Source organism: Shewanella sp. MMG014 (genome assembly GCF_018100775.1).
Classification (GTDB): Bacteria; Pseudomonadota; Gammaproteobacteria; order Enterobacterales; family Shewanellaceae; genus Shewanella; species Shewanella japonica.
On sequence record NZ_JAGJDZ010000002.1, the window covers coordinates 1 to 57,671 of the forward strand.

At 37.8% G+C, this 57,671-nt stretch carries 41 protein-coding genes (1 of these 41 running past the window's edge); 11 read left to right on the forward strand and 30 right to left on the reverse strand.

Going from position 1 to position 57,671, the window contains the following annotated elements; translation table 11 throughout:
* The first annotated feature begins 605 nt into the window (after positions 1 to 605).
* Positions 606 to 1,799, forward strand: coding sequence for an amino acid aminotransferase (locus J8L86_RS03050; RefSeq protein WP_065108090.1), 1,194 nt, complete (start codon positions 606 to 608; stop codon positions 1,797 to 1,799).
* Between the two features lie 141 nt (positions 1,800 to 1,940).
* Here J8L86_RS03050 and yvcK read toward each other — a convergent pair whose 3' ends face one another.
* Positions 1,941 to 2,834 carry a uridine diphosphate-N-acetylglucosamine-binding protein YvcK gene (gene yvcK / locus J8L86_RS03055; RefSeq protein ID WP_211029137.1) on the reverse strand — a complete coding sequence of 298 codons (894 nt, stop codon included), beginning with the start codon at positions 2,832 to 2,834 and terminating at the stop codon, positions 1,941 to 1,943.
* 176 nt (positions 2,835 to 3,010) lie between these two features.
* Here yvcK and J8L86_RS03060 point away from each other — a divergent pair, with 176 nt between their 5' ends.
* Positions 3,011 to 3,817, forward strand: a complete 807-nt coding sequence (locus tag J8L86_RS03060; protein ID WP_055024502.1) for a glucosaminidase domain-containing protein — start codon at positions 3,011 to 3,013, stop codon at positions 3,815 to 3,817.
* Positions 3,818 to 4,453 carry a DUF2987 domain-containing protein gene (locus J8L86_RS03065; RefSeq protein ID WP_211028644.1) on the forward strand — a complete coding sequence of 212 codons (636 nt, stop codon included), beginning with the start codon at positions 3,818 to 3,820 and terminating at the stop codon, positions 4,451 to 4,453.
* A 77-nt stretch (positions 4,454 to 4,530) separates the two neighbouring features.
* Here the strand turns inward: J8L86_RS03065 and ttcA are convergent, their stop codons facing one another.
* The 11 genes from ttcA to ccoN all read right to left on the reverse strand — a co-directional run bounded on the left by ttcA (position 4,531) and on the right by ccoN (position 14,507).
* On the reverse strand, positions 4,531 to 5,469 hold the full coding sequence (gene ttcA / locus J8L86_RS03070; RefSeq protein ID WP_065108088.1) for a tRNA 2-thiocytidine(32) synthetase TtcA: 939 nt from the start codon (positions 5,467 to 5,469) through the stop codon (positions 4,531 to 4,533).
* Between the two features lie 69 nt (positions 5,470 to 5,538).
* On the reverse strand, positions 5,539 to 6,468 hold the full coding sequence (gene uspE, locus J8L86_RS03075) for a universal stress protein UspE (protein WP_211028645.1): 930 nt from the start codon (positions 6,466 to 6,468) through the stop codon (positions 5,539 to 5,541).
* A gap of 81 nt (positions 6,469 to 6,549) precedes the next feature.
* The gene (gene etrA / locus J8L86_RS03080) at positions 6,550 to 7,302 is read right to left on the reverse strand and encodes an electron transport transcriptional regulator EtrA (RefSeq protein ID WP_055024506.1); all 753 of its coding nucleotides are present in this window, start codon (positions 7,300 to 7,302) and stop codon (positions 6,550 to 6,552) included.
* 55 nt (positions 7,303 to 7,357) lie between these two features.
* On the reverse strand, positions 7,358 to 8,047 hold the full coding sequence (locus J8L86_RS03085) for a sulfite exporter TauE/SafE family protein (RefSeq protein WP_065108086.1): 690 nt from the start codon (positions 8,045 to 8,047) through the stop codon (positions 7,358 to 7,360).
* On the reverse strand, positions 8,040 to 8,303 hold the full coding sequence (gene ccoS / locus J8L86_RS03090) for a cbb3-type cytochrome oxidase assembly protein CcoS (RefSeq protein ID WP_065108085.1): 264 nt from the start codon (positions 8,301 to 8,303) through the stop codon (positions 8,040 to 8,042). Before ccoS ends, J8L86_RS03085 begins: the two co-directional genes overlap by 8 nt.
* Positions 8,300 to 10,693 (reverse strand): heavy metal translocating P-type ATPase, encoded by a 2,394-nt coding sequence (locus J8L86_RS03095; protein WP_211028646.1) that lies wholly within the window; start codon positions 10,691 to 10,693, stop codon positions 8,300 to 8,302. Before J8L86_RS03095 ends, ccoS begins: the two co-directional genes overlap by 4 nt.
* Positions 10,694 to 10,698: 5 nt before the next feature.
* Positions 10,699 to 11,178 carry a FixH family protein gene (locus J8L86_RS03100; RefSeq protein WP_211028647.1) on the reverse strand — a complete coding sequence of 160 codons (480 nt, stop codon included), beginning with the start codon at positions 11,176 to 11,178 and terminating at the stop codon, positions 10,699 to 10,701.
* A gap of 114 nt (positions 11,179 to 11,292) precedes the next feature.
* Positions 11,293 to 12,261 carry a cytochrome-c oxidase, cbb3-type subunit III gene (ccoP, locus tag J8L86_RS03105; protein WP_211028648.1) on the reverse strand — a complete coding sequence of 323 codons (969 nt, stop codon included), beginning with the start codon at positions 12,259 to 12,261 and terminating at the stop codon, positions 11,293 to 11,295.
* On the reverse strand, positions 12,261 to 12,437 hold the full coding sequence (locus J8L86_RS03110) for a cbb3-type cytochrome c oxidase subunit 3 (protein ID WP_055024512.1): 177 nt from the start codon (positions 12,435 to 12,437) through the stop codon (positions 12,261 to 12,263). The genes ccoP and J8L86_RS03110 overlap by 1 nt, the downstream gene beginning before the upstream one ends.
* Before the next feature lie 10 nt (positions 12,438 to 12,447).
* Positions 12,448 to 13,062 (reverse strand): cytochrome-c oxidase, cbb3-type subunit II, encoded by a 615-nt coding sequence (ccoO, locus tag J8L86_RS03115; protein ID WP_055024513.1) that lies wholly within the window; start codon positions 13,060 to 13,062, stop codon positions 12,448 to 12,450.
* An 11-nt stretch (positions 13,063 to 13,073) separates the two neighbouring features.
* Positions 13,074 to 14,507 (reverse strand): cytochrome-c oxidase, cbb3-type subunit I, encoded by a 1,434-nt coding sequence (gene ccoN, locus J8L86_RS03120; RefSeq protein ID WP_055024514.1) that lies wholly within the window; start codon positions 14,505 to 14,507, stop codon positions 13,074 to 13,076.
* A 442-nt stretch (positions 14,508 to 14,949) separates the two neighbouring features.
* Here ccoN and J8L86_RS21075 point away from each other — a divergent pair, with 442 nt between their 5' ends.
* Together J8L86_RS21075 and J8L86_RS03130 are read left to right on the forward strand one after the other, a co-directional pair.
* On the forward strand, positions 14,950 to 15,231 hold the full coding sequence (locus tag J8L86_RS21075; RefSeq protein ID WP_231919031.1) for a hypothetical protein: 282 nt from the start codon (positions 14,950 to 14,952) through the stop codon (positions 15,229 to 15,231).
* A gap of 128 nt (positions 15,232 to 15,359) precedes the next feature.
* Entirely contained in the window at positions 15,360 to 15,599 is a 240-nt protein-coding gene (locus J8L86_RS03130; protein WP_065108080.1) for a hypothetical protein, read from the forward strand.
* Positions 15,600 to 16,410: 811 nt separating this feature from the next.
* Here J8L86_RS03130 and J8L86_RS03135 read toward each other — a convergent pair.
* The 9 genes from J8L86_RS03135 to J8L86_RS03175 form a co-directional block, all read right to left on the reverse strand.
* On the reverse strand, positions 16,411 to 17,694 hold the full coding sequence (locus J8L86_RS03135) for a tyrosine-type recombinase/integrase (protein ID WP_211028656.1): 1,284 nt from the start codon (positions 17,692 to 17,694) through the stop codon (positions 16,411 to 16,413).
* A 114-nt stretch (positions 17,695 to 17,808) separates the two neighbouring features.
* Positions 17,809 to 18,894 (reverse strand): response regulator, encoded by a 1,086-nt coding sequence (locus tag J8L86_RS03140; RefSeq protein ID WP_211028658.1) that lies wholly within the window; start codon positions 18,892 to 18,894, stop codon positions 17,809 to 17,811.
* A gap of 53 nt (positions 18,895 to 18,947) precedes the next feature.
* Complete coding sequence (locus J8L86_RS03145; protein ID WP_211028660.1) at positions 18,948 to 23,735, reverse strand: PAS domain S-box protein; 4,788 nt, start codon at positions 23,733 to 23,735, stop codon at positions 18,948 to 18,950.
* Complete coding sequence (locus J8L86_RS03150) at positions 23,732 to 24,946, reverse strand: EAL domain-containing protein (protein ID WP_065108076.1); 1,215 nt, start codon at positions 24,944 to 24,946, stop codon at positions 23,732 to 23,734. Before J8L86_RS03150 ends, J8L86_RS03145 begins: the two co-directional genes overlap by 4 nt.
* A gap of 194 nt (positions 24,947 to 25,140) precedes the next feature.
* Positions 25,141 to 28,599 (reverse strand): TonB-dependent receptor, encoded by a 3,459-nt coding sequence (locus J8L86_RS03155; RefSeq protein WP_211028662.1) that lies wholly within the window; start codon positions 28,597 to 28,599, stop codon positions 25,141 to 25,143.
* Between the two features lie 540 nt (positions 28,600 to 29,139).
* On the reverse strand, positions 29,140 to 31,503 hold the full coding sequence (locus J8L86_RS03160; protein ID WP_211028664.1) for an alkaline phosphatase D family protein: 2,364 nt from the start codon (positions 31,501 to 31,503) through the stop codon (positions 29,140 to 29,142).
* Between the two features lie 82 nt (positions 31,504 to 31,585).
* A complete protein-coding gene (locus J8L86_RS03165) occupies positions 31,586 to 32,662 on the reverse strand; it encodes a family 43 glycosylhydrolase (RefSeq protein WP_211028666.1) in 1,077 nt (358 codons plus the stop codon).
* 76 nt (positions 32,663 to 32,738) lie between these two features.
* Positions 32,739 to 33,689, reverse strand: a complete 951-nt coding sequence (locus tag J8L86_RS03170; protein WP_211028669.1) for a sugar kinase — start codon at positions 33,687 to 33,689, stop codon at positions 32,739 to 32,741.
* A gap of 2 nt (positions 33,690 to 33,691) precedes the next feature.
* Complete coding sequence (locus J8L86_RS03175; RefSeq protein ID WP_065108071.1) at positions 33,692 to 35,305, reverse strand: sugar porter family MFS transporter; 1,614 nt, start codon at positions 35,303 to 35,305, stop codon at positions 33,692 to 33,694.
* A 440-nt stretch (positions 35,306 to 35,745) separates the two neighbouring features.
* Here J8L86_RS03175 and J8L86_RS03180 point away from each other — a divergent pair, with 440 nt between their 5' ends.
* The 4 genes from J8L86_RS03180 (at position 35,746) to J8L86_RS03195 (ending at position 43,680) form a co-directional block, all read left to right on the forward strand.
* Entirely contained in the window at positions 35,746 to 38,112 is a 2,367-nt protein-coding gene (locus J8L86_RS03180; protein ID WP_211028675.1) for a beta-galactosidase, read from the forward strand.
* A gap of 315 nt (positions 38,113 to 38,427) precedes the next feature.
* Positions 38,428 to 39,045, forward strand: a complete 618-nt coding sequence (locus J8L86_RS03185; RefSeq protein ID WP_065108069.1) for a GntR family transcriptional regulator — start codon at positions 38,428 to 38,430, stop codon at positions 39,043 to 39,045.
* Between the two features lie 664 nt (positions 39,046 to 39,709).
* Complete coding sequence (locus tag J8L86_RS03190; RefSeq protein ID WP_211028676.1) at positions 39,710 to 42,109, forward strand: hypothetical protein; 2,400 nt, start codon at positions 39,710 to 39,712, stop codon at positions 42,107 to 42,109.
* A gap of 197 nt (positions 42,110 to 42,306) precedes the next feature.
* The gene (locus J8L86_RS03195; protein ID WP_247663174.1) at positions 42,307 to 43,680 is read left to right on the forward strand and encodes an RICIN domain-containing protein; all 1,374 of its coding nucleotides are present in this window, start codon (positions 42,307 to 42,309) and stop codon (positions 43,678 to 43,680) included.
* Positions 43,681 to 43,815: 135 nt separating this feature from the next.
* Here J8L86_RS03195 and J8L86_RS03200 read toward each other — a convergent pair whose 3' ends face one another.
* The 4 genes from J8L86_RS03200 to J8L86_RS03215 form a co-directional block, all read right to left on the reverse strand.
* Entirely contained in the window at positions 43,816 to 44,382 is a 567-nt protein-coding gene (locus J8L86_RS03200; protein WP_247663176.1) for a HEPN domain-containing protein, read from the reverse strand.
* A 68-nt stretch (positions 44,383 to 44,450) separates the two neighbouring features.
* On the reverse strand, positions 44,451 to 44,771 hold the full coding sequence (locus J8L86_RS03205; protein WP_211028678.1) for a YkgJ family cysteine cluster protein: 321 nt from the start codon (positions 44,769 to 44,771) through the stop codon (positions 44,451 to 44,453).
* 109 nt (positions 44,772 to 44,880) lie between these two features.
* Complete coding sequence (locus J8L86_RS03210) at positions 44,881 to 45,585, reverse strand: pseudouridine synthase (RefSeq protein ID WP_211028680.1); 705 nt, start codon at positions 45,583 to 45,585, stop codon at positions 44,881 to 44,883.
* A 94-nt stretch (positions 45,586 to 45,679) separates the two neighbouring features.
* On the reverse strand, positions 45,680 to 46,426 hold the full coding sequence (locus tag J8L86_RS03215) for a hypothetical protein (RefSeq protein ID WP_211028681.1): 747 nt from the start codon (positions 46,424 to 46,426) through the stop codon (positions 45,680 to 45,682).
* Positions 46,427 to 46,790: 364 nt separating this feature from the next.
* On the opposite strand from J8L86_RS03215, the gene J8L86_RS03220 reads away from it, so the two are divergent.
* Complete coding sequence (locus tag J8L86_RS03220) at positions 46,791 to 47,219, forward strand: hypothetical protein (protein ID WP_055024533.1); 429 nt, start codon at positions 46,791 to 46,793, stop codon at positions 47,217 to 47,219.
* 102 nt (positions 47,220 to 47,321) lie between these two features.
* On the opposite strand, the gene J8L86_RS03225 is transcribed toward J8L86_RS03220, so the two are convergent.
* From J8L86_RS03225 to J8L86_RS03235, 3 genes are all read right to left on the reverse strand, one after another.
* Entirely contained in the window at positions 47,322 to 48,080 is a 759-nt protein-coding gene (locus J8L86_RS03225; protein ID WP_211028683.1) for a SapC family protein, read from the reverse strand.
* A gap of 18 nt (positions 48,081 to 48,098) precedes the next feature.
* Positions 48,099 to 49,700, reverse strand: coding sequence for a tryptophan halogenase family protein (locus J8L86_RS03230; RefSeq protein WP_211028684.1), 1,602 nt, complete (start codon positions 49,698 to 49,700; stop codon positions 48,099 to 48,101).
* Between the two features lie 207 nt (positions 49,701 to 49,907).
* Entirely contained in the window at positions 49,908 to 52,682 is a 2,775-nt protein-coding gene (locus J8L86_RS03235; RefSeq protein ID WP_055024536.1) for a TonB-dependent receptor, read from the reverse strand.
* A gap of 465 nt (positions 52,683 to 53,147) precedes the next feature.
* Between J8L86_RS03235 and J8L86_RS03240 the strand changes: the two genes are divergently transcribed.
* On the forward strand, positions 53,148 to 55,496 hold the full coding sequence (locus tag J8L86_RS03240; protein ID WP_211028685.1) for a CRTAC1 family protein: 2,349 nt from the start codon (positions 53,148 to 53,150) through the stop codon (positions 55,494 to 55,496).
* Positions 55,497 to 55,580: 84 nt separating this feature from the next.
* Here the strand turns inward: J8L86_RS03240 and J8L86_RS03245 are convergent, their stop codons facing one another.
* Positions 55,581 to 56,216, reverse strand: a complete 636-nt coding sequence (locus J8L86_RS03245) for an HAD family phosphatase (protein ID WP_211028686.1) — start codon at positions 56,214 to 56,216, stop codon at positions 55,581 to 55,583.
* Positions 56,217 to 56,546: 330 nt separating this feature from the next.
* Positions 56,547 to 57,671: the 3' portion of an aldehyde dehydrogenase gene (gene aldA / locus J8L86_RS03250; RefSeq protein ID WP_211028687.1), read on the reverse strand. It continues 324 nt past the right edge of the window; only the last 1,125 of its 1,449 coding nucleotides appear in the window; the start codon falls outside the window, past its right edge; its stop codon occupies positions 56,547 to 56,549.

Consider the following 57,671-nt stretch of genomic DNA (forward strand, 5'->3'; position numbering starts at 1 on the left):
GTGCCTGTAAATCGTGCTTTGGCGAAAGATAAATCCTCTCGTCCTGTTAAGATAGGGCGTGCCAATTCAAGTTTGGCCTCGGCTGCCTTCTTTGCATACGACTGAGTATTAAGGCGTACGTGTAATTCCAGCCTTTAGAGATTCAAATCCTTCTAGGTCTAAAAGTATTAAATGCATATGCGGATATTTGTTCAGCATACGAGTTAAAAGGGGAAAGTTTTTAGGTTCAAGATTGTTGCTAAGTTAGTGAATGCAGGATCAGAAGGGCAGCATTAAATAAAATACAGTGTGTAAACATCAATATAAAAACTCATTATACTCAGCAAAAAAACGATTCTACCCGCATCTTAAAACACGTACGCTAGCGAAATTGAAAAACTCACCATGTCTCGCATGATTGTCTATTTAATATGTGATATCTACTGAAGTTTTCTAAGAGAACAGAACCTTTATTGTATTTTATTTATTTTATACTGATAAAAAATGATAAATCCTTAAAGTGTGAACAATTTCTGATTAGTTGATTAAATGTCACTATTTCCAATGCCAATACAATGGTATAAATACTAAAAATTGTGGTTCACTTTATAAGTAGGAAAGAAGTAATGATATTTTCTCAAATCCCTCAAGCTCCAGCAGATCCCATTTTAGGTTTAACAGACGCATTTAAAAAAGATCCACGTGCCGATAAAGTTAACCTTGGTGTTGGTATTTATAAAGATGAAGCCGGACAAACCCCGGTACTCAAAACAGTTAAAAAAGCTGAAGCCATTTTATTAGACGCTGAGAAAACAAAAAACTATCTTGGTATTGAAGGTGTAGAGCTATACAACACAGCAGTTCAAACATTATTATTTGGTGCTAAAAATGACATTATTAATGCTAAACGAGCATACACAGCTCAAGCACCTGGCGGAACGGGTTCATTACGTGTAGCCGCTGAATTTTTAGTTCGTAACACTGATTCAAAAACATTATGGGTCAGTAATCCTACCTGGGCAAACCATCAAAATATTTTCCAAACAGCTGGTTTAACAATAAAAGAGTACGGTTATTACAAAGCAGAAACCCACGATATGGATTTCGATGCAATGATAACAGATTTACAAGCTGCTCAACCTGGTGATCTTATTTTGCTTCATGGTTGCTGTCATAACCCTACTGGGATTGATTTAAGTTCATCTCAATGGGAGACAGTAGGTCAATTGTGTGTTGACAAAGAATTAGTTCCTTTATTTGATTTTGCCTACCAGGGTTTTGGCGCTGGTATCGAAGAAGATGCGCAAGGCTTACGGATTGTTGCTGCTAAAGTGCCAGAACTATTAGTCGCTAACTCTTTCTCAAAAAACTTTGGTTTATATAACGAACGTATTGGTGCTATTACTGTCGTTGCTGCAAATGAAGAAACAGCACAAAAAAGTTTTAGTCAGATTAAAAAAACAATTCGTGCTACTTATTCTAATCCCCCTGCGCACGGTGGTTTAATTGTAAGTACCATACTTTCTGATGAGACTTTACGCCAAGAGTGGGAAGTAGAATTGGCTGAAATGCGCCAACGTATTGCAGAAATGCGAGTTCTATTTGTAGAAACGTTAAAAAGCGAGGGTGTGAAACAAGACTTTAGCTTTATCTCTCGTCAAAATGGTATGTTTAGCTTTTCAGGTTTAAGCAAAGAGCAAGTTAATCGTTTAAAAGACGAATTTGGAGTATATATTGTTGGTTCTGGACGCATCAGTGTTGCGGGCATGACTAAACAAAATATTCCTGTAATTTGTAAAGCAATAGCTCAGGTTTTATAAGTACATTAAGCTATTTTTAGTTTAGAGATTGTTTTTCTTGTAAGTTAAATTAGTTGAGCAAAACAGTCTTAATTTATTAGCTAAAAATGCAAAAGCCCTTAGACATTGTTTAAGGGCTTTTCTATAACTTTAAACATTTGATTATGCTTTCTGGCTAACAACCGTTGCTATCGCTTCTGCTAATGCTTCTTTGTGATGCAAACCTAAATGATGGTCACTGACTAAAGGGAAATAACTTACTAATTCACCAATATCAACTGCATCAGAGTTTCTAATTATTTTATTAATTCTATTTGTCGATATTGATTGATTGATCCATTCTATTTTGTCATCCAAAGTTAAAGACGAAGCACATGAAGGCTCTGACGTTAAATTGTCGATTAGAATCACTTTTGCAGATGAGTCTTTAATCGCATTAGCAATACTTGGGATAAGTAAGGGTGGCATTACACTCGTAAAAAAACTGCCTGGCGCAATAATGATAATGTCAGCTTTATTGATTGCTTGTAGTGCTTCACAAGTTGCAGCAACGTTAGGAGCTAAAGTCAGTTGACTTGGTATCTCTTTCATGTCGTCAACATTCATTTCACCAAAAACGGTTTCACCTTGCGCATTAAGCGCACTTAGGTGAGTTGGTGATTCAGACATAGGAATGACACGAGTTTCAATTTTTAAAATGGTTCTAATTAGCTTGATTGCTTCAAGAGGGCGAACACATAGCTGCTCTAGTGCATATAAAATAATATTCCCGAGATTATGACCGTTTAACTCATTATCTCCATTAAATCGATGATCAAATAGCATTGTGCCAATGGCTGGCCTATGTGCAAGTTGCGAAAGGCAGTTTCTTAAATCCCCCCAGGCAATGGTTGTTTCATCTTGTCGGATCCGCCCGGTTGAACCACCATTATCAGTAGTCGTTACAATACCTGTTAACTTAGGACCAAGGAAAGAGAGTGAAGATAACACTCGACCTAAGCCATGTCCTCCTCCAATAGCCACGATACTATCGACACTATTTAATTCATGTTTCATCATATTGATTCCTTTCATACAGTAATGATGATTTTTTAAGCTATTGTACTGATTGATTTATTTAAGCTATCACAAGATGCTAAAATAGAATCATCATTAATATTAGCATAAATACTTCGCTGCTATTAATCTTGTTTCTCGGTATAATTAAGCAAATTATTTTTTAAGGATTTTTTTTGAGAACCGGTAGAATTGGAAAGTTTACCCTTGGTTTAGGGTTTGTAATCATCAGCATAATGCTAATCAGAGTGTGGTTAGTTCCTACAATTGAGAACATTCTGGTTGAAACACCTGAGATCGAACAAAATCAAGTCGATGAAGAAACTGTACCTGACTTTACAGCAATCGCAGATATACCTACCAAAAAGTCTGCCTTTTTCGATTATATGTCTCCAGCGGTTAACCATCAAAATGCGCTGATAGAAAAAGAGCGAAATTTTCTAAAGGTGGTTTTAGCAAACCTTGCTAACGAGCAGCCATTAACTAACGCAGAGATTTTTAATTTAGAAAAATTAACTCAAAAATATAAATATACAGTTAAAAAGTTTGATCTCGTTACATTGACTCCTTTATTAGAGCGAGTTGATACAGTACCTGCAAGAATGGTACTTATCCAAGCCGCAAATGAAACCGGTTGGGGAAGTTCTCGTTTCGCCAAAGAAGGTAATAATTATTTTGGCCAGTGGTGCTTTTCAAAAGGCTGTGGATTAGTTCCTTTATCTAGAAAAGCAGGGATGAATCATGAGGTTGCCTCCTTCGAAACGCCAGAGGACTCCATTGCTGCATACATGCTGAATTTAAACACTAATTCAGCATATCGCTTATTACGTTCTATTCGAGCGGATCTTCGAAGCCAAGGAAAAGAGCCTGCAGCTGAAGATCTCGTTTACGGATTATTACATTACTCAGAAAGAAAAGATGCCTATATAGACGAGCTATTAGAAATGCTTCGTCATAACAAAGCTTATTTAGCAGGATTATAAATGAAAAAAATAAGAAAATTAGCTTCTTGTTTAGCGCTATTTTTATTATCACCAGCAGTTTTAGCAGATTCAGTATCAATTCCTTATGCAGGGTTTTACGAGCGGCTCAAGCAAGTTAACAAAAATAACTACCAACTAGTTGAAGTTGTATTTAGTGTCCCTAGAAATGAAAATTGTAAAATTATCTCAGGGAATATCACCACTGAGAAACATCAATATCCATTAACTTATGACAAACAGCAGCGTCTTTACTTACCCTATGATGCTCAATTGAAATCAGATAGAGGCTTAATAAATTTGCAAGTATCTGGTGACGCGAGTCAATGTGGTGTGGCCATGCAAGTAAGAGCTAAGAAAGTACAATCTGTTTATAATCAAGTCGAATTAGTTGCTGTAAAAAATGACATGGATGCCTTGCTTGATGGTCAACAAGGATTTCCTATGAAGTATTTTCGTAAACCGATTACTGGATTAACGTTTTCATTTGATTCAACTGACTTACCTGTAGAGGCGAACATAGATGGTAAAGTCAGCATTGTTAGCGATAAATTACAGCTTACCTCAGCAGAAATTGAAACTATAAAGCAGCTCTCTTTTTCAAAACAGCCAATAATTTTAAGCCCATACGTAAATTAACAGTTTGCGTTTGAATCGAGTAAAGACAAAAAAGCCCTCATTCGAGGGCTTTTTATTGTGGGTCGTAATGTATGTTTTTACGGTTTATAAGTCGTTACAATATCAATCTTAGCTGCTTCATCTAGATTAATGTGACCATTATTGGTCGTATCTAAAAAATCAAAAGCGGGTAAATCTGATTCAGCGACATCACCTGAAAGTGGCGCATCTGCATCACGTTGTAGTGATAAGAAATCAAACACATTTCTATCAACGCCTTGAGATGGTGAAGTATTTTGCATAGCTGTAAATATGGTTTCAATACGTCCAGGGTAATCTCTATCCCACTGGTTAAGCATATCTTTAACTGCACCACGTTTAAGATTTTCTTGAGAACCGCATAAGTTACATGGAATGATAGGGAATTGTTTTAATTCCGCATATTCAGCAATGTCTTTTTCTTTACAGTAGGCTAATGGGCGTATAACCATGTTAGCGCCGTCATCAGATAATAACTTTGGCGGCATAGCTTTCATTTTTCCACCAAAAAACATATTCAAAAATAATGTTTCGATAATATCGTCGCGGTGATGGCCCAAAGCTATCTTAGTCGCTCCAATTTTTTGTGCAAACCCATAAAGTGTGCCACGGCGTAAACGAGAACATAATGAGCAGGTCGTTTTACCTTCAGGGATCTTATCTTTTACGATTGAATAGGTATCTTTTTCTAAAATGTGGTACGCAACATCAAGAGTATCAAGATAAGCAGGCAAGATATCTTCAGGGAAACCAGGCTGTTTCTGATCTAAATTAACCGCAACAATATCGAACTTAATTGGCGCTCGTTTTTGAAGGTTTAATAAGATATCTAGCATTGCATAACTGTCTTTACCGCCAGACAGACAACACATTACTACGTCACCATGTTCGATCATTTGGTAATCGCCGATGGCACGTCCAACTTCATGACGTAATTTTTTTTGTAATTTAGATTGGCGGTCTGCCAATTGTTTTTCTTGTTGTTGCAATTCAGACATTAAAAAGCGCCCAGTAACTATCGTTTCAGGGCGCGTATTATTCCAGCATTCTGGCTTATGGTAAAGCCTTTAGTCTTCGAGAGGTGATTTATAACCGTCAGGTTTTACAGCGAGTAAATCACAATTAATGCTATCAATCACATGTTCAGCTGTATTACCAATCAGTGCTGCCGAAAAACCAGTACGACCAACGGTGCCTAAAATAACCAGCTCAGCATCTAATTGTTGTGAAAGTACAGGTATTACGTCTTCTGGTAAACCTTCTTCAACGTGGCAATTTTCAAGCGGAATATTAAAGCTATTGGCTAAATATTGAATGCGTTGCTCGTGCTGCATTCTAACGGTATCGTTATAACTAACTGCATCAAACTCTGGTAACTCAATCGCTAAATTGACTGGAGTACCAGGGTATCCATTAACTAAGTGAATTTGTGCAGAGAATTTAGCTGCTAGGTTAAGTGCGTTTTCAATTATTTTTGTGTTTAATGTAGAATGTTCTTCATCTTCAGTTGCTACATTCACTGCACATAAAATCTTACCAGCAACTGGCCAATCATGTTCTTTGACCATTAAAACTGGGATAGGCGCTTTACGTAATAAATGCCAATCCGTAGGAGTGAAGATAATTGATTTTAGCTTATCATGTTCATGAGTGCTTTTAACAAGCAAATCATAATTTTGTTCTATAGCAAATTTAATAACGCTTTCAAAAGGGCGGTTATGCCAAACAACTTTGGTGTCAATATTTAAGCCTGTTTGGGCATACGGAGTAATAGCTTCAGCTAACCAGCTTTCTCTTTGATCTATCACACCTTGACGCATTGCTTCTCTTTCTTGACTAGAAAGAATAGAGGTCATTTCATAAGAAAAATCAAATATCGTAAGGAAAGCAGTAATAGTGGCATTGGATTTTGAAGCTAGTTCAACGGCTCGAGCCAATGCAGGTTGATGGTCGGTCATTGGGTTAATGACAACTAATATCTTATTATAATCCTTCATAAAACCTCCAAGCTGTTTTATATCACTATCACTGTTATTGCGTTTTAAGTCGTTGCGTCAGATCATAAAACGGAAAATTTATTAGGTGGCAATCCGTGCATTACCAGCAAGTTGACTTAATGCGACATGATCAATAATTGTAATGTATTTACCTTTAACCTCAATTAAGCCAGACTTTTGAAAACGACCCAATAAACGGCTGATTGTTTCGACAGTTAACCCTAAATAATTACCAATATCACCACGTGTCATGGTTAATCTAAACTCATGTGGCGAGAAGCCGCGGCTACCAAATCGATTAGCTAGGTTGTTAATAAAGGCTGCTAAACGTTCTTCTGCATTCTTCTTAGAAAGTAATAAAATCATTTCCTGATCGCCCATAATTTCATTACTCATTAGGCGCATGATTTGCTGTCTTAACTTTGGCATCGTGCCAGATAAAGTATCGAGCGTTTCAAAAGGAATTTCACATACCATTGCAGTTTCAAGGGCTTGTGCGAAACTTTGATGAGTTTGAGAATGAATACCATCAAATCCAATAACATCACCTGCAAGGTGAAAGCCAGTAATTTGTTCATCACCTTGTTCAGTGATCGTGAAACTTTTAATTGTGCCTGAACGGATTGCAAAAAGAGATTTAAGAGGATCACCAGATTTGAAAATTTGATCGCCTTTTTGAACGGGCTTTTTACGCTCAATTATCTCATCGAGCTTATCTAGCTCGTTGTTATCTAGCGTAAAAGGAATACAAAGCGACTCCATACTGCAATCATGACAATGAATGGCACAACCACCTGTTGATGCGCGAAGTTGTTTTGTTTGATCTGTAGGCATATATATTCTCAATTAATTACTACATCACCATGTTAAACTAATAACATTACTTGAGCTAGTTTAGCTGCATGATTGCGATATAAATAGTCTGTAATCCAAATACTACAATAAGGATCCCACTTAAGCGCCTTACGTTCTTTTTTTGAACCCAAGTCGATAATGTTTTTGCAGCAACGCCGGCACTTAATAAAGCAGGTAGGGTACCCGCACCGAATGCCAACATAATTAATGCACCAGTTAATGCATCCCCTGACGCCACTGACCAAGTTAATGTGCTATAAACTAAGCCACAGGGAAGCCATCCCCAAATCATGCCAGCAATAACAGCTTGATATCGATTCTTAATTGGCAATAATCGATTAGCTATCGGCTTAAGCACACGCCATAACCCTTGGCCGAGTTTTTCTATCTGTACAATGCCAAACCAAAACTGAGCGATATACAAACCCGTTGCTATCATCATAATGCCAGCGAATAATCGTAGGGCGATCAAATAACTGTCAACATCAAACATGTAGCCTAAAGCTGCAGTACTGGCGCCAGCTAACGCACCAGCTAATCCATAACTTATAATTCGACCTGCATTGTAGCTAATTAAAAAGCTTAACTGGTTTGCGAGTCTATTACCGCTAGTATTAGGTAAATTACTCGCAAAGGCACCAATCAAGCCACCACACATGCCGAAACAATGCGCAGCTCCCATTAGCCCTACTAGAAATGCTCCCCAAACATTGTACTCAATCACCTTGTGTAGACTCGGTTGCTTTTGTAGATTTTATCGCTGTTGTAGGTTCTGATGCTGAATCAGTTTCTTGTTGATTATTCTGTTGTTCGGTGTTTTTCTTAATTGTTTGCGTTGCATTGTCTTCATCAAATAAAATTGAAACACTTTGTCTATCGAGATCATCAAACTGTTCAGATTTTACAGCCCAAAAAAATACGGCGACAGCGACGGCAACAAATAACATTGCTATTGGAATTAATACATAAATGATGCTCATGGTTTTATCCTTAGCAAACGAAGGCTATTTGAAACAACAATAATAGAGCTTAATGACATCCCTAAAGCAGCAATATAGGGAACAACATGACCAGTTACCGCAAGCGGTAAAATAATTATATTATAGGCAAACGCCCAAATTAAATTTTGCTTTATGATTTGATTAGTTTTTTTAGCCACGGTTATTGCTTGGCTAAATTTAGATAATTGATCGCCAAGAAGAATGACATCTGCGCTATTTTTAGCAATAGCACTACCACTTCCCATTGCAACAGATAAGTTTGCCCCAGCAAGAACCGGTGCGTCATTGATTCCATCACCAAACATAGCGACGTTTTGCTTTTGTTGTAACTTGTTGACTAAGTCAAGTTTATCTTTTGGACTTAATCCCGCATAGCTATTTTTAATGTTAAGTTTTTTCGCAATAGCTAATACATGCTCTGAAGTATCACCACTCGCAATACTGACGTCTATATTTGCGCTGATTAATCCATTCACAGCGGTATAACTGTTTTCTCTTAACGCATCTTGGAGAACAAAACATGCACATATTAAATCATCTACTGATAGCCAGAGTAGTTGGCCGTGACATAAACTTGCATCAACGCCAACGAATTGTGCGTTGCCTAACTTCACGGTTGAATCATTAATAACAGCAGAAAGCCCCAAACCAACATGATTGGTAATATTTTGAGCTGTAATCCCATCAAGCTCGATATTTGCGAATGCTTTGGCAATTGGGTGCAATGAACCGACTTCCATTGCTGCTGCATAGAGGCTAGCAGTTAACTTATCTATGTTATCGGTGACGACAATATGATTAATTGACACTGAACCACAAGTTAATGTACCAGTTTTATCAAAAACAACATGTTCAATTAAAGGAAGTTTTTCAAATACACCAGGTTTACGAATGATTATCCCAAGTTTAGTTAAAATCGCTGTCGAACATGTTATTGCTGTTGGTGTTGCTAAGGCTAGGGCACAAGGACATGTAGCGACCAACACTGACAACATGACCCAAAACGCATCTTCTGGTGAAATAAAATGCCAAAAAACATAGGTTAAAGCAGCAATAGCAATAATGGCTGTTGAAAAGTAACTTGCGGATTTATCGACCATTAACGCAATTTTAGGTTTGTTGTTTGATGCGATTTCTTGCAGCCGAATTATTTCAGCTACTAGCTGGTCTTGACCCAGTGCCGTAACAGTAATTGTGATGGGTTGGTCGATATTGATAGTGCCTGCAAATACACTGTCATCATTGGCTTTTAAGACAGGCTGTTGCTCTCCCGTTAGCATCGCTTCATTGAGGCCGGACTTACCAGAAATAATGACGCCATCAGCAGCTACAACATCGCCAGGTTTGATCAGTATTTTATCACCAATATTGAGCCTTTTAGCAGGTATTTCTTCAATACTTTCAGTACCATTTTCATCGACGGTAATTCGGTGCGCTGTTAGCGGTATGAGTTTATGTAAATTACTCGAACTTTCTGATGCTGTCTGCTTGGCTTTTTGTTCAAAGTATCTTCCAAGTAACAAAAAGAAAGTGAACATAGAAACTGATTCAAAATAGACTTCACCTGTTCCATTAATTGTGGCAATACAACTCGCAATATAAGCACCAATAATGGCAATCGAAACAGATAAATCCATGTTGACTCGAGCGCCAAGCAAACTTCTTACTGCACTAAAATAAAAAGGTTGAGCTGAGTAAAACACAACGGGAGCGGCTAATGTCATACTGACCCAGCGAAAATAATCTCGCATTTCAGTATCGTAGGTTACAAAATAATCTGAATAAAGCGCCAGTGCAAACATCATGACTTGCATCGTCGCAAAGCCAGCGAGACCCAGTCTTAACAGGAACTTTTTTCCTTCTTTCTTACTTTGTTTTTCTTGTTCATCAACTTGATACGGGGCAGCTTGGTAACCGATACGACTTATCTCAGCGAGGATTTCACTGAGTTTGACGCATTGATTATCCCATGAGACTAAAGCACGTTGGGTGGTGGAGTTTACTGAGATGCTGATGATGCCATTGAGCTGCTTTAATTTATGTTCAATTAACCAAGCACAAGCTGCACATGTAATACCGTCTATTGATAATGATAGGGTACTATTGTTTTCGACCGCATGAACCAAATCCTGCTGAATTTCTGGCAAATCATACGCTGAATATTGTAATAATTCAGTTGGAACCAAGGCCGTTTGACGACTTCCTGGTTCGCTTCGATACTGATAATAACTGCTTAAACCTGAATCAATAATCGCTTGAGAAACAGCCTGACAACCTGGGCAACACATCTGGCGTGGTTGATTGTCGATAACCGTTATAAACTCGTCTTTTGTGATTACGGGCTCGTTGCAATGAAAACAATTCTGCATTTAAATTAGTTCAACCAATATTCAACATCGTCTGTAATTTCAATTCGTTGCTGAATTCTCCAACTTGCATCGAAGCCTTCTAGTCGAACATTCCACGGTCCAGATATAACATTAGATAAACCTATTCGGTAGTTACCTTCGCCATCAGCTGTAGCATTGATATTAAAATCTTTTTCTTCAATAGTTGGATGTATAAAGCTTACTTTAAGTGCTGCTGTATATGCTGGTCCGCCATGTTGAGAAATTTTTAATTCGTGATCATCAACTTCAACCAAGTATTGCATACCAAGATTTTTGGCTTGCTTTATTTTACGCAAATCCATATTAATGGCTTTGCCTTCTTTGTAATAATCATCTGAAACTAGCGAATCTGCATTGTCGATGGCAATGCTCATTGCAACCATACTTTTAAGTACAACGACAAGCAAAAGTACAATGATGAACCATGGCCAAAAATGCTTATACCAAGGGAGAGGGGCAGACATAAAACGGTCCTAAAAATAAGAATTATTATGGGATTATTTTAACTCGAAAAGCCTTAATAATCACTTAAAAAAAAGGCTTCGTTTTCACGAAGCCTTTATGTTATCAAGCTGTAACTATTTGTTTGATAAGCTATAAACGTAAGCAGAAATCACATGGACTTTTTCTTCGCCTAGAATATCATTCCACGCAGGCATTACACCTGAACGGCCATTAGCAATAGATTGCATAACTTGTAAACGGCTGCTTCCATATAACCAAGCATCGTCAGTTAAGTTTGGTGCACCCATGAACTTATTACCAGTTCCATCCATACCGTGACAGGCAAAACAACCTTTCATGAATGATGCCTGACCTTGCGCAGCAAGTGTGGCGTCATGATCACGGCCGGAAAGTTTGAAGACATATTCAGCTAAACCTTGAATTTCGCTGTCTTCAATTGGTAATCCACCTTTAGGCGGCATCATACCGTTACGTCCGTTCATAATAGATGTTTTGATCGTAGCTAACTCACCACCGTATAACCAATTATTATCAGTTAAGTTAGGGAAGCCAATGCTACCTCTAGCATCAGAGCCATGACACTGAGCACAGTTTTGCAGGAATAAACGTCCACCAACCTTTAGTGCTTCTTCATCTTTAACTAACTCTTCTAAAGGAGTCGCTAAGTATGCAGCAAAGATAGGGCCGTATTTTTCATCTGCAGCGGCAACTTCACGGTCGTATTGTGAAAGACGGTTTTCACTTTTAGCCAGTTCAACAGCCTTTTTTGAGTCAGCTTTAATACCTTCTTCATAACCAACACTTTGATTAGAACTTGTCCAACCAAATAACCCTTGGTAACTACCAAGACCAGGATATAAAGCCAAGTAAATTAAGCCAAATACAATACTGATGTAGAACATATAAGCCCACCACTTAGGGAGTGGGTTATTGAGTTCTTCAATACCATCAAACTTATGCCCCATTGATTCACCTTCTTCAATACCTGTTTTGTTCTTTGAACAAGCACGAAGAAGTAAGAAACAACCTGCAATAACTAACAGTGTTGGGAAAATAATCCAAACATTCCAAAAGATACTCATTACTTATTATCTCCTGAATGTTGAGTTTGTTTTGCAATTTCTTCTTCTGAAAAAATTAAGTTTGCGGCTTCATCAAAGCCAGCTTTACTTTTAGAGCTATAGGCCCAGTAAAATATGCCGGCAAAAACGACCATAACAATAATGGTTAGAATGCCTTGTAACGTTCCATAATCCATAATTGCCTCCTTATTTAAGCGCGTGGCCTAAAGACTGAAGATAAGCGATTAACGCTTCTAATTCAGTTTTGCCTTCAACAGCCGCTTGTGCGCCAGCAATTTCTTCTTCGGTATACAAATTATGATCCGGGTGGAAATTACTTAAGATTTGCATCTTATTACCAGTGAGTTTGCCATCTAGTCGGTTGTCAGCTAACCATGGGTAAGCTGGCATATTTGACTGTGGTACAACATCACGTGGATTAATTAAATGCACTTCATGCCATTTGTCACTGTAACGACCACCAACACGAGCTAAATCTGGACCTGTTCGTTTAGAACCCCATTGGAACGGGTGATCCCATACAGATTCGCCAGCTACAGAGTAGTGACCATAACGTTCAGTTTCAGCACGTAAAGGGCGGATCATTTGACTGTGACAGTTATAGCAGCCTTCACGAACATAAATGTCGCGACCTTCAATTTCTAAAGCATTATACGGCTTTAACCCTTCAACTGGTTCAGTCGTATCTTTAGCAAATAAAAGCGGAGTAATCTGTACCAAACCACCAAAACTGATAGCAATAACGGTAAAGATACCTAGCAGACCGATGTTTTTCTCGATTATTTCATGATTAAATTTCATCGTTCTGCTCCTTATGCTTTTTCTTCAGCTAATGCTGGTAAAGAATCTTTAGGGGCATTCACTGTACGCATAACGTTGTACGCCATAATGAACATACCAGTTAAGAAGAACACACCACCAATAAAGCGTACAAAGTAGAATGGGTAAGAGGCTTCTAAACTCTCAACGAAACTATAAGTTAATGTTCCATCAGAGTTAACAGCACGCCACATAAGACCTTGCATAACACCAGAGATCCACATTGCTACGATGTATAACACAGTACCAATTGTTGCTAACCAGAAATGAACATTAACAAGGTTAGTGCTGTACATACGGCCGTGACCGAACAATACAGGGATAAGGTGATATAAAGAACCAATAGACACCATTGCAACCCAGCCTAACGCACCTGAATGCACGTGACCTACAGTCCAGTCTGTGTAATGGGAAAGGGCGTTTACAGTTTTAATTGCCATCATTGGTCCTTCGAAGGTAGACATACCATAGAAAGATAATGAAACAACTAAGAAACGTAACACAGGATCGGTACGTAGCTTATGCCAAGCGCCTGATAAGGTCATAATACCGTTGATCATGCCACCCCAAGAAGGAGCGAATAAAATCAGCGACATCACCATACCTAACGTTTGTGTCCAATCAGGTAAAGCTGTGTAATGTAAGTGGTGAGGACCTGCCCAAATATACAGTGCAATCAATGCCCAGAAGTGAACAATAGACAGTCTGTATGAGTAAACAGGACGTCCAGCTTGCTTAGGAACAAAGTAATACATCATACCTAAGAAACCAGCAGTCAGTAGGAAACCTACCGCGTTATGGCCATACCACCATTGCACCATGGCATCGACTGCGCCAGAGTACATAGAATACGATTTGAATAAGCTGACAGGTACTGCCATTGAATTCACAATGTGAAGTACTGCTACCGTGATAATGAAAGCACCAAAGAACCAGTTTGCAACATAAATGTGCGACGTCGTTCGTTTAATGATTGTGCCAAAGAACACTACTGCATATGCTACCCACACAACGGTGATTGCAATATCAATAGGCCACTCAAGTTCTGCATATTCTTTACCAGAGGTAAAACCCATTGGTAGCGTGATTGCAGCTGAGAGAATAATGGCTTGCCATCCCCAGAATGTAAATGCAGCTAATTTAGGTGCAAATAAACGGGTTTGACAGGTGCGTTGTACGATATAGTAGGATGTTGCGAATAGGGCTGAAGTACCAAACGCGAAAATCACGGCATTCGTATGAAGCGGTCTAAGACGACTATACGTTAACCATGGTGTTTCGAAGTTTAGTTGAGGCCAGATTAACTGGGCCGCAATCAATACACCTACTGCCATACCAACGATTCCCCACAATACTGTGGTTAATGCAAATTGGCGAACAATAGTGTAGTTGTAATCAGCGCCTGTAGGCTGGGAATGATTCATCATAATGCTTCCACGGCTTATTACTTTTACTTTTAATTATAGTAAAGACGGTGCTTTACCTGTTCAGGTGACACTTGACGAAAAAACAAACTGTTTTGAAGTTGGTTTTTACCGCTATGTCAAGGTATTACCTCATGTTTTTAATATCTATCACGAGGCAATGCAATGATACTTGAGCTGCGTCAAAAAAGATACTCACTGGCCATGAGTAAACTTGATCCAGATCAATTTCCTAAAGATAATGTTATCAAAATGAGTCGTGAGGTTATTATTTGTGCAGTTTTTAACAAAAGCCGTTTTCTTGTTATTTTTTATTACTAATTTAGTAGGATGCGATTCACAAACGCATGAAGAACACAAAGTAATACAATCGATCGATAAGACTTTATGTCAGTTTCATCGTGAAGTTTGTAATCAAGATGTTAATGAACTTGTAGTGGGGCTTATGATTAACCCGGTTTTTGCGCCAAGTGAAAAACCATTACAGATTAAATTACACTTTTCTGCGCCTGTTTCAGATGTTCAGATGCGAATTGAAGGGCGAGATATGTTTATGGGAGTCATCCCTGTTAATCTTCAATCTGTTGATGAAGTTAATTACACTGGCACTGGTATTTATGGTTCATGCAGCAGTGATTACATGGTATGGCGAGCATTTGTCAGCTATTCATATCAAGGTCAAACTCAATCTACTTGGTTTGACTTCTTAGCCGACAACTCCGGTTAATGTGTTCGTTGTTAGCTTGACTGATATAGGAGGGATTATTTCAATCTGTATTTAAAAAAGAACAAACGCTATTGATAATCATTATCATTAAGCTATAATTAGTCTAGGTTCAATTAGAGATTAACATTATGGCTAATTTAAACATATCTATCCCATTAGAAAAAATGGCTTTACTTATTCAAAGCGGACATTTATGTGTAGCAGACTTTAAAAGTTTGGATCAACAAACAAAACAAAAGCTTTGGCAACTGTGTTTATTATCATGTAAAAAAAGGGTTAATTGTACTAACGCCAGTCAATTTATGGATCTGATTGATCATGAAAGTCAGCTTGAAACTGACAGGATTGACATAGCCGACCTTACTTGAGTTTGAGCGTGATAGAGCTAATTAAGCTTAAAGGACTTGTTTATATTCAATAGGATAATTAGTTTCGTTGTGCAGGTTGGTATCAAAAAAAACCTTAACAATAGATTAGCAATAGCTCGGTAATTGATGAGTATATCTGGCTTATAATTTACATTTTATAGGCTATGTATATTATATGCTATGCATACTTGGCGATAGCTTTGACTTCTGAGTTGTCTTTTAATCTGCTGGCTAATCTTCAAATATGAATACCGGCCATAAAATATCTGAAGGTGGCATAACCGTGTTCAAGACAACAGCCATTGAATATACGCGCTGCTTTAGCTAAAACAATCAAGCATGAATGTCTCCAATGAGATGCTTCATGAGTTCACATTTACATCTCACATCTATTATTTATAAAGTCACAATCTATAGTCATAGTTAAAACCAATAACCATAATGGTTTAATAACTGACGAAGTTCTAACAAGACCAATGATTGTCTCAAGAACGAATCATTGTCTTTAGAAAACAACTGGGTGATAAACTCGATATCTGTCATAGGCAAGTAAATCTATAGATATAAACATTTAAGACCACAAACTCTCATTCAACAAACAATCACACACAACTTCGCACAATGTATATTATGTTAAATAAGATAATTATCAATATACATACTCAATCTAACTACGTAACCGAACTCACTACCTTTAGCCCGTATCCTTACCCATTTCTGTAAAATTGATGAATTAACACGCGTCGCTGTGTAAATTCTATGGGTATTGCCCTTGATTACCTTTTCAGATTTTACGTAGCGACGCGATAAATTAGATGTGATCTAGCGGTTTGTTTGCAGCACTTTGGTGTCTTTCTATTTGTGTGGTGTGTAAATACTGGGATGTGGTATCAATGCTTTCATGACCCGCATCAGCTTGAACGTGCGACAATGGCCTTTGGTTTATATTAATATCATGTGTTATCCCAGTATGGCGAATATTATGCGCAGTTAGTTTTCTCATTAATAAGCTATCTTGTTCAAACCCATCTTCAAGTGCTTTATCTGCAGCCAGGTCAATGATCTTATCCAGCTCGTCTCGAATTTGTCTTATGCCTAGGTTCGCGCTAATTTGTCCAGCTTCTCGACCATGTGCTGCCGCTTTATGCCTAGTAAACAATGGATGTTGTTCAGTGATACTTGGTAAGTCTGTTAACCCTAAGTGAGCTCGGTAGTGAGTTAAACTTTTTAATAAACTTTTTGAGACGGCAATATTTCTGGCTTTGCCACTTTTAGAAAATGGCACATGGAAGTACCAAGTTTGAGTATGACTGTCTTGTCTAAATTGCGACATCATTGGTGAAAAACCAGCTCTGGCACTGATTTCTGATATACGTAAATAACAGCAATACATCAGATTAATGAGAAACAAACTACGTTGATGTTTTTCAGGTTCGTGTTCAGCCATATTGTTTACGGTACTGACAACATAAGACCATTGTAACTTCGTGAATGCATGATTGTTATCATCTTCATTCTTTACATATTTATGGTTAATCGCAAAACGGCTATGCTTAAGCCATAGTTGAGCTGGGTTTCTTTCTGTGTATTCTTCACTACTTAAATATCCATAAAATGAAGAAAGAATAGCGATTTTTGTTTTAAGTGCATTGTCACTTAATACATAAGGTTGTTTTTCACCGTACTGTTTTTTGCCAACAAATGGGCGCCATTGCGCATTTGGCACTCGTTCATCCAATGCTTTATCTTGCTTAAATTGGGCAACATTGAAGTAGCCAATAAGCTGCTCAGGTGGTTTTTCACAATAACTAATATAACGACTGATATCTTTTCTAGTGAGTTGAATTGGTGATAATGAGGCTACATCAAAACACCAGTGTAGAAATGTAGTGAGTTCACTACGATAGGTTTTATAGTTATTTTCTGATTGTCTTTGTTCAAACAACCAATCTGAACAGTACTCAATAATTAAACCCGCATCAGGAACTTTGGTTAAGGAAATCTGAGTAATATACTGATTAACATAACTATTTCCAGTTAATATAAATTCAGATTTATCAAACAACGGATATACAGGGGGAAATTCTTGCGACATAGTTCATCTGCAATATAAACTCAATAAGGCGTTGATTATAACAAATTTGTTCCCAAATGATTAATGCCGATAACGTTATTTATCGGCATTAAAATACCAGAAATTAATTGATAATTAGATTACTGCGAGTACTTTTTTCAACAAGGTTTCCGCATTAGTAGGTTTTACAATGTAATCTATAGCGCCAAGTTCTCTGCATTCAATAAAACTTTCTTTATCGGAATTACTTGTCAGCATAATAACAGGCAGTTTGTCGAGTATGTTCATTTTGTTCATCGTTTTTAAGGTATCTATGCCATTTAAAACCGGCATGTCGATATCGAGCAATACTAGTTCAGGTTTACAGTTTTTTAGTTTATTGATGGCCTCTGCTCCATTAGTGGCGACTTCTACATCAAACCCTTTGGGTTTTAAAATCGTGGTAATGATTTTTAACATCACATTCTGATCATCAACCACAAGAACTAACGGCATTTTCTTTTTAAAACTTGGTGTAGCGCCCTTCACTTTGCTGCCTATTTCTTTGAAATAGCTTTGGTTATGAGCCTTGAAATTTTCAACCTTAGGTTTTATTTTTGATACATGGCCATTCATTGTTTCAATTGAATCAGTAGGTTCAAGGCTACAGAGCTTATCGATCTCAGCGATGAGCTCATTTAACAATTCATGTTGAATCCCCTTCTCATCGCTGATTGAAGTTTCAACTTCATGCAACTGTATAGAGACGTTTTGCAATTTATTAATAATCGTTTTTTTGTCTTCTTCGTATAAGTGCACTTTATCCTGACTAGTAAGCAAATCGCACATTTGGGCTATTGAAAGTCGAATTCGATTCATATCATATATTGGTTTAAACGTTTCGTAACTGTAGAACCGCCCTTTTGAACACTCAAAATATGCTGCTTCACGATGCTCTCGACAGCAAATTAACAAAGACAAATGCTCCTTGTTGAATAAATTTCTTGAATCGTTCAGTTTTTCTATAATTTCATTAAATTCTACCGCCTCTTTCGGCTCTTCAAATGCATAAATGAACAGCAAAGGTCGGGTCTTATCTTCGGTAAATTTTATAAATTGGTCTTGGTTTGTGTTTATTTCACAATACAATATCTTTTGATACTTATTCCTAAGTATCTCTTGTATCACTTTTTTTATCTCTATAGATTGATAAAACACAACGACATTTACCAAATTGTCCATAGGTTGTCCTTCTTATATGAGTTATCGACCACGTCGTTTAACACAAGGCGCAGTTATACAACTTCTCTTTGTTTTAATATTTGATTAATTGCGTTGAGTTCTTTATCTATTTCAGGATACTTACTTTCAATACCATCAAAGTCAGTGTTATTTTTTTCTATCCATTTAAAAATATCACTTAACTCAATCGCGCCACTAGAAACTGATGCGCCTTTCGCTGCATGACTTTTACTGCGAATGATTTCTGAGTTTCTTTCGGCGCAATGTTGTTTTAGTGCTTCATAGTCTTCATTCACGCTAGTCCAAAACATGGCTAAAATTTCATTAGTGATACTTTCATCATCCGTTCCAATGACCGCTTTTAATTTTTCAAAATCAATTGCATTATTGTGTTGCTCAACACCATTTGTCATTGAGTAAGAAACACTTTCTGGCTGTTGGTGAATACCAGTAAGCGGTAAATATTGAACTAGCTTTTCTTGAAGAAGTTCTATTTCTATCGGTTTAGCTAAATAGTCATCCATACCAGCTTCTAGACAGTTTTCTGATTCGCCTACCATTGCGTTTGCTGTTACTGCAATGATGGTTATTGGTGAACAATTTTGTTTTAATTCTTGCTCTCTAATGGTTCTAGTCAATTCAAGACCGTCCATATTAGGCATATGACAATCAGTAAGTAATAAATTGAATCGACCAGACTGCCATTTTTCAAGAGCTTCAACACCATCATTTGACATTTCATATGCATAACCCAGGCTTTCTAATTGTTTACCTAGTACGAGGCGATTTGTTGGCTGGTCTTCCGCAACTAATATTAAGCTATTAGTTTGTTCTGCTTCTTCAATTGTTTGCGTAATGACTTTCTCAAACGATTGACTGTTTTCAGTTGACCAATCTAATGCAGGGCTTTCAAGGCCGCACAATACCGCCATTCCGAATATAAACTCTGTGGGTTTGTAAGGATGAGCGGCACAAACATAAGTATAAGGATCTAAATGTCCCTTTGTTGCAATAGGATCATCATTAAGAATAAGTGTTTTAATTGACTGACTTATTTCAGTAAAAGATACACTATTGTTATCGGTAATCAGTAAAGCATTAGAGGTACCCTGAGCTAGACTTTCAAGTTCATCGAACTCAACACTTGATACTCGATTACAACACAATTGATTTAGAATCATCAAACACGCATGTTTACGTTCTTCATTACTTATCGATACTAAAACATTGAACTTTTTAAAATCAAATTGTGAAAAAGCGCCGTTATCAAGTTGCGTTAGCTTTTCTATTAAGGGCAAAGTGACCGTAAAGTTACTTCCCTGACCTACTTCACTTTCAATATCAATGTTTCCATTCATTAGTTCAGTAAATGACTTAGTAATACTTAGCCCCAAACCTGTTCCGCCAAATTTACGCGTCGTTGAGGTATCAGCCTGTGTGAATGGAACAAATAAGGTTTCTTGTTGGGACTGTGATATTCCAACACCGTTATCTATGACTTCTAAAATAAGATTCTCATTAGTTAATTGAGTCCTGATAACCACTACACCTTTTGAATTAAGGCTTTTCGAAAACTTAACTGCGTTGCCCGTTAGATTTAAAATAATTTGTCTCAACCTAACTGAGTCAAATAACAATTCTTTCGGTATTGATAAATCCGGGTAAATATAAATTTCTACATTATTGTTTGAAGCATTAATCCAAAGGCTATCGATAGTTTTTTCTATAATAGACAGTACGTTACATGGGTTTATATCTAACTCTATTTGTCCCGATTCAATTTTAGAAAAATCCAAAATATCATTAATAATATCTAACAGTGAAAAAGACGAATCACGAATAGTCGTGGCCATTCGTTTTTGGTCTGCATTTAATGGCGTATTTTTAAGCAGATCAATCATACCAATAACACCATTCATCGGCGTTCTAATTTCGTGGCTCATGGTCGCTAAGAAACGAGATTTAGCTTTACTCGCCTGACGCGCTGACTCTGTTTCTTTTTCTAATTTTTGTTGAACTTGTTTTTCATGGGTCAGATCGACATTAATTCCGTACATCGTCACAGGTAAATTATTTTCATCCAGTGATAGGTTTGCAGCACACTGCAGCCAATGAATGGTTTTATCTTTTCGATTTATGATTCTAAATTCGGTCTTTAATGATGTTATGTTAGAAATAGCATCGCTGACTTCTTGTTCAGCCTGTTCTACGTCATCAGGGTGCACATTATCTCGCCAATCGTTGTATTCAATACTCTTACCGTCTTCAACTCCGTATAAGCGGTACATTCTTGAATCCCAATTTAACTGACCTGTTTTTATATCAAATGACCAATTACAAACGCCGCCAGCTTCTGATGCTAAATTTAAACCACTCAATAACTTATCACGTTCAGAATTTGCACGATGTAGCTCTTCTGCAGACTGTTGACGCTCAGTAATATCTTCCACTACAGCAATAAAGAATTTAGGTTCGTTACTGTCTGCATCTCTTACTAATGACACAGATAAATTAGCCCAGAAAAAAGAACCATCATTTCTTATATAGCGTTTGTCGGTATTAAAATACGTTATTTCATCTGCTAATAACTGCTTAATGTATTGATAAGATTGCTCTAAATCATCTTTGTAAGTCACATCTTTGATACTTTTAGTAAGCAGTGTATCTTCGTCATAACCTAATATTTCGCACATTTTAGTATTAACTTCGACAAACTTAGTATCTACCCCAATCCGACCGATACCAACGGCTGCTTGGTTAAATGCTGTTCTATAAATCAATTCTTGTTCATACAATTTTGTTTGTAATGCTAATTCTCTTTGCTTAATTTGTTCTTGGAATGAAATATCTCTGATTATGGCGACATACATAGCTTTAGCATCTAATGTTGTCTCGCCAACTGACATTTCAATTGGTATCTGGTGCCCAGCTTTATGGAGTCCAAACAGTTTTTTAGGTTCGCCAATGTAATCTTTTATCCATGAGTTGAATGGAATATTGTTTGCTTGTTCCAATTGTGTTGGCTGTAAACCTGCTAATAGTATATTAATGTTTTTATCGAGTAAGTCGTTACGGTTTCGGCCGAATATTAATTCTAAGGAGCGATTAGCATCTTGAATAATACCATTTTGATTTAATACGATTGTACCGTCTAGCGCCGCATCAAAAACGGCTCTTAATCTATCAGCAGAATCTTTTGACTCTTTAGTTCGCTCTTCTAGTATTAATGACATTTCTGTCATCGTTTCTTCTTCTTTTCTTTTGTCTTCGGTTATGTCATTTTGCACGCCAATAAAGTGAGTTAACTCTTTGTTTTTATTATATACAGGACCTATAGACAAATTATTAATAAAGGTCTCACCCGTTTTGGTGTAATTAGTAATAACCACATTGCATGAGACTCCTTTATTAATAGCATGAGCCAGATGTTTAACTTTGTCTTTTTCTGTTTTAACCCCTTGTAAAAAACGGCAGTTTTTACCTAAAACCTCTTCGGGTCTATAGCCAGTAATTTGGGTAAAAGCTCGATTAATAAAGATGATAGGTTGATCGGGTAAACGCACATCTGAAACGACAATACCTGTTGACGTAGAATTAATCGCACTACGTTGTAACTCGAGTAACTCTCGTTGTTCTACATTTTTATTAATTAGCTTTGTTCTTTCTATAAATTTACTTTCAAGCTCTTTTAACGCGACATGTAAATCTGCTGAAATATATTTACTATCAATACTAGTTGAAGAGTCTGTAGCTAAATCACTGATAAAATTAGAAAGTTCGTTCAAAGGATTCAATAAGTTCTTAAATACCGAATTCATTAGTATGAAAAAGACAATAAATAAGAAAAATAAAAAGATACTGGCGTTTTGTATCATCACAACCGATGCTGAAAAGGCCTCATCATGATCAATTCTGACAAGTGTGGACCAACCTATTCCTTGTAATTCATTGTAACCCTCAAAGTGATTATAAATAGTTATTTGCTGCTCATCTTTTTGATCATGGGATGATATTTCAGTTCCAGAAAAACCTGCTATTGCTCTATCTGCACCAATAACACCCTCTTTAACAAGGTTAGTTTTGCTGATACGGTCAAAGTTACGTACATATTTTGATTGTTTAAAACCAATTGGATCATATTCAACTATCAATACACCTTTGGCATCAATTAAGGACAGTTCTACGTGATGAAGATCTTTTTTTGCAAGCTGGTTATAGATACTTTTAAATACTTCTTCTACCACATAAAAGTCGATGATATTGACCCAGATGCCTATCATTTCTCCTTCAGTGCTTAGTAAAGGTGTGCCAATAAGTAGATCAAATCTATTTTCATACTTATCAATAAAGCTTCGTTGTGGACCGAATAAATAAACTTGATTACTTCTATTGTTTTTATGATTTTTAATGGCTTTAAACCATTGGGAATTAGCGATGGTAACTTGGTCTATATTAGATGGCAGTATAGAAATTGAATTGTAATTCTCTGTGTTTTCGACAAGAATTTTACCCTGTAGATCAAGTACAGCAATTTTAGTTAATGTATTACGACTTTTAGCTAGATTATTTAATTCTTGTTGGAACAGTTCAGATATTACCTTTGTATTGAAACTCGTTTGATCAATCTCACCTAAGAATAATGGCAAAAACTTAGCATCTAGATAACTTTGATAAAGGCTCTTTTCTATTAAGCTTGTGAGTAATTTTGCTTCACGTTCATAGAAGGAAATCGTCTGCTCTTTTAACAAATTATTTATCGAAATTGAAAAGACCAGTACACCCACAAACAAGATGCATATAGATATAAAAAATATCGTAGGAATAGGCTTAGAAAGTTTCAAAGTTTTGATTCCTCTAACGAGTTTACCCCATAGCTCAAACCGCTTTCATTTATCTCATTAACAATGTCATGAGCGGCTAGCGGTTGACTAAAATAGAAACCTTGTGCAACTTTACAACCGAGCTTTATGATTAATTGCTTGGTTTCAAAATCTTCAACCCCCTCTGCCACGGCCAACAGATCCAAGTCTTTTGCTAATGAAATACTGCGTCTAAACAAGGCTTTAGATTTATCGTTGTTTAGTATGTCAGCAACGAAGCAACGATCTATTTTAAGTTCGTTAAAAGGCAACATGTGAAGTTGTTCAAGTGAAGCGAACCCAGTACCAAAATCATCTATAGATAATTTAAACTTCATCATTCTAAGGCGCAGTAAGGCAACAATCATCACTGACGGATTAGAAGGAATCGCTGTTTCAGTTAATTCGCAGGTTATTGAATCATTGTTTATGCCGTGTGTTGCCGCTGTTTCTTCAAGCCAATGTGGAATAGTCTCATCATCTAACAACTTGCCAGATAAATTAATCGATAAGTTTAGTTTTTTATATTCAGGTTTTAACATTGCAAAATACTGAAACGCATCATTGATAACGGCTTTAGTCAACGGCATGATTAAATCAGTTTCTTCGGCTTTATTAATAAACTGTGAAGGCAAGATAATTTGACCATTGTCTACAATTCTTGCTAAAGCTTCAAAACCACATATTTCATTGGTCAATAGATTATATTGTGGTTGAAAAAACGCTTTTACATGTCCATTAACAATATAATCCTTGAGATCATGCTCGGTAATATCTGGCAATGGAGTTTGGTACTGCTTCATGTTTATTGATGCTGCTTGCTTTATAAACGACTGAAGCATATCGGAGGTGATTGGTTTAGGGACAATACCTAGAATATTAAGGTGATAATGGGTTGCGAGCACTTTAGCAGAGTTAAGTAAGCTCTGATCTTCTCCACTAAATAATACTATTGGGGTAGCATACTGTAACTCGATGAGTCTTTGTAAAAGGTATAAGCCATCCTTCACTGGCATATTTAAATCACAAAATATCAGGTCGAAATGATTTGTTTTTATTAATTCGAAGGCCTCTAATCCATCGGCAGCTTCTGCAATAGTGTATTGACCTAATAGGCCAAGACTTTTCGAGAAAATTTTTCGGATGACAGCTTGGTCATCAACTATTAATACAGAGCGTATTTCCTTCGTCACCGTCCCTCCGTTATGCGAATATCCCTTTCTTAAATATGAGTATAGTCAGGAATATTAAAAACGGGTAGCTAACTAAAAGTATAAGTCCTTGTATCTGATGAATGTTATGTTTTGCTTATTCGTTTAAACCGCGAAGCGCTATTTTAAAAACAAAAAAGCCGCCAAAGGCGGCTTTTTTCGAATAAAAAATTTGATTAGAAATTCATTCGAGCATTTAAACGGAATGTACGACCCGTTTGATATTGATAAACGGTACGCGAATCTGTTGCATCTCCACTAATTGGGCTTCCCTCATCTAACACATTGCCATTCACATTTAAGAATCGGCTTGTATAGTATTGGCGAATGCCTTCATCAGTTAAATTCACTGCTTGGAATGAAAAGGTAACAAAATCATTTAGTTTATAACTTGCTGAGAAATCGAGGGTTTGACGTCCTTCTTCCCATAAAGAGCCTGACTCCCAAGAACGTTTAGCTAATTGTTCACTATTACCTCGGTATGATAACCTAAGTTGATGACCATTCTTTTCCCAAAATGCGGTGACATTATAACTGTGCTCTGGTGTGTAGGCGACTTGTAAAGCAGGTAATTTCACTGAATCATCAATCGATGACACCTCTTGGTCATATTCACTATCTTGGTATGTATAGTTTGTTTGAACACCTAAACCAGATAACCAACCAGGCAACATGTCAAAGGTTTGAATATATTGTAATTCAACGCCTTTAATCGTCGCACCTTTACCATTTTTAATTCGTGTGGTTTTAAATTGCGCACACATTTGTTCTAAATCACCTGAGTACATCCAGTCTTCACGGAATTCATCACTGCCTTGAAAGCGTTTAGGCATACATTGTTCAAGACTGTCTTGTCCTGCAACTAACACGAGATCATCAGGATTATATGACTCACCTTCAGTTAAACCAACATCACGTAAATCATCCATGTAGGTAACAACGGTTTCTGATTCTTCAAAGTTAGTCATATCTTTGTAGAATAATCCTGCTGAAAGCATACTGGTTTCATTGAAATACCATTCATATGATAAATCTAAGTTGACTGACTCAAGTGGATCAAGCTTTGGTGAGGTTAATGTGATTGTATTATTACGGTTGTAACCACCCCATTGTGTTTCACTCACTTTAAAACCAGGACGTAATGAGTCTATTTGTGGTCTAGACATGGTTTTAGATGCTGCAAAACGTAAAATCGTATCGTCTAAAAGCATGTAATTTAGATTTAAACTCGGTAAAAACACGTCATAGTCATGTGTACCAGTAACATCAAAAGTTCGACGACTTCGATCTTCTGTAGCAACTAATTGACCATTCTCATCAAACTGACGATCCCCATATACATAGAATTTTTCAGTAGAGACATCACTGTGACGCCATAACCACCAATCAGTCTCGTTAGGATTGCCACGCACGGTATTTGGGTCGAAACATGGGCCTTGATCAGCAATTAAAATATCATCGGTTAGATCATTTGTTCCAACTGTATCATAACCTTGTCCATCAACTCGTCCCCAACGCGCTTCAGCATTCCAGTCTGTACCATAAAATGGAATACCACCACATTCAGGTAAACTTGAATCCCGTAGTTCAGCAAGTTTAAACGGATCCATTAAACGGCCAACGTTTCCTGGGTCAAAAGCAAATTGCACCCCTGATGATCCTGCTGTTGATACTTCTGTTTTTACATAACGCACACCAAGATCACCTGACAATCGGCCTTCAAATAAGTCAAAGTTTGCTTTTAAATAAGTAGCAAAATTTTCAAGTTCAGCTGAGCGGGTATTAGAATCATCGGGCGAAAAGCCAACAGATGGAGAACCCAAGGCGACATCGAATGCTTTAAAGGCAGAGAACGTGGCCCAACCATCTGTAAATGCATCACGGCCATAGCCATTGCTTGACATAAAATCGTCAACAGGAAAATCGGTGTCTGTTGCAAATAAATCACCACTAAGGGATATCAAGCCATCATTGAGCACAGCAGGATTACCGGTATAAGGGTTGTTAACCACAATACCTTCTCCAACGCTGTTGAATGCATTTTGTTGATCATCAACATATTTTTCGCGTTCAGTGTATTTAGCGCCAAATTCAACGCTGGTGATAGGCCCAGCATCTAACACCCAATCAAAATCTACAAATGCTGATTTTTGAACATCTTCCACAGCAACAACGGATCGATTTAAAAAGGTTAAATGCTGCGCATCTAATTCATCAGGATTAAAGCCTGTGGTGCTATAGTTATCCCAAACATTTAACGGGTCGCCAAATTCGTTATTCGCACCGTAATCAATTAAGCCCTGACCACCTACTAGCGTACAAGGTCCGTTAGTACAGTCATAACCAACAGGTTCAATATCTGTTGCTGGTACATTCTTAATCAACCAGCGATTGATGTTGCCGTAGTTTTGCATGGCAATATACACTAGATTGTCTGGGATACGCTCAGACTTTGAGTAACCTAAACCCGCTTCCATAATGAAGTTATCTGAAATGTCATGGCGAACGTCAAATGAGATTAAAGTGTTTTCTTCTTCATATTTGTTTTCAGACTGAATTAAACCACCGTCGCCAAATCGATTTAGATACTTTGTGAACGTATTGGTTTTGGTATCAATCGTATGCCAATTTTCTTGTGGATCACTCCAAGCAGATGGGCCACCACCTAATCCTGGATCGACACCCTCGATCATATTACCTTGCTGGCCACTTCTTACTTGTACACCATGCATCGAGCTTTCGAAATCTTGTTTAGTATAATTGGTGTTGAGGTTAAATTCAGTTGCACTGGTTGGTGCCCATTGCAGACCTAAATTAAAATTAAGGCGTTCAACATCATTATGACTTAATTCGTATCGGCTGTTCTTGTTGGTGATGCCCCACACATCTTGTACTTGGTTGCCTTGTGTGTCTGTTGCAAGGTGTGAAAATTCTGAAACCCATTGATCAGCGGCATATTGATCACGACGATATGAATTTGTTTCGGATACTGCGGTAAATATAAGACCAAACGTGTCATCTAAGAATTTTTCTGAAATCGTCCCAGATAAACGATAATTTTCATCTTCCAGTAAATCGTTATAACGGCCTTCAACAGTCAAATTGCGGATTTCATAATTTAAATCTAAGGGCTTATTGGTTATTAAATTAATGTTTGCACCTAAAGCGCCTTCTTCATGATCTGCACTCGGTGTTTTTACTACCTCGATTTTCGATAAAATATCTGATGAATACTGCGATAAATCGACACTTTGGCTAAAGTCTGTTGAACCTAACTGAACACCATTTAAGCTAATATTATTTTGTTGTGAATTTGCACCACGAACAGTAATTCTCGACCCTTCACCATCAACTGATTGAACAGTCACACCGGTAACACGAGATAATGCATCAGCAATATTTTGATCCGTTGATTTACCAATATCTTCAGCATTGATTGAATCTGTTAAATTTTCCGCAAAGCGTTTATCGTTGATGGATTTTTTTAAACTCCCTTTTAATCCTTTTACTTGGATAACTTCCATTTCTTCTGTGGAGTCATTATTCCCTTCTTCTGCAGATACCTGTAATGACATCGCAGTTAGCAAGGCCAGATACACTGAGCTGTATTTATAAGTTTTGTTTTTAAATGGCATGTCTACTCCCCCAAGAGCGTTTATGTTTCTGCCTCATTGAGCTGCAAAAGTTAAAATAATGTTGCAACTCTGTTTGTAGACATTACTGATCAATAAAATAACTGTCAACATAATTTTGTTAACAATCTTCAATTAATCATATTCCTAAACAATGCCATTTATAATTAAGGTTTATTTTATATCAAACGTTGTTTTTACAATATATTAACGTGTATTTCGTAAGAAATAAATTACTGACACTAATCTATTAGTTGCTGATTTTATTGACAATATGCATCTAATAATCATTAGCGGTATAGTTAGAATTTTGAAATCAAGCGCAACAGCATTATCTACTGTATTGAGTTAATATCTAGATAAATACGCCACAAAAATGCAGTATTTGTTATTGAATGTTTGTTCAAATTGCGGAAAATAAAAGAGTGCTTTTATGAGTTGATAGGCGTGAAATGTTAATTTTTTGATAAAGTATGCCGGTAAATCTTAGTGTTTGACTTTAGCCGGCATATATCATTTTATGAATTGTCGCTTGAAAATGGTTTAAGACCATTTGTGCAAAAAAGGCCAACCTGGAAATTGCTTACCTTTGTTTGGATCGGTATTCCATTCCCAACATTCAAATTCAAATTGTTGGGCTTTGTGGTCAACCTTCACAATACCATAGCCTTCGCTCTTCAATGATCGGTCTGCCAAAAAGTTACTCCATGAATTTTTGGTTTGTTGCTTAAAGTCATCATAAGTTACTTTCGGGTTGGCAACGGCCAATACGCGCATTTTATTACCAAATATGTCGGTAAAGTTGCCAGTATTAGGATCATTATTGAACGGGTTATCAAGTTTGCCTAAACCTTCAAACCAACGCTGCCAGAATGCAGCTGCTGCAGGGCCAGCGAAAAATAGCGGTCCATCATCAAAGGTATCAAGCCCTTGTTTGGCCATCATTGGTAAATGTTGGTCGCCACAGATCACCACGGCACCGGCGTCTTTAATCAGCTTAACTGCACGGGTTCTACCATCAGGTGGATAGCCGTTTGAGTCATAATCTAATAGCGGCTCTAAGTTGCTTTTAGTTTGAGGTGAACCCCAAATTGAGGAGGCAATACACACTTTAGGTAAGCCTTTGTCCATATCGGCCCATGCACGCAAAAACTGCTCTTGACGATGACCTAACAACTCTCCCTGAGTATGTAATGGATTGATATTAGTATTACGCCTTGATTTAAACTTCCTATCTTCAACCAGCGCAAAACTCACGCCACCATAAACAAAGGCACCATAAGTTACTGGAATATCATGATCTATTGGCGTAGGATCATACGCATCCGGATTATGACCATGCTGCATACGGTAAACCATTTTAACCAGCGCTTTGGTTTCCATATAGCCGCCGTCTTCTTCAGTGCGTTTGTCTCCTTCTAGTACCACAGGATCCCTACCGCCAACTCCCCACAAATTGCCTTGTAATACATCATGGTCATCGGCTAGCAATATCGACGGTCTATTACGAATTGAATCTCTAAATGTCCAATACCATAAATACCAGCGATACAACATATCTAAATGAGAATCAGGTCTGCCCCGCCATACTTGCGTAGGCGTTGCTTCATAATATTGATCACCACAAAACACATACATATCGGGTTCATGACTATCACAATTACCGACTAACTCAGTATGCGGAAATAAAATGTTTTCAGGACCAAAACGACCCAATAGCTTTTCTTGTTTCAAGCGCGTTTTGTAGTGTTCAATATCTAATGACAAGTTGGTTGGAACTAAACAAGAATATAATGCAATCGACAACGTTTTAGACTGACCAGGATCTTTTAATATTTGACCTTGGTAAAGTACTTCTGCGATACCGTTATCATGACTAACAACCCGGTAATCATATTGTTGTGTATTATCCCACCCCTCTACTCTAAATTGAATGACATAACCGGGTTCAATTTGCGAAGTAGTAGATTGCCATTCGGTGTTTGATGATTGACGATATTCAAGTGAAACCTTGCGATATTCATTCTCAGCAACAGGCATAAATTGTGCACTTAGCTTTAATACCGACTTATTCAAGCTATGCATACAGCCAATAACTGGCCCTAATCCTCTATCATCAAATTGAGACAGTTTGTCACCACCGGACTGAATATCTTCAAACGCCCATCTTGCGCCGCTTTGTTTAGATGGCATTGATGACAACAACATCACGCCGCCAAGTAATTCAGAACTAGGTACACCAGTACGAACAATAAAACCTAATTCTTTGTTAGTTTTACTGTCTATGGCGATCAAACGTACATCAAAGTTATTATTTGATACTGGGTCAATATGGCAATCTAAAATGATTTCACGGTCATGAAGTTGGCCGATGTTCACTGTATTAGTTCTAACCACTTTTTCGAAAGCCAGCGGCTTATTGGTGTCAGAAAAACCTCTAAAACTTAGTTCACCTTTGTCATTAATGACAGCCATAAAGCCGCCATTTTTACCCGATGCACGTTGAATTAACGCACTAGCACGGTAATCAAGTTGGTCTGCGCCTGCTGCTAATAAAAAACCACAAAAACCGGCTTTAGTCGGCGTTAAGTTACTGACTTTAGCTTTGATGCGTGCCGGCTTTGGTGTGTTGTTGAGTTGGCGAGTTAAAATAGACACTGTGCGCATTTCAAAACCACGTTCACCGCGAATACATTCAATTTTACCCGCATTCAAGCGCCAATCTTGCAAACGATTACCCCAAAACGCTTTCCCAAGCCAAGGGCGTTGAACATTGCTTGGCAATAATTCAACGGGGGTGGTTTTCGTTAATGAGCGTCTACTAGCTGCAGCTCTTGCTGCTTGTGTCGGAAACAGCATGCTTCCTGTAGCTAACGCCGACAGCTTTATAAAACTTCGCCTATCCATAAGCGCCTCATTTTTTAATTAGTCACTGACATGACTTAGATAGTTATACTTTCAACAATTAGACCTAGTAATTAAACGGTGTTTAGTTACTGTTTTGAAATGTACCTGCATCAAGGATTTGTCGTTTTATGCTAAAGCGACAAATATAATTCCAATTCCAGCTTGCATCATACTTATGACATAAGCCCCAATCTAAACCTGGTTTAGCTATTTCAGAGCCGCCACGATGCAAGCCAATAGCTTCAGGTGCGCCTTTAATATGGGCTTTAATTTCAAAATTTTGGCCATCTTCAGCGAACTGTATGGTATTTTTTTCTGGTCCGTCTGTTGTTAATAATGACGCTATGCCACCTTCAAAATTCCAAACAACCACTTCGTGTCCACTATTTGAAATTGGGTTTAACTCAGATTTGATATACGGTCCTTGAATATTGTCTGCAACTGCCACACCATGCTTAATTTCACGTCCGCCAAAATTCATTTCTTCACCCATAGTTTCACCTTTGTAATAAAGGTAGAACTTGTTATCGAAAAACAGTAAACACGGATCATGTACTTTATGGCTGTCAAAACTCCCTTTGCTGGTAACATGAAAGCGATTATCTTCATCTCCTCGCCATTGCCCATCTTTACTTGGACTTAAGATAGGAGAAGCTGATTTATGCCAAGGGCCATAAGGGCTATCTGAACTAGCCAATGCAATTTCTTCATATTGTCTGTTGGTGTAAGGTGTCGTCACTGTTTGATAGACAAGGTAATAACGACCTTGGTGAGCTAATACTTCAGGTGTAAAAATAGCGCGATCATCATATTGGCCATTTTGGCCCCGCTCAATGGCTACACCTTGCTCTTTCCATGTTTCACCATCTGTCGACGTTGCATGCCAGACTTCCGTTAAATCCCAAGGAAACACTTTGTCGTCTACGTTTTCAGAACCAAAGCCGACCGTTTCCCCGATACCTTTGGTATACCAGCAATGTAATACCCCATCGACACTAATCACAGATGAAGGATCCCGTCTAATTACACCTTCTTCATAGGCAAAATCACCTTTCAAAGGGGTTACATCAAACTCAACTAACCAATCAGACGTTGTTTGGTCATATCCTCTTTCGATTGCTCGTTTACTAGCAAGGCTCAACGGTTTATTAGGGTTCATTCGGGTTCCTAAAATATATTTTGTTTTTCTAGTTAATGCGGCTATTAATTTTTAAAGTCGTAATCACTAATCACGTTTATGCACAATTATTGTTGATTTTAGAAGTCATCATTTGTTGATAAACATCACCAGGGAGTAAAGCGCCTTTGTGCTGCACAACTTCACGAGCAACAAAACAAGCGTCTGCAAGTGCGAGAGAAATACTGTTGCCAGCTAACCTACTGGAGAGATACGTACCAGCAAATGAGTCACCTGCAGCTGTTGAATCAACTTGTTGAGGAGCTGGATTAAATGCTTGATGGTCTATTAACGAATTAGAGTCATATATATAAGTACCATCAAGGCCACTCTTTACTACAATCTCAGATACCGCTAAGGATTGGCAATACAAAGCGACTTCGCTAGCGGTGTTATGGTTATAAATAATCTGATGTTCTTCTACACCAGGTAAGGCAATATCGCAGTGCTGGTAAGCTAAATCAAACCACGTTTTTGCATGTTCAACAGACTGCCACATTGCGGTGCGGTAATTAGGATCAAAGGCGATTAATGCACCCTGTTGGCGAAATTTCTGTATGAGATTAAGCAGTAAATGTTTATCTTCATCAGTGAGAATCCCTAACGAAATACCACTAAAAAACACGAGATCAACTTTACCAATACGGTTTAATAATTTATCCGTCGTTAGTACTTTCATCATCTGAGTGGCTGCAGACTGATTACGCCAATAGCTGAAACTGCGTTCACCTTGATTATCAGTAGAGATGGCATAAATACCAATTGTTGCTTGCTCAATGCTTAACGCCGATTGACTGTTAATACCGTTTTTTCCCCACGCCGCTCTCATTGCTTTACTAGGTTGATCATGACCAATTGCACTAAAGAATTGACAGTCAATTTTTGGCTCATATTGTTTGGCGTAGACCAAAGCATTGTATGTGTCACCAGCAAAAGCACGGTGTAACAATGACGTAGAATGTTCAGATAGTTCCATCATGCACTCGCCAATGGCTAACATAGACTTCATGTTTATGCCTCTCTTTTAGCGAGTGGGATACTATTGTCTTTGTTATCTGTGTGTTTGCCTGAGAGCAAAATTTCTATTTCTTCAATACTTTTGTTTTTCGTCTCTGGCATGATTTTGAACAACAAAATAAATCCAATTGCACCACAAATAGCATAAAACAAGAATATTTCATCAGCACCAAACACACTTAATTGCCAAGGGAAAAACTGCTGCACTAAATAACTTACGAAGCTTGTGATGAACGCAAAAACAGGAATCGCAACACCACGAATATGTGTTGGGAATATTTCAGAAAATAACACCCACATTATTGGGCCAATTGAAAAATGAAAAGCTGCAATGAAGCCAATGATACCCGCGATAATTAAGTTAGCATTGATAGTTGCAGCACTTTGCAGCAGCACACTTTCATATTGCTTAGCATCCGACTCACCTAGCACACTAATCAAGGCTGTCTTAAATTCAACGTCACTTTGAAAAACAACGTTTAACATAGATGTTAAAGGCTCAATGTTTACTTGTTCTGCTAGAGACACTAATGATTGTTCTGTTAATGAATAAGTAGCCTGACTAAAGCCCCAGTAACAAGCAAATAAACTTATGGTGGCTGTAGCGAGCCCCCAAATAACTAAAGGTCTTCGACCAAGCTTATCGATTAATAAAATAGCGACCACAGTAAAGATAATACTAACGAGTCCGACTACAACAGCTTGAAAAAAAGCAGCATCAGTGCCTATTCCGAGCTGTTCAAATACTGTGGGTGCGTAAAACATAATCGCATTGATCCCAGTGATTTGTTGCACAATACCTATGGTTAATCCAAGCATCACCACGCCCCGGACTTTACTATCAAAAAGACTTTTAAAGAGTACCCAAAAAGATTCTTTTTCATTATGACTTTTAAGGCTTTGTTTGATCTGGGCGACTTCATCTTCGCACTGAGTCGTATTGTTAAATTGATTAATAATTAGTTTAGCTTTGTCTTCTTTTCGCTTCATGATTAGCCAGCGTGGGCTTTGCGGGATGTTAAGTAGTAATAAAAACCACACTATAGCGGGTAAAATTTCGATACCTAACATCCAACGCCATGTATGAGTATCGATATGCAATGATGAAACCCAAGGGTACGCGCTTTCTGATATTTCTAATATGGCAAAGTTTGCAAAGTAAGCTATGGATAAACCCACTACGATGTTGATTTGAATTATAGAGACTAACTTACCGCGTAAATGTGATGGTGCGATTTCACCAATATACATTGCAGCTACGGATAAAGAGGTAAATGCGAGCCCGCCAATAAACCTAGCGACAACCAATGATTCAAAGCTGGTGGCCATGACTGATAGCACCGCTGAAATAATGTAGATAAATGAGATAATAACTAAGGTTTTTTTACGTCCAATCTTGTCGCATATAAACCCTGTGATCATCAAAGCAAATATGACTCCGAAGCCAGGTGCACTGACAACAGTTCCAATTTGAAGATCCGTTAAATCAAATTCTGTAGTGACAAAACGCACTGTGCCAGATATCAACGCTGCATCTAAGCCAAAAATAAAACCGCCCAATGCCACAACCAGCGCACAATATAAAACACTGTGACTTTTAATAATCATATTAACATCCACTATCTATTTAATTATCTACTTATATTTGTGCTGAGCAATGTAACCCAAATTTTTGGTATGATTTAACAGCACACTTATTGGCTCTTCAGACTTTAACTTCATCCCGCAACCAACAATGCAATTAACATTACATTAGCACTAACAATAAATAGATAGCAACTATTGTTAACAATTTACCAAAATCAATTTAATTATTCTGCTAAAACAAAGTAAACAAATTACCCCATAACCTTAAAAGGTTATATTTTATAATTACTTATAAATCTACAGAGCGTTAATCCATAACAGTTCAGCTTAATTCAACATTCAAAACCATCAGATTTTTACCTTGTTTCAGTATTAACGTATTGCTAATAAAAAATTAACAATGTAGATTGTTAACAATAAGTTTTAACTGTTTAGCTAAGTCAAAATACTTTGGGAAAAAGATGAATATAAAACTAGATACTCGAAATGCGCTTAGGTATAGCTTCATAGCGACAACAATTTTGTCCACTATCGCTTGTCAACATGACACACAAAATATAGGCCAAAACGCGACACCAGCCGAAAGCGTGCCATTGGTAGTTAACAGCAAACAAGCGATGGATTTGATTAACTTCAATAGCCAAAGTAACAACATAATTAAACCTGTTGCCGCTCAGACGAGTATCTCTGATGGCAAATTACATGTCGCTTTTAACTCAAAAGATAATAATTATAGCGGTGTCAGTTTTGTTCCAGAAAAAGCTTGGGACTGGAGTGATTTGAATGACTTTAACTTAGCTTTTGATATCGTTAATACCAGTAATCATAGTGTGCAGTTGTATCTTGATATCAGTGATATTGATGGGTTTACTTATACACGAACGGTAAATGTCCCTGTTGGAGATAACATTCAAACCTATTACGCAAAAATGGCTGGCCATGACTTAGGTGTGATGGATAGCGATCATAAAGTAGAACTCAACTTCTCCTCAGGTTTACGTTCGAATCCTGATACTTGGCAAAGTAATGAACATCAATTTACCTCTATGTGGGGGAAGAAGAATCTCAATACGGCTGGCATCGCCAAAATTAGTTTAAGTGTTCAAAGCAATCTGCATGACAAATCTATCGATATTAGTCGAGTGCAAATTAGGCAAAATCCAAAATTTGATCCCCTCTTTCTAACTGATATCGTTGATCAATACGGACAAAACAAAAAACAGGACTTTATTGGGAAAGTTCATAATGATCTAGAGTTAGAACAACAACGTGTCGATGAGGCTAAAACATTTACCGGTAAAGTCGCAGAAGATAGAAGTCGTTATGGTGGATGGTTATCAGGTCCTAAGTTAACGGCGACAGGCTTTTTTAGAACAGAAAAAGTGAACGGTAAATGGTCATTAGTTGACCCTGATGGATATCTATATTTAGCCACAGGCATTGATATTATCCGTTTATCTAATTCCTCAACATTAACCGGATATGACTTTAAGCAAGCGTATATTGTCCAACCACCTAAAGATAACGTCACACCAGAGGATTCTCAAAAGTTAAACCGCGTGTCTGATGAGGCAATAGCGAGTCGATTTATCGCATCTAACACACGCACAAACATGTTCAGTTGGTTGCCCGACTACGATGCACCTTTAGGTAAACATTTTGGTTATCGTCGCAGCGCACATTCTGGTCCATTAAAGCATGGAGAAACGTTCAGTTTTTATTCGGCAAACTTAGAACGTAAATACGGTCAACAAGCTAAAGGCTATATGCAGGCATGGGAAGATACCACAGTAAATCGAATGCTAGATTGGGGTTTTACGTCCTTAGGGAATTGGACCGACCCTAGGTTTTACGATAGCAACAAAATCCCCTATTTTGCTAATGGTTGGATCATTGGAAATTATAAAACGGTTTCTAGCGGTGATGATTTTTGGGCGCCAATGCCAGATGTATTTGACCCTGAATTTGAAAAACGTGCCTATGCTACCGCTAAGGTCATATACGATGAAGTAAAAGGCAATCCATGGTGCGTAGGTATTTTCGTTGATAATGAAAAAAGCTTTGGCCGTTCGGATAGTACAGAAAGCCGCTATGGCATTGTCGTCAATACGTTAACTAAAAACGGTGCTGAAGTACCAACCAAAGCCGAATTTACTCGTCTGATGCAACAAAAATATGTGGATATAAATAAGCTAAATCAGGCGTGGAACAAATCGATTACTGATTGGGCAGAATTTGATAGCGGTATTGATTCGAGTATAAACAACGCTGAACAAATCAATGATTATGGATTATTGCTAACAGCCTATGCTGACAAATATTTCAGCACTGTTAATAAAGCAGTAAAGCATTACATGCCAAATCATCTGTATTTAGGATCTCGTTTTCCAGATTGGGGAATGCCACGAGAAGTCGTTAATGCATCAGCTAAGCATGTAGATGTTATAAGCTTTAATTCTTATAAAGAAGGCTTAACCAAAAAGTCTTGGGCATTCTTACAAGAAATTGATATGCCGAGCATAATTGGTGAATTCCATATTGGTGCTAAAGATTCAGGTTTATATCATCCTGGGCTTATTCTCGCATCAGACCAACAAGACAGAGCTGTTATGTACAAAGACTACATGAAGTCTGTCATTGATAATCCCTATTTTGTCGGTGCTCATTGGTTCCAATATATTGACTCACCTATTACCGGACGTGCCTATGATGGCGAAAACTACAATGTGGGTTTCGTTTCGGTAACTGATACGCCTTATCCCTATATGGTGGAAGCTGCAAAAGCAATCAACAAAACAATGTATCAACAACGTTTTAAGGAAAAATAAACAGATTCAATTTATAGAAGTATTTCTCTCCCCAGTGAGTACTTCATTTTGCTCCAACCTAGTAAGGTTGTTTGTCATCTGAACAGGTCTTCAGATTGCCCATTTTACCGTTAGTTAGCCATGTAATTTGTTAACAATATAATGGTAAATGGGCATTTTTTTGCATTTTTAAAAGTAGGATATAAATCTTGCACTTTAAATTCAGATACTTATAAAAAATTAAAGTGTATATTTTTAACAATATGACATTTGACAATTGTAATAAAATAGCTCAATGTCTAGAATGTTAAATAATATGAATAAATTGGATATATCATGGCTGCAGCTAAACCTACCAAAATCTTATCGGTAAAAGACCAAATTGCTGATCAATTACGTTCAGATATTATCTCGGGAGATTTGGCCCCGAATACCAAATTAAATGAACAAGAACTTGCTAAAAGATTTGGGCTTTCTCGTGGGCCAATCCGTGATGTTATCCTTCAGTTAACCAAAGAAGGCTTGTTAATTTCTAAGAACAATTGCGGCGCTTCAGTTAACAGTATATTAGAACCTAAGCTGCAAAAATTAATGATAAATCTTCGTCAAAATATAGAGGTTTATGCGATTGAAAATCTCAAGCAAAACCCATTAACAGATGATGATGTTGTTCAATTAGAGTCGATTCTAGATGAACTACAAGCGGCGTTTGATAGAGAAGATTTCACAGAAGTCACTAAGGTTGATATTTCCTTCCATAATTACCTAATTTATAAAGCCGGTGGCGAAGATTTGGTGAATATTTGGTATCCATATGTAATGCGTATGCGTTTAAATTATAAACGTATTACATCAAGTTCTGAGTGTGTTGAAGAGCACAGAGGAATATTACAGGCCTTACGTGAAGGTGACATTAGTCGAGCATCTAAAGCGATAAAAGCTAATATTAAATAAATCAGCAAGTTTCTCTTATCTATTATCAAGGGCAGTTTTCACTGCCCTTTTGCCTTTTTAAAATTGAATGTTTTTTTCGTGAAACGCTCAACCATTAAACTTAACAGCCAACAATTAACTAGAATCGATTAACTAACAAGGATTAATCCTTGTTCCCTAGGTAAATTCGAATCCCTTGAACAACAAACACTCCAACGTTGGCTTCAAGCTCATTAATTAACTCAATGGTTAATTCAAAATAGTCTTGATACTCGTCTTTTCGAACTTTTAGATCAGACGTTATTACTTTCAATTTTTTACTTAGATAAGTTATTAACAATACATCGAATCACATGAATAACTCTATCTTGATGCTTGTTTTTATATTGATTAGGGATTCTTTACAGTATTTACCCGTGAATTAAATTGCATTTAAAAACCAATTGGTTATCAATTGTTATTTTTAGCATTAAAATACAGTTGTTTACACTAGCAATTTAATTCAACGCCTCAAATAGCAAAAATTAACCTTAATAAATTTTGTTAACAATATTCATTAAACAATGTTAGGTTAGCGATATCTTAATTAAGGATAGATATGTTTGAAGGTGATCCGTAAATCGTCACCTTGTTGTCTACGAAGTTATTGTGTCCTGTTATGTTAAATAAATAAAAGTGAACATATATGACCTCGAATAATCTAGGCGATAAACAACGTCTCAACGCTATTATTATCATTGCTATGTTTATAACTTTGTTAGGTTGTGGTTCTTCAACTGCAGATAACAATGAAGTAAATGACCCCAAAATTGACAATGTTATTGTACCTGACAGCACTCCAGATCCATTTCATTTTACGCCAATAACAAATGCGCCATTAGCGAGCAAGAATGCCTCTGAGGTTATCCAAATTTCAGGAATAAATACCTCGGTAGATGTCAATGTCATTGGTGGCTTCATTTCAATCAATGATGAGGACTTTACTCAATCCACCCAAAGTGTATCAGATGGTGATTCAATTGCTGTTCAGTTGATTGCTGCCAGCACAGTCGGTACAACTCTCACAGCTCAAATCACTGTTGGTGACTTTACTACTGAATTTGCAGTAACTACGACGCCTAACATAATGGCTTCAGCGACAAAGCTCATGTTTAACTTAGATACAATCCATAGCATTAATAATGTTAGCCAGTTTCAACGTGAAAAATTTATTACTATCCATGCCTCTCATACAGAAAACGATTGGTACAACGTTGGGGTAAATGAATCAAGCGACCTAATTAGCGAATTTATTGAGGGTTATGACGTCTATTTTGGACGGGATACTGGCGGTATGCGCTATCAATTAAGTTTACTTAACGAATCGGCAGTTCAATCTGGTTATGCTAATGCAAATACGATGACTGATATTGGCGGTAATATTCGTTGGAGTTATAAAACGGCGTTAGATTCAAGGGCAAAAAGCCAAAGACAGCACGAGCACCGTAATCTAAATATGGTGATTGCGGCACAACAACACCCTTATTGGCCTGATGGAAAAGATACAGGTCAAGGCTGGGCATTTTCTCAACAAGATACACCTGATGAGCCTTTTGGCACGGCAACAGGTGATTACATGGGCCAATATATTGCTAAGTATTTTAATAAAAATGATGGCGTAGATATCTACGGTCAACCCAAGCCAAAATATGTAGAAGTTATGAATGAGCCGCTATTTGAATTAGTGGATATAGCAGAACAACCCAGTGATATTGCGCAGATATTTCAATTTCATATCAATATTGCCAAAGCCATAAAGTCAATAAAGATAGACAATGAACAAGTTAATAGTGACGTACTCGTAGGCGGATATACCGTTGCCTTTCCTGATTTTGATAAACAAGATTTTGCTCGCTGGGAGCAACGAGATAAAGCGTTTATAGATTTGGCAGGTGACGATATGGATTTTATATCGCTTCATCTTTATGACTTCCCTTCATTTCAAAATCGTGAAGAATTACGCTCTGGAAGTAACATTGAAGCGACGTTTGATATGCTTGAACATTACATGTACCTGACATTAGGAGAAGTAAAACCATTTTTAGTTTCAGAATATGGTGCTCAAGTACATGGGCTATTTAATCAACCATGGTTAGCTGAACGGGATTGGTATCATTTAAGAGCCATCAACAGCCAATTAATGTCATTTTTAGAACGTGCAGATAACATTGAAATGGCCATTCCCTTCATTCCAGTAAAAGCTGAATGGGGACGAGAAAGCGAAACTGTTCCCTATTACACACGTTTAATGCGACAAAAGAAGGAGATTGAAGGTCAAAGTGGCGATGAATATGTTTATACCGACATGGTTAAGTTTTATCAACTTTGGTCAGAAGTGAATGGCACTAGGGTCGACAGTTACTCAAACGACAGTGATTTCCAATTAGATGCTTATGTTGATGGCAATAATGCTTTTTTAATAATTAACAGTCTTGAAAAAACGCACAAAATGGTCGATGTGTCTGTACTAGGAATAGATAAAGATAAGATAAATAAAATTAGTATCAAACAGTTAACGCATAATAACAACCAAACATCACTAAACGAAACCGACTTAATAACACTTGATGAATTAGCCGAATATACGATTGAGAGTGAAAGCACGGTAATCATAAAACTCGAACTACTTGACGCCGTTGAGTTAGCTCACCAGCAAATTGAAACCAAATATTATGCTGAGACTTATAAGCGGTCGATTACGGCTAACAAGGCTGAAATATTTTCAATAAATAATGTTGTGATTGCTGAAACAGGTGAAGCCTTACTTCGCCTAGGACTTGGTCGTGAGCATGGTAAATCATTACAACCAACGGTAACCGTGAATGGCAACCCTATCAGTGTAAACCCCGATTACCGCGGGTATGATCAATACAATCAAGGTCAAGGAAGACTGCAATATTTTGGGGTTATTGAAATCCCAATCCCAAATACCTACCTAGATATAAACAATGATATCGACGTTAAGTTCGAAGATGACGGCGGGTTCATTACCTCAATTTCAATGCAATATTTTGCTCAATCAAAACCACTGAATCATTTTGAATAACTGATAAGACTATTTTTATTCGTTCAGTTTATTTCTGATTAATCATGCTCTTGCTTTTATAGCAAGCAGGAGCTGAACACATCTTGTCAGTTTGTAAGTGGTATTCAATCTGGCTGGATCTATTTTTGTTTAATCAAAAATAGCCATTAGTTAAACACTTTTTACAAGAAAGTGTTCTTCATAAGAAAGGGAAATTTATGAAACCTAGTATGAATGTTATCTATGCTACTACTTTGATGGCCACCAGTGCATTAACCAGTGTTTGTATTGCAGCTGATTGGGATAATATTCCATTACCTGCGGATCCTGGTAACGGTTTAGTTTGGCAACTAAATGAACAATATTCTGATTCATTTAATTATCAAGGTAAAAATGCCACTTTTAACAGTAAATGGAATGATACCTACTTTAATAATTGGGAAGGCCCTGGTTTAACTCGATGGAGTCAAAACGAATCATGGGTTTCTGATGGTAATTTAATTATTAGTGCCTCACGTAAAGCGCCAAACTTAGTTAATGCGGGTGTGATTACCTCTAAAACAAAAGTTAAGTATCCTATATTCCTTGAAGCTAACATCAAGGTTAGTAACTTAGAGTTATCTTCCAATTTCTGGCTCCTGAGTGAAAATGACGAACGGGAAATTGATATTCTAGAAGTATATGGTGGGTCTCGTGAAACCTGGTTTACTCAAAATATGTCAACCAACTTTCATGTCTTTTTACGCAATAGTGATAACAGCATACGAAGTGACTTTAACGACCAAACCCATAATACTCCCACTTGGGGAAACTATTGGCGTGAAGGGTTCCATCGCTTTGGCGCTTATTGGAAAAGCCCTACCGATGTAACTTTTTATATTGATGGACAAGAAACCCCTCAAGGCTCATGGGCTGAAGTCGTAATGAAGGATAAAGATTATACTGGTGCCATCATGGACAAAAACCAATATACGATGAATGAAGAGATGTTCATTATATTGGATACTGAAGATCATTCATGGCGCTCAGAAGCTGGCAACGTGGCAACGGATGCTGATCTTGCCGATCAAAGCAAAAACAAAATGTATGTTGATTGGATACGAGTTTATCAACCAGTTAGTAATGGCGGCTCTGGAGGCGATAATGGTGGCAATGATGGCAGTATAGAACCAAATACTCAGTACAACCTTGTCGCTAAGCACAGTAATAAGTGTATTGATGTTATCAATAGTCAAACCTATAACGGCTCTCAGTATCAGCAAGCTTCATGTACTAACACCAATGCTCAGAAATTCACTCTTAACCAATTAAGTAATGGCTTTTACACGATAAAATCAAACGTTAGCAATTTATGTTTAGATTTATCTGCCGGTAGCACAAGTAATGGCGCTAAAATTCAACAGTGGGTGTGTAATAGTAGTAATCAAAACCAAATGTGGAATTTAGCAGATAAAGGTGATGGATATTACGAGATAATCAGCAAAGTCAGTAATAAGTGTCTTGATATCGCCGGTAAATCCACCAATGATGGCGCTTCTCTGACTCAGTGGAGCTGCTATAACGGAACCAATCAACAATTTAAAGTAGAGTAATAGCAAAAGTGATTTAACCGACAGCACCCAATGCTAACAAGGTCGTGACTGCCATGCTAAAACATAGCAATCATAGGTTAGCGAAGTATGGGCGCTTTTAAATCATGAGTGTTAAGTGCCATTAATATAAAGTGTTTATTTAACGTTATTATGAGCTCGTGATTCTTGGTTTAAAAGTTGATTAAAGTGATCAACCAATACAAAACACAGCTCGATATACTGTACCGCTTCTAATTTACCAACCTGATAATCTTTTGCATGGGCAACTTTGTTACGTAGCTGACGTAATTCATTAAATAGTTTAGCTTTTTTAGTATCAACTAAATGCTGTGAAATCAGGGTTTCTTCAATTAATTTGTAGCGAGTACTAGATTCAAGATCCACGTTATCGAGCTTTGCTATTATCAGGTTTTCAGCTGCATCATCAACCTCTCGCCAAGCTTCTAGAATTGAGGAGCTAGGTAAGTTATCTACAGAGGCAATCAAAATTGCTTTTTTATTTTGTTTAAGCTCAGGAAAAGCCCCTTGTGCATGTTTTGATACAGCCTTTAATTCTTGGCCAAATTCAACTTCAAAGTCTTTAAACTTTAGTTTTCTAGCCAAAGGGATTAAACGAGCGATGGGTTTTTGTAACATCAAAACGCAAAATACAAACACTAAAGGCCAAGCGAGTTTATCCAATAACTCTATAATAAATTGCATACCATTCATTAAGATACATATCCTTTGTTATTAAGTTTGGCGCAGCAAGAGAATAGCCTAAAACGCTTTTAATCTTCAACTGTTAACTGTTTTCGCTCTTCAACACATTCAAAAGAACCCATTTCAAACTCTCTGCATATCCAAGGCCTATTTTCATAAATCGTGCACATCAATGTGCCTCGATCAACAGCTGCGCACCAACCATCATCCAGACGCTTCATTACTTGCCCTCCCCAACTATCTTCACTGATGTATTCATCGGGTACGCCGGTATCAGAAATTATCATTACTTCTAATCTACAGCAGCAAGCCTTGCAAGTGATGCACGTTGCGTTGGGATCAATCTCATTTAGGGTTTGGCTCGGAATTTCGTTGATGTCTATTTTCATGTGCTCACTTGATATTGATTAGCATCAACACCTGGATAAGAAGAACACCATAATAACTGATTGGGTAGATATTAGATAACGGAGAGTTTAATAAACCCATATTGACGCATTATGCTTGTTGGCTATACATTCCGAAGGAACTAATTTCAGAGGCCGTTAAATGACGCCATTGCTTTGGTTCAACATCCAATGATACGGCACCAATTTTTTCACGATGTAGTTGATTGACTCTGTTTCCTACAGCAAAAAACATTCGTTTAACTTGATGGTAGCGCCCTTCAGTAATCGTTAATAGCACGTGTAAGTCATCAATTTTAATTATCTTAGCGGGTCTTGTGCTAGTTGACTCCCCCTGTAATAACAGTCCTTGTTCTAATTTAGTTATCGCATCTTCAGTGATCGGTTTTGCTAATGTAACCCGATACACTTTGGGGCAATGCATATCTGGTCGAGTAATATTAAAGGACCAACGGCCATCGTCAGTAATTAATACCAAACCAGATGTGTCAGCATCCAAGCGACCCACAATGTGTAGCTCATCTTTATTTTCGATATCGATGTCATTAAATACAGATGGGTATTCACCATCAACATTTGAGCACAATGTATCAGGTGTTTTGTGCAGTAAAAGATACCTAAAAGGCCGTGGCGTTAACCGTTTATCAGTGTAAGTTATATGATTGTTTTCGTGTACTTGAATTGCACAGTCAGTAATGACTTGTTGATTAACCTCGACTAATCCCGACTCAATGACATTCACTACCTGTTGTTTATTCAATTGTGTACTACGAAGCACAAACTTATCTAACCGCATCGGACTTATATAGCCTTTTATTTTCGGGCGTTAATGAAAATGAAAAACGGCCTTGCGGCCGCTTAAAATGATAAAAACAACTATGCTAACTAAGTTAATACCAAACTTGTTCAATTGCATCTGCAATTACTGGCGCGAAATTACCAAGTATATTCGCGTGACCACCAGTGTACATAGCGAAGCTAGTATCTTCCTCTTCGGTTTCACCATCAGCTGTTAACACATAGGTCAATGAAGGGAACTCTACGATACTGATATCATCCATAATCTCAGCACCAGCCACTAATTTATATTCATCATTACTTAACTCAGTGTAGGCAATTTCTGATAGTTCAGAAGTTGAAATGGCGTCGATTGTTGTCATGTTAGCTAACGCAATTGGATTCTCTGAATCACTACTGAGCACTAAGTTCGCTACGTCATAACCTTCAGGCTCTGACCAAGTGTAGCTGTAACCATTATCTTGTTTGTAAGTACGGCTATTTTCAAAAAAGACTTTCGAAGCACTGTCATCTGTTTCAAGGTGAAAAACAACACGACTGACATTATACGATTTAGCATTACCATTACTGATAACGGCTTCTTCCATGGTGTATTCAACTTTTACTTCTCTCACGTTATTCGCATTAACGACATTTATACAATGAGTTTCTATTTTTTTAGTTGCAGTACATAGGCGATTAATAACAGCTTCACTTAAACCGAGTTGTGCAGCTTGGTCTTTAAAGCCAGAATCAATTTTGGCTTCTGGATCTGTAGGCGATGGATGAACTAACTCTTCTAAAATATCACAACCGGATAAACTTAACCCAATGATACAAATAGCCACTGCTTTATACATTTAAACGCCCCACCCTTACAAAATAAGAGTACACCGTAGGCTAAATAAAAATCTTAGTCAATGGAGATTATTGACTAATTATCAGGCCTTTGACCGTCGCAGCAAAACCATTAATCGGTAACTGTCAAAGTAAAACCAGATACAAACCTATTTTTAAAAAACATGACAATATTTTAAAATTGCTGTTCTCGTTTAACCTCGGTTAACAAATAAGACAACAAACAACTAAACTATTTTAATTGATTACATGTTGCTTTTTGAAGGGTTCAATCCTACATAACTGATTCTGCTAAGCCCTTTATTGTTTGTAACATACCGATATTCGAACTACAGCACTTTTGAAGCTGAATGACTAGGTATTTAAATGATGAAGAAAACAATAATAGCGCTAACAATGATGACGTTAAGTGCAGGTGCGCAAGCAGAATCTAATCAAGCATCAACCGATAAACTTAATTCTGCTATGGAACAACTTACCGTTGTCGATGAGCAAACGGATATTTTTATTACGGTAGATGAAGATGCAAGTTTTGAAAGCGTCACTTATCAGGGATTTATTACTGACATCTACAGTGAAATCTACGTAACTAGCCACGAGGCCAAAGAACACGGTTTAGAAAAAGTTAAAAAATTCTATATCTATAATGAAGTTGATATTGATGCATTGAGTCATAAAATAGCGGCAAGGATAGATGCTGACAAACCAACCGCTTTTTCTGTTGATTTGTATCGTGATTATCGTAATGACTCTGGTAAATTTACCTTCATAGCCCGTGTTATAGAGTATAAATAATCATTACGCTTGTTAATGATAAGTTTGAATAGGAATTTACTACAGAGCTGACACAAGGTGTTCAGCTCTTTTTAATAGCCTTTTGTCAGCTGTTACTGAAAACTATCCTTCAGATTTAGCCTGTTGTAATTGTTGGTTTTTTAACTTTATCAACTTTTGTATATTTCCCATCGACGCAATCATTAAATAACATGCTTGCAAGTACCCTTGCTTAGTTAACTCAGTCAATGCTGCGGGTGTTAAGTTGATTAACTCAGTCTCATTAATGACATATAAGCCATTAAACGTATGCTGTTGTCCATCAATGAATGTTACAGAGACTTCAACAGCCTCAATTAAGTCGAGTTCAATCAGTGTTGTAATAAACGCATCTGTTTTTATGATCCCTTGTGCCAATTGATACACTAGCTGATGCATGTCCTTTAAATAGGCACTGGCTGAACCATCATTCTCAAACAATCGCTTCGCATCGACATTAGAGCAAGGGATTTCAACAACGCGTTTCGCGTTCATATCGATAGTTAATGCGGTATTGTCGGTGTTTAGTGACTCGTTGTCAGCGCCACGTAATCGGGCAAGCATGAAAGGCTGTCGTTTCACATGCATAGGGATCGTAGTTGCATCCCAATTATCCTTAGTTAGAAACAGATTTTCACCTGGCTCAAACCCCAATAAAGCATGTAATCCAAATTGACCTGTTTGATTGTTTTTAAGTAAACAACAGGGGTATTCAATCACAAGCTTTCTTAATTCATCAGCAATAACTGGCACATAATGGACATTATCGCCAAATTGTTTGCCATATTGGGTTAGCACGGCGGTATTAAGATGTTGTTTAGGGTCGACTATTACATTATTCATTATGATCCCTCGGGTTTATTATATTTTTTGTAAACCATACTGATGAATTAAATTAAGCAGTGCCCGATTACTCGGTAATGTATTCATTAACTGCTGCGTTTTTTGCTTTGTTAGGTTGAATTGAGTTTGCGCTAAGTCTTGTTGTTTTTCATTAAGTGCCCAGGGAGCACTTTGTGTATTAAAGCCCATTCCATAAAGCACATATTGATAACTCGCTGCAGGGAAAACCTCTGTAGCATGAATAAAATCATTATCAGACGGCACTTGCGTCTGCCATAACGTTAATAGGGTCTGTAAACTGTCTGGAATTGACGCAGCCTTCCGGTTATCTATCCAAAAAGCACTGTCATTGCGCTGATTCAACATGTAATGCAATTTTAGAAAATCAATAATTCGTTCCCATCGATATAAAAATGTATCATTAAAACGTTGGGCAACAATTTCCATCGCTTCACGGTTAGCAGGTAATTGTTCTGCAATCATTGCCGCTGATATTTCTACTAATAGTAGTGCAGACGCCTCTAACGGTTCTAAAAAACCAGCAGATAAACCCACAGCGACACAGTTTTTATGCCAGAACTTTTCCCTATGACCAGGGTTGATTGGAATTTTTCGAAACGATAATGACTCAACGTCATCTACAGAGTCAGCTAAATACGTTTTTAACTCATTTAAAGCTTCTTGCTCGCTAATGTACTGACTAGCATAAACATGGCCAACCCCCCGTCTATTTGACAGACCAATATCCCAAATCCACCCACAAGACTGCGCAGTTGAAATGGTATGTGAAGCAATAGACGATTGCTCACTTTCATAAGGAACTTGAACAGCTATAGCAGAATCCACAAACAAAATGTCTTTGCAGCTTTTAAATGGCACATCAAAATGCTTGCCCAGTAATAATGAGTTAAAGCCTGTACAATCAATGAACAAATCGCCATGAATATCACCTTCGTCTTCAGTGGTTAACGAATCAATATAACCATAATCATCATTATTTATGGCAACCACATCTGTTACGAGGTGACGTACATCCAGTTTATTCACACAATGGTTTTTTAAAAATTCAGAAAACTTACCAGCATCCAAATGATAGGCATAATTAGCTTCAGCATCATATTCAGCCGTTGTTATGTATTTAGGAGCAAGGCCGGCTTCACACAGTGATTCCTGTGGACTCAAGGATGTAGAAAGTGAATCGCTATAATCGGTAGTAAACCACTGACGAATAGTGTTTTCAGCGTTATTCCCTTCTGGCAACATCAATGGATGATAATAATAGTCATCCTGTTTACCTGTCACCCATTTAGCAAACTTTGCCCCCTGTTTGAAAGATACATGACATTGTTTAATAAAGTCTGTTTCTCGGATCCCCATTTTTTTTAACGTCGTTCTCATTGTTGGCCACGTTCCCTCGCCGACCCCAATTGGTGCAACGTTGGCAGATTCAACCAAGGTAACAGAGTACTGACCAGCAAAGGTATTGTTAAGTTTAGCTGCTATGGTTCCAGCGGTTATCCAACCAGCACTACCACCACCAACAATGACAATATGTTGAATATTTTTAGACTGTTCATTGGCCGCATTCGCGGTGTTAACCGAGTCGATTGGATTAGGCATATTAACTCCAATTCTTGTTGTGAAAACTTTTAACTGTTATTTATAAATAAAAATGTGGTTACCATACATATGGCAACCACATTGGATTTTAGCGAACAATTTTAATCATCAGACCTAGAATACCAGCCCGAGTCAGCAAGATGTTGTCTTGATGATTTGGACTGATACCTTGCTTATATAAAATTGACATAAGCGTTGAGATACTGATTAAAACTTAGCACTGATGCCAACGGTATAACGTGGACCGTATTGTTCTGCAGCTAATAACTGCTCTTCAAAACGACCATAGCGTCTTACTGTTTCGTCAGTTAAGTTTAAGCCATCAAACGATACAGTGAATGTATCATTGATATCGTAGCTGAGACTTAAATCAAGTTGACCATACGCCTCAGTAAATGTTGGCTCATTACCTAAAGCGAGTAAGAACTCATCACGCCAGTTATAAGCGATACGCGCTTGGAAACTATCATTTTCATAAAATGCGACCAAGTTACCCGAGTCACTTAAACCTGTTAATGCAATGGTTTGATCAAAATTATAAGGGTCAAACGATTCATCACTGTTAACAATGGTGTAGTTAGCAACTGCGCCAAAACCACTATCCCAGAACATGTATTGAGCATTAAGCTCCCAACCGTCTACTTCACGATTTTGTAGGTTATCTGGTGTTGCCACTTCCCAAGTAATCACTGGATCGGTAGCCTGACCTAAACAGTTAGGGTTCGGCGTATCAGAGGCATCAGGACAACCCGCTCTTGGGTTAACACTTGGATCTGTTAACGCTTGACCGTTAACGTCATTGATCGATCTGTTTTCTGTGCCAGCACCGATGAAGTTTTCTACGTATTTTTTAAAGTAACCTGCAGAGGCAAAACTGCCATCATCAAAGTACCACTCCAACGACAAATCAAAGTTGTCAGAGGTAATTGGCAGCAAATTCGGGTTACCTTGTGAGGCATTAAATGGCCCACCAGGTCTTGCTGATACATTGGTCGCAGGGAACATTGCACTGATACCAGCACGAGATAAGGTTCGGCTATATGAGAAGCGTGTTACGAGTTCATCTGTGACTGACATATTAAAGTCAAAATTCGGCAAGATGCGAGTATAGCTACCGGTTAGCTCTTCAGCCGTAGGCGTATCATCATATACAGGTCGCAACTCCTGTGCATGGCGATAATTCATTGCAATGATGCCATTTTGTACTGAGTATGCTGTAACGTCAGTATCTTCGTAACGTACACCTACATTCATTTTGACAGGCATATCATTAAACTCAGTATCAAAATCAAATGATAAATATGCTGCTAACGTTTCTTCATTAACTCCGTTTGTTTTGATATTCGGTTCAGCAAATAAACCTTCTGCTTTGACAATATCGATAAATTGGTGAACATCATATTGAGAGATATATGGGAAAAGGTTATTCGCCCCAGGGAATTGATCAGCAGTGTCACCTAAAGGAATGAAACCTAAATCAAGGTCGTCAAGAGGAACATCGACAAAAGAAAACACCTCACTTAAGCGTGTATCAATCGTATAGTCCGTATTCATGATACCAAAGTTGATTTTGGTTAACGCACTGTCAGACGCTTCGTTTTCCCATGTACCAGAAAAACGATATTGCTTAATGTTGTTATCCATTGAATAACCACGCTTTTGATATAAATCAGAGACAATATTGTCTTTGTTATATGCGCCGCCTGGTAAATTAGAATCATCAACAATGACTTCTGGAATATCACCAATGAAGTTTGCACCAATTAATGCAACTGAACCCGAAGGGTTTTTAAGGTTCGCAAGGGTTTCAGCTGTTTGACCATCAGGATTTGATTTAGATGTTGAATCATGAACATCAAGTTCAAACTTTAATGTATCTGTTGCTTGCCATTCTATGTTTAGACCTAACGAATCATTTTCTTTTTCTTCATAATATTCCCAAGCCCAGAAGTTTAATTCATCGTCTTGATCTCGAGGGTTCCAAAGTGTGCCATTTGCATTTGCTGCCCCGCTTGGGTTATCAAACCAAAATGCTGAACGATTGGTATAACTGGTTTGCTCGAATCGAGAAATAGTGTAATCAACCGTCGCAATGACAGAATCAACAGGCTGAATTTGCAGCACAGCTTGTGCATTTTGGCGAGTACGCTCTGTATCTAGTAGTTCTGTTTTAGCTGTCCAAGGTGTCCAAATGGCTTGTTCTGGGTTTTTATTGGTATCAATTGCAGACAAATCAACATTATCTCTGCTGCGGTTTCTTACCCAGCCATCTGTACCCACTATATCAGTATGACTGTCACGCTCAGCATGAGAGGCAGATAATAAAAAGCCAACCTTGTCATCTGCAAAGGTTTGGCTAATCATGCCCGAAATTTCGGGCGTCACAGAATCACCAGTTTCAACACTAGTATCGTAAATACCTTTCGCACTCACAAATGCTTTAAAGCCGTCATAATCAAACGGTCTTGCAGTGGTAATATCTATTGTTGCCCCAATACCACCTGACGTGATGTCAGCTTTACCTGTCTTATAAACATTCACTCCAGAAACGCTTTCAGCTGCGATTTCACGGAAGTTAAAGCTACGAGACACCCCTTCTGATTGTAATGCTGACGAGTTTGGCATTTGACGACCATTTAGCGTCACCAAATTAAATTCTGGACCAAAACCACGAACCGTAACCTTGTTACCTTCGTTGTTTGCTCGGTCAATAGATACACCCGCTATCCGTTGTAAAGATTCTGCTAAGTTAGTATCGGGTAACTTACCTATATCTTCTGCACTAATGGCATCTACAACACCATCTGAATAACGTTTAGTTGACGCGGATTTGGTCAACGAGCTTCTGATCCCTTTGACCTGAATGACTTCAGTTTCTTGTGCTTGTGTGTCAGCGGCTAGGTCATCAGCCTGTACGCCTGTACTGGTAGCAATGATCATTGCTGCAGATAACGCGTTGAGTTTGAACTTACACTGTTTCATCTTAAAACCTTCTTATTATTTGGTTTAAAAGGTGTCTTGCTCACAAGAACAATGTAAATGACATTGCCAACGGCATAGCGAAGCCTGACCCTGTTAACAATCTAGCTACTTTTTAAACATTGTGTCAACTGTTTTTTGGAGTTAGTTAATTGTTGACAATTATCAATTACGTGCAATATGGTGTTCGTAAGTGGTGAATTTACACACAAAAAAGTGAGTTATTAATACAACGAATTATCTAATAAATTCTACTAAAATGAATTTTTTTAGATTTATATACAACTACTTACCAATTATTCGAGTTAAAAAGGCTCAAATGCCTGACAGTCAAGATAACAATTTTTTGCTTTTAAGTATTATTCTGATCAGAAAACTATCTTTAAGGTTTATTAGACTAATTGGTTACCTACTTTTTGCTGTGTTGAATCGTACTTTTTGATGACAAATAAACACTAAGGATGGAATATGTTTGCACAGAACGAAGAATACCTTATCGGTAATTCTTGGGAACAACTGAATACTATTAGCGCGACAATTAAGACTTATCTCTACCCTATGGCTTTTATTTTCATTACGGGATGTCAGCAAGTAACAGAAACGGGTTCATTTAAAAACACTGATAATGATGTTGCACATCTTCCTGCTCAGGCATCCTCCATCAAACAACTGGATAATGACTTAGGCATTATGAATAACAGAGACACTGACTTGGTCTCGGGCTTACCAGTTCCAATTACCTTAACCAAACCCAGATTCAGTAATGTCACCCAAGCGGTTAATTTACATACCACTGATGCTTGGAAATATGGCGGCCCCAGTATTGCAGATATCAATAATGATGGCTTTTACGACATGGTTTTGACTAACCATGATACGACACCCATAGCAATTTTCACATCAAGCCTCGCTGCAACACCTGCTCCGATGGCACATGTTCAATATGCCAAACAGCCTAGTCCTTTTGCAAAAGCTGACGCCCATGGTGTTGCATTAGGTGATTATGATAATGATGGTGACAATGACCTATTATTAGCTTTAGGGGGCGGTAATGGAACACAACCACAGCCGCAGCGACTGCTTCGTAACGATAACGGCTTGTTTGTTGACGTCACTGAGCAATCAGGGTTAAGTCAAATGGGGGCTAGAGGCCGTTCAGTACGTTGGGTTGATCTGGATTTAGACGGTGATTTAGATTTTTTACAAATTAACGCGGCGCAAATGATGGGAGAAACTATCCCCAGAAACATTATTTTTGAAAACATTGGCAATGGCCAGTTTATCTATAAATCGAGCCCTACTTTTGAACAAGTTGATGCTGAACGAGTCATGGTTACTGACATCAACAAAGATCATATCGCTGATTTAATCGCATTTTCACCCTATTCTCCTGTAACAGTCCTTTTAGGACAAATAGATTTTTCGTTTAAAGATGTCACCAGCCAATACTTAGGGAAAGATCCAGATACGACACATGTAACGGCAATTGCACAAGCTGATATCGATAATGACGGCGATATGGATTACTACTTATCCAGAGGTAAAGTTCATTATCAAATTGCCAATAATGCGGTGTCTTTTAACGAACAAAAACAACGATTAGATTTACGTGATGAAGGTAATAAAAGCCATGATGGATTAAGCTTTAAAGCAAGCAGTGATATCTTATTAACGGATTTTTATCATTTTCCCCGTGGCGCAGATAAAATCACTATTCCATTATTTTTAGGCGCAGATAAAACCCCATCAGAAAGACTCACAACAGGGTTTCCTGACAAGCAAATTAGCGTTTCTCCTCAGCAAGCGTTAGGGTTTCCTTCATCTGTATCTCAAAGTGGCTGGTACTTAGGTTATTTAGGTGATGATCAATGGCGATTAGAATGGTTATTAACTGATAATCTTGCTTGGGATTTACGAGCATCTATCATAGGTGTCGATAGTGTTGAACATGATTGGATACCACAAGATTTAGGCGTCAGCGATATTTTACTTAGAAACGATGGCGATCACTTTACTTACCTAAGCCACCTACTTCCTGCGCAGCACCATGACAACAATTGGGGCGTTATCACAGCTGATTTTAATAACGATAGCTACAATGATTTCTTTATTTATCGCTTTGGCGAGCTAACACAACGAGTCAATGATGTTATGTTGCTCAACACGCTTCATCTCAGTGAACTAGATAACACCCCAAACAGTAACCTCAGCGAAAACAATTTACCCACTCACCACAAGGCTCATATACAAGCTATAGACGATAATGCAACACCATCAAGGGGCTTTGTAGCGCATGAAAGTCACAACGCAACCATGGTAAATCGTCATGCTCATGGCGATATGGGGAGTGCATTTGATCACAATCAAGATGGTTATGTCGATATACTCAGTGGTGACGATGACAATGGCCGTTGGTACCTTTATCAAAACCGTTTAAATGATCAACTCCTTACTGACAATCACACCGAACAAACAACTCATTCTATTCATCATCAATATTTACTCATGCATGTTGGCTATTCAAAGTCTGGAATTGACCCGCATGCAGCTGAGGTAAGGATATTTACAAGCAACAAAGCCACGCCGCAGCGCTTCTCAAACAACAAAACCATGACAAGCGCAAATACAGTTCAGTTTAAATGGATCGGTTCTGACAGTGCGAGTCATTCACAAAGTTTGAAAAATATTGTGCATTTTGGTTTAGGTAACCAAGATCGTATTGATAAGATACAAGTGCGCTGGCGAGATGGTTCGGAGCAAACAATGAATAACGTTAACGCAAACCAATTAATTACAATGGGTAAAATGAAACGTTAATGTGAAAGTTTAGGTTCAGGTGCAGTTTGGTTTTATCAGTCCAGCTGCACACTCTATTTAAAAAATCTGTATGAATTATAAAAGCTATAAAATCAATTCTCTAAAGTCACTTATCACTTTGCTTGCCACCAATAAATTATTGTTAATATTAAATTCATGTTGTATCGCGATAACATCACACCCACTGGCTATTCCAGCACTAATACCGGCGAATGAATCTTCAAATATCACGGTATTGTTTGGCGACATTGATAATTTATTAAGGGCTAATAAATAAGCAGCAGGATCAGGTTTATGCTTGCTAACATCTTCTTTAGTAATAATAACTTCAAACATGGCAGTTAAATTGAGGGCTTGAAGAATATCATTGACCATCCACTTGGCGGCTGACGTCACTAGCCCACAAGTTCTACCTTGTAATTGTAGATAGGTTAAATATTGAAGTGCACCAGGAGTTAACTGCAACGCATGCAGTAGCAAAGCTTGATAGTGTTTTTTAAATATCTCATTGAATTCATTAATATCTGGAGAAATATTCGCTTTATCGAAGAAGAACTGAGTCACAATCCCCCAGTTTTGTCCCATCACTTCTTGATAATGATGATAATCAACTTTTGCACCGTATACAGCACAGGCCTTCGCTATAGCTTGACCTTTGAGTGGCTCAGAGTTGACTAAGGTGCCATCCATATCAAATAGAAATAGTTGATAATCTTTCACGTTTTCTCCAGCGGTGACTGCTTTTGATTACTTTACTACGATTAATCCCTTATACGCACGTTGATTTGGGGGTGATTAGGGTTGATTTTGGCGCTCACTGTTAGTTTGATTTGATATTCAATAACTATTTAATCAGTTATTTTATTAATTATACTGCTTACGGTCTTAGGTTGTGGGTAAACATGGCTAGATTTACGAAAACCAAGATAACAGGCTGTAACACCTTTACCTAGCCCAAAAAAAACCAACTGCTGGAGGGGATACAGTTGGCTTTGGTTAACACTATAATTTCTATTGAATCTCAATATTAGGACTCTGATTTAGAAGATATTAGGCTTCGTTAAAATATACCGTCTTTTTCTCTACATATTGCTCAAGACCATATTTACCATCTTCACCGCCGACACCACTCATTTTCCAGCCATTGTGAAAACCCTGGTGCTGCTCACCCAAACCACGGTTTACATACACTTCACCTACTTCCATTTCTGCAATGGATTGATGAATATAATCAAGGTTTTTGGTGTACAAGTAAGCTGATAATCCATACTCACTATCGTTAGTATAAGTAATAGCATCTTCAATGCTGTGAATTTTAATGATAGGAAGTACTGGTCCAAAGGTTTCTTCATGGACTAAAATGTTGTCTTGCTCTACATCCACTAACACAGTTGGCTCATACCAATTACCACCTTCAAAACCTGCAACTGATGCGACTTGGCCACCTGTCACCAGTTTCGCCCCTTGTTCAATACTCTTCTCTACCAATGTATGAATATTTTTGATTTCACTCTGGTTAACTTTTGGGCCCATATCTGAATTTGAATCCATAGGATCACCAACTTTCAGCGCATTCACCTTTGGTACAAACTTTTCAATAAATGTATCGTACACATCCGCATGCACATATAAACGTTCAGCACACGTGCACACTTGACCACAATTAGCAAAGCGAGCAATCAGCGCATCATCTACCGCTTTATCTAAATCAGCATCTTCCATCACAATAAAGGGCGCTTTACCGCCGAGTTCTAACATCACTGGCGTTAAGTGCTTACCACTGGCTTGATAGATAATTTGACCTGCTCGAGTACTGCCAGTCATTGTAATTAACTCTGTAATTGGGCTTTCACATAAATGCTGACCAACAATGGAACCACTCCCATTTATAATATTCAGCACGCCAGCAGGGATCCCTGCTTCGTTAGCAATACGGCCAAGTTCCATCGTAGCCAGTGGTGTTTCTTGTGTAGGCTTAACAACAATGGCATTACCAGTAATTAATGCAGGACCGATTTTACGACCTGCTAATGCTAATGGAAAATTCCACGCTGTAATTGCGACCACAACCCCTTTGGGAACTTTATGAATATAAATTTTTTCGTTTTCATTATCTGACGGTAAAATATCACCTTGTAGCGTCAAAGCATTATCGCAAGCATATTCAACGAATGT

Excerpts from the sequence above, each read along its gene's own strand:
- J8L86_RS03050 (WP_065108090.1), top strand. The coding sequence starts at position 606 with ATGATATTTTCTCAAATCCCTCAAGCTCCAGCAGATCCCATTTTAGGT.
- yvcK (WP_211029137.1), bottom strand. The coding sequence starts at position 2,834 with ATGAAACATGAATTAAATAGTGTCGATAGTATCGTGGCTATTGGAGGA.
- J8L86_RS03065 (WP_211028644.1), top strand. The coding sequence starts at position 3,818 with ATGAAAAAAATAAGAAAATTAGCTTCTTGTTTAGCGCTATTTTTATTA.
- ttcA (WP_065108088.1), bottom strand. The coding sequence starts at position 5,469 with ATGTCTGAATTGCAACAACAAGAAAAACAATTGGCAGACCGCCAATCT.
- uspE (WP_211028645.1), bottom strand. The coding sequence starts at position 6,468 with ATGAAGGATTATAATAAGATATTAGTTGTCATTAACCCAATGACCGAC.
- etrA (WP_055024506.1), bottom strand. The coding sequence starts at position 7,302 with ATGCCTACAGATCAAACAAAACAACTTCGCGCATCAACAGGTGGTTGT.
- ccoS (WP_065108085.1), bottom strand. The coding sequence starts at position 8,303 with ATGAGCATCATTTATGTATTAATTCCAATAGCAATGTTATTTGTTGCC.
- J8L86_RS03095 (WP_211028646.1), bottom strand. The coding sequence starts at position 10,693 with ATGCAGAATTGTTTTCATTGCAACGAGCCCGTAATCACAAAAGACGAG.
- J8L86_RS03100 (WP_211028647.1), bottom strand. The coding sequence starts at position 11,178 with ATGTCTGCCCCTCTCCCTTGGTATAAGCATTTTTGGCCATGGTTCATC.
- ccoP (WP_211028648.1), bottom strand. The coding sequence starts at position 12,261 with ATGAGTATCTTTTGGAATGTTTGGATTATTTTCCCAACACTGTTAGTT.
- J8L86_RS03110 (WP_055024512.1), bottom strand. The coding sequence starts at position 12,437 with ATGGATTATGGAACGTTACAAGGCATTCTAACCATTATTGTTATGGTC.
- ccoO (WP_055024513.1), bottom strand. The coding sequence starts at position 13,062 with ATGAAATTTAATCATGAAATAATCGAGAAAAACATCGGTCTGCTAGGT.
- ccoN (WP_055024514.1), bottom strand. The coding sequence starts at position 14,507 with ATGATGAATCATTCCCAGCCTACAGGCGCTGATTACAACTACACTATT.
- J8L86_RS21075 (WP_231919031.1), top strand. The coding sequence starts at position 14,950 with ATGATTAACCCGGTTTTTGCGCCAAGTGAAAAACCATTACAGATTAAA.
- J8L86_RS03130 (WP_065108080.1), top strand. The coding sequence starts at position 15,360 with ATGGCTAATTTAAACATATCTATCCCATTAGAAAAAATGGCTTTACTT.
- J8L86_RS03135 (WP_211028656.1), bottom strand. The coding sequence starts at position 17,694 with ATGTCGCAAGAATTTCCCCCTGTATATCCGTTGTTTGATAAATCTGAA.
- J8L86_RS03140 (WP_211028658.1), bottom strand. The coding sequence starts at position 18,894 with ATGGACAATTTGGTAAATGTCGTTGTGTTTTATCAATCTATAGAGATA.
- J8L86_RS03155 (WP_211028662.1), bottom strand. The coding sequence starts at position 28,599 with ATGCCATTTAAAAACAAAACTTATAAATACAGCTCAGTGTATCTGGCC.
- J8L86_RS03160 (WP_211028664.1), bottom strand. The coding sequence starts at position 31,503 with ATGGATAGGCGAAGTTTTATAAAGCTGTCGGCGTTAGCTACAGGAAGC.
- J8L86_RS03165 (WP_211028666.1), bottom strand. The coding sequence starts at position 32,662 with ATGAACCCTAATAAACCGTTGAGCCTTGCTAGTAAACGAGCAATCGAA.
- J8L86_RS03170 (WP_211028669.1), bottom strand. The coding sequence starts at position 33,689 with ATGAAGTCTATGTTAGCCATTGGCGAGTGCATGATGGAACTATCTGAA.
- J8L86_RS03175 (WP_065108071.1), bottom strand. The coding sequence starts at position 35,305 with ATGATTATTAAAAGTCACAGTGTTTTATATTGTGCGCTGGTTGTGGCA.
- J8L86_RS03180 (WP_211028675.1), top strand. The coding sequence starts at position 35,746 with ATGAATATAAAACTAGATACTCGAAATGCGCTTAGGTATAGCTTCATA.
- J8L86_RS03185 (WP_065108069.1), top strand. The coding sequence starts at position 38,428 with ATGGCTGCAGCTAAACCTACCAAAATCTTATCGGTAAAAGACCAAATT.
- J8L86_RS03190 (WP_211028676.1), top strand. The coding sequence starts at position 39,710 with ATGACCTCGAATAATCTAGGCGATAAACAACGTCTCAACGCTATTATT.
- J8L86_RS03195 (WP_247663174.1), top strand. The coding sequence starts at position 42,307 with ATGAAACCTAGTATGAATGTTATCTATGCTACTACTTTGATGGCCACC.
- J8L86_RS03200 (WP_247663176.1), bottom strand. The coding sequence starts at position 44,382 with ATGCAATTTATTATAGAGTTATTGGATAAACTCGCTTGGCCTTTAGTG.
- J8L86_RS03205 (WP_211028678.1), bottom strand. The coding sequence starts at position 44,771 with ATGAAAATAGACATCAACGAAATTCCGAGCCAAACCCTAAATGAGATT.
- J8L86_RS03210 (WP_211028680.1), bottom strand. The coding sequence starts at position 45,585 with ATGCGGTTAGATAAGTTTGTGCTTCGTAGTACACAATTGAATAAACAA.
- J8L86_RS03215 (WP_211028681.1), bottom strand. The coding sequence starts at position 46,426 with ATGTATAAAGCAGTGGCTATTTGTATCATTGGGTTAAGTTTATCCGGT.
- J8L86_RS03220 (WP_055024533.1), top strand. The coding sequence starts at position 46,791 with ATGATGAAGAAAACAATAATAGCGCTAACAATGATGACGTTAAGTGCA.
- J8L86_RS03225 (WP_211028683.1), bottom strand. The coding sequence starts at position 48,080 with ATGAATAATGTAATAGTCGACCCTAAACAACATCTTAATACCGCCGTG.
- J8L86_RS03230 (WP_211028684.1), bottom strand. The coding sequence starts at position 49,700 with ATGCCTAATCCAATCGACTCGGTTAACACCGCGAATGCGGCCAATGAA.
- J8L86_RS03235 (WP_055024536.1), bottom strand. The coding sequence starts at position 52,682 with ATGAAACAGTGTAAGTTCAAACTCAACGCGTTATCTGCAGCAATGATC.
- J8L86_RS03240 (WP_211028685.1), top strand. The coding sequence starts at position 53,148 with ATGTTTGCACAGAACGAAGAATACCTTATCGGTAATTCTTGGGAACAA.